Genomic DNA, 43,985 nt, shown 5'->3' with positions numbered 1-43,985 from the left:
TCGACGCCCTCGTCCGATCCGTCGCCGAACTCGGCCAGATCACAAACACACCAACCCCAACACTCAACACCGTCCTCGCACTCGTAACCCTCAGAGCCAAAACAAAAGGGCTTTATGTGTGAGAGCGACTAAAGCGTGACCAAGAGGTCCTTGCCATCCAGCCAGACAAAGCCATGCGCCGGAAGCTCCAGCCGGTCTTCTGTCAGAGTGCCGCATGAAGGACCGAGAGGCGTCGCGGCGCCGTCCACCTTGAGCGTCACAGGATTGCAGGACAGGTTGAAGACGCAAAGAACCTCGCCCTCGTCACAGCAGCGGCGCACGGCCAGAACCGGCTCGCCCGGCTCCAGGAACTCGGACGTGCCGATCCGAAGGGCCGGCATGTCGCGGTAAAAACCCAGCACCGTCCGGTAGTGTTCCAGCACCGAACCGGCCACCCCGTCCTGCGTATCGACGGCGCGGTGCGCCTGCTCGGGTTTGACCGGCAGCCACGGCTCACCTGTGGTGAAGCCCGCATTATCGGCGTTCTCTTCCCAGACCATGGGCGTCCGGCAGCCGTCGCGCCCCTTGTATTCGGGCCAGAATTTCAGGCCGGGCGGGTCCACGATCTCGTCATAGGACAGTTCGGTCTCGGTCTGGCCCAGCTCTTCGCCCTGATACAGGCACTTCGTCCCCTCGAGGCTTACCATCAGCGCGATCCCCTGCCGCGCCAGAGCGTCGGTGTCGCGGTGGTCCACCTCCCAGCGCGAGACATGGCGGATCACGTCATGGTTGGAAAACGCCCAGCAGGGCCAGCCATCCGGCGCTTCGCGGAAAAATCCGCCGATGGCGTCGCGAAAGAACTTGGCCGTGAACGCGCCGCCCAGCATCTCGAAGGAATAGGCCATGTGCAGGCGATCGTCGCCCTTGGTGTATTCGCCCATGATCGTGGCGGCGCCGCGCCCCTCGCCCACTTCGCCCACGCTCATCGTGCCCTCGTACTGATCGAGAAGCGTGCGGACGTTTTTCAGAAAACCCACCGTTTCCGGCCGGGTCTTGTCATAGACGTGGCGCTGCACGTTGTAGGGGTTGACCCATTCGTCATCGGTCGCGTCCTCGCGGGGCGGGTTGTCGCGAAGCTGCGGGTCGTGGAACGGGTAGTTGATGCTGTCCAGACGGAACCCGTCGATCCCGCGATCCAGCCAGAATTTCATCGTGTCCAGGATGGCAGCCTCGACATCTGGATTGTGGAAATTCATCTGCGGTTGCGACGAGAGGAACGAGTGCAGGAAATACTGCTTGCGCCGCGGCTCCCATGTCCATGCAGGGCCGCCGAACACCGACAGCCAGTTGTTGGGCGGGCTGCCGTCGGGCTTGGCCTCGGCCCAGACATACCAGTCGGCCTTGGGGTTATCGCGGCTCTGGCGGCTTTCCTCGAACCAGCGGTGCTTGTCCGACGTGTGGCTCGGCACCTGATCCACGATCACCTTGAGACCCAGCTCGTGCGCGCGGCTGAGAAGCGCATCGAAATCATCGAGCGTACCGAACAGCGGATCGACATCGCAATGATCCGAGATGTCATAGCCCATATCGGCCTGAGGCGAGGTGAAGATGGGTGACAGCCAGACGACATCCACGCCGAGAGACGCGATGTGATCGAGGCGCTTCGTGATCCCCTGCAAATCGCCGACGCCGTTGCCCGTCGTGTCCTGAAAGGACCGGGGGTAGACCTGATAGATAACAGCGCTTTTCCACCAGTCGCTCATGGGGGACTCCTCTTTCACGGGCCTCTGTTTGCGCTATCACAAACGTGGCCATCCGCAAGCCCGGAGCTAGCGGTCAGAAGTCACTTGTCTATGAGAATGCGACAATGCGCGCCGCGCGGTCAGCCGTTGGAGGCAAGCCCCGCATCGTCCGCGCCAAGACTGGTCTCGCTATCGCGATCACCGAAAAAGTACTCGGCCAGAAGGATCGAAAGAAGCACGGACATGCCGGCGCCCACATAGGTCAGAAAGGCGAAGAGAAACGAGCCCGTCAGCACCACGGTGGCCACGCCCGTGCCCATCGCCGTCAGAACGGCCAATCCCAGAATTCCCTGAAGCATGTCCCGGCTCCCCTGTCTTTCAAGGAGAACCTGCGCCGACAAGTTGGCAGCAATTTGACCGATTCCGAGGGAAATAAGGCCGTTTTGCGACCTTATTTCCGTTTTGATGACAATGCGTTACCGAAACGCGGTCAGTTGTGCCATTCCCATGGGTTCGTGAAGTTGCCCAGAACCTCGCCGACCTTCGCCTCGTCAACCTCGCCCGAGCGGGCGATACGGGCAACGAGGCCGCGTTTCTTGTCTTCGACCACCTCGGCCACATGGGCGGGCTGTCCCGCCTCGGCCAAAGCTGCGTCGAAGATGCGGCGCATTGCCATCCGGCGCAGGTCAGGCTTGAACACCTTGCCCACGGCGGTCTTGGGCAATTCGTCCATGATTTCCACATGCTTCGGCAGCGCCGCGCGTTCGTGGATCCGCTCTCTGGCAAAGTCCGACAGCTCCTCCGGCGTGACCGACGCGCCCGCGACCAGTTCCACGTAGACCGCCGGGATTTCACCCGAATGGGCGTCGGGCTGACCGATAGCACCGGCCATGGCGACGGCTTCGTGCCCCGCCAGCGCCTCTTCGATGATGGCGGGATCGATATTGTGACCGCCCCGGATGATCAGATCCTTCGCGCGACCGGTGATCCAGAGATAACCCTCGTCGTCCAGCCGGCCGAGGTCGCCCGTCCGCAGGTAGGTCTGGTTGCCGACCTCGTGGTAGAGGTCCTTGTTCTTGTCCGCCTCGGTATAGGTCGCGTGATTGTAGACGCCGGGGTTCGCAACGCAGATCTCGCCCACCTCGTCGACGCCGCATTCCTTGCAGCCCTCGGGCGTGCCCGCCAGAATCTTGACGTCGGTGTACGGGAACGGAATGCCGACCGAGCCGATCTTCTTCTTGCCGCCGATGGGATTGCACGAGACGAGACAGGTCGCCTCGGTCAGACCGTAACCTTCGATGATCTCGACACCCGACGCCTTCTCGAACCGCTTGTACAGCTCGACCGGAAGCGGTGACGACCCCGAGAATGCCGTTTTCACCGACGAGATGTCGGCATCCACCGGGCGCTGCATCAGCGCCGAAAGCGCGGTCGGCACGGTGATGATGAAGGTGACCTGCCAGCGCTCGATCAGCTTCCAGAAATTGTCGAAGACTCCTTCGCCCCGATAGCCCTGCGGCGTCGGGAAGATCACATGCGCGCCGGACTTGATCATCGCCATCAGGATGACGTGGCAGGCGAAGACATGGAACAGCGGCAGCGGGCAGATCACGTTCGAGGTCTCGTCGAACAGAAGCTCATGCCCGATCCAGCCGTTATAGACGATGCCCGAATAGCGGTGCTGCGCGACCTTCGGCATGCCCGTGGTGCCGCCGGTGTGGAAATAGGCGGCGACCCGGTCCTCGGTCGCATCGGCGAACTGCAGCGTGGTGGGCTGCTTGGCACACTCGGCGTTGAAATCCAGAACGCGCGCCTTGTGCTCGGCCTTCACCTTGGGCCGGATCAGCGGGACGATCCAGCTTTTCGGCGGCGTCAGGTAGCGGTTCAGGTCGACTTCCAGAACGGTCGTCACGTTTGGCGCCAGCTTGACCGCCTCGGCCGCCTTCTGCGGCACATCCGTCTTGGGGAAGCCCTTGAGCGTCACCAGAACCTTGGCGTTGGTCTCGCGCAGGATCGCGCCGATCTGCTCGGCCTCCAAGAGCGGGTTGATCGGATTGGCGATCCCCGCAACCGTCGCGCCCAGAAGCGCGACGACAGTCTCGTTCGCATTGGGCAGAAGATAGGCCACCACGTCGTTCTCGCCCACACCGAGGCTGCGGAACAGGTTAGCCGCCTGCGTCGTCTTGGCGTGGAGCTCGTTCCAGGTCAGCGTCTCGGCCTTGTCCTTGGGCCCCGACAGAATCTGGAACGACACGGCGTTCCGGCTGCCGAACTTGTCCCGCGTCTCGGACAGCATCTGGTAAACGGTCTTCGGTAGCCCGCGTTCGGCCCAAGGCCCCGTGGCCTCGACCGCATTACGGTCGGCCAGCGACGTGAAGCTGCTGCTCATGGATTTCCTCCCTCTAGGTCCCCTGGGCGCAAAATTTCACAGCTTTTGACCTGAAAATCACCCTCTGCCAAGCGTTCCCCACGCTTACTACGCAACGTCAGATCTATTCTGCCGCAACGCCATCGGTGAATTGCAGCCGCGCCAGCCGAGCATATAGCCCGCCATCCGCCACAAGCGAGGCATGGGTTCCCGCGGCGACGATGCGCCCCTGATCGAAGACGAGGATGCGGTCGGCCTTCTTCACGGTGGCCAGCCGGTGCGCCACAACGATGGTGGTTCGCCCCTCGGCCAGATGTTCCACCGCGTCCTGCACGGCACGTTCGCTTTCGGCGTCAAGCGCGCTCGTCGCCTCGTCCAGCAGAAGGACCGGCGCGTCCCGCAGTATGGCGCGCGCGATGGCGATCCGCTGCTTCTGGCCGCCCGACAGCATCACGCCCCGCTCGCCCACATAGGTGTCATAGCCCTGAGGAAGTGCCATGAGAAAGTCATGCGCCGCCGCCGCCCGCGCCGCCGCCTCGACCTCGGCATTGCTGGCCTCGGGTCGGCCGAAACGGATGTTCTCACGCGCCGTAGCGGCGAAGATCACAGGGTCCTGCGGGACCAGCGCCAGATGGCGTCGGAAATCGCTGCGCGCCACATCGGTCAGGTCGGTACCGTCCAGCGTGACCCGACCCGCGTCGGGGTCGTAGAAGCGCAGGAGCAACTGGAAGACGGTGGACTTCCCCGCACCCGAAGGCCCCACAAGCGCGACGGTCTCGCCCGGCTGGATCGTGAAACTGACCCCGTCGAGCGCCGCGATCTCAGGCCGCGCAGGATAGTGGAACGTGACATCCTCGAAATCCACGCGCCCCGCGATCCTCTGGGCCATGGGTGCGGGTGCATCCGCATCCTCGACCGTATCCTCGGCCTCCAGAAGCTCGACCAGACGCTCGGTCGCGCCGGCCGCGCGCTGCAACTCGCCCCAGATCTCGGACAAGGCGCCCACCGCGCCCGCCACCATGACCGCGTAGATCACGAACTGCACCAGCTCGCCCACGCTCATCTCGCCCGCGCGCACATCCCGCGCTCCGCTCCAGAGAACGGCGACGACACCGGCGAAGGCCAGGCTGATGACGACCACGGTCAGCACCGCCCGCGTGCGTATGCGCCGCCGTGCCGCGACAAAGGAGCGTTCGGTCACATCGTCGAATGTCGCGCGGCTTTCACCCTCGTGGGTAAAGGCCTGAATGGCCTGAACGGACAACAGAGCCTCGGACGCGTTACCGGAGGAATCCGCGATCAGATCCTGGTTCTGCCGCGACAGAGACCGGACCTTGCGGCCCATCAGCACGATGGGAATGACGATGGCCGGCACCGACAGCAGCACCATCCCCGCCAGCTTGGGCGCGGTCAGCACCAGCATGACCATGCCACCCACGAGGATAAGAAGGTTCCGAAGCGCGATGGATATCGAAGACCCGATGACGCTCAGGATCAGAGTCGTGTCGGTGGTGATGCGGCTGATCACCTCCCCCGTCATGATCCGCTCGTAAAAGGCCGGGCTCATACCGATCATGCGCCCGAAGAGCGCTTTTCGGATATCGGCCACAACCCGTTCGCCCAGGCGCGTGACAAGGTAGTAGCGAAGCCCCGTCCCCACCGCGAGCAACAGCGCAATGACCATCGCCGCCACGAAGTAGCTGTCCAGAAGCTCGACCGCCGAGGTCTCGAACCCGTCCACGACACGGCGCACCGCCAGGGGAAGAACAAGCGAGATGACCGCCGTTGAGATCAGCGCCAGAAGCGCGGCGAACAGCATACCCCGATAGGGCAGCAGGAATGGCCAGAGCGCGCCAAGCGCCCTGACATTCCTCGATTTCGCGCGTTCCTCGCTGGCGGCCTGACCCGCTTTCGCCATCTGGGTTCCCCGGTTTTGATCCGAGATAACCGCGCCGGGCGCTGCCCACAAGGCACGGGTTGCCACAGCCCACGACACGCTGGCATTTGCGATGCGCACGGCAGACCTAGGCGCGCGCGCCGCGCGCCCAAAAGTCTCAGGCTGAAAGGAATGGAGCGGGCGACGGGAATCGAACCCGTATCTCTTGCTTGGAAGGCAAGGGTCTTACCATTACACAACGCCCGCTCGGTGTTGCACGAGGTATGGCATGCCGCGTTAGAGGTCAAGTTGAGTATATCGGCGGCGTGCATCAGACGACTGCTTCACCTGCCCGGAGTGAATCCCAAGGCCAGACGCAAAAGCATGGCAACGGGAACGCCCGAAACCGGCATGAGCAACCAATGGCCGCCCCCCGCACCGTCAGACCAGACCGCCATTGATTGCGACCTTTCCCGTCAGCCGTTAGGTTGCGCGCAAATTCGGATATTTGCGAGGAAAGCCATGACCGACATGCCCAGGCTCCAGTTTCACGATGGCCACTCGATCCCCCAACTCGGCTTCGGGATCTGGCAGATTCCGTCCGACATTGCCGCCGACGCCGTGGAAAGCGCGCTGAGAACGGGCTACCGGATGATCGACGGCGCCTATCTCTACATGAACGAAGCCGGTCTGGGAGAGGGCCTCAGGCGGTCGGGTGTTCCACGGGACGAGGTCTTTATCACGACCAAGGTCTGGAACAATGAACAGGGCCGCGACAAGGCACGCCACTCGGTCGAGCGAAGCCTAAAGGCGATCGGCGTCGACTGTCTGGACCTTGTGCTCATCCATTGGCCGGTGCCCAGCCAGGACCTCTATGTCGAAACATGGAAAGCCTTCATCGAGATGCGTGACGAGGGCCTGATGCGGTCAATCGGGGTGTCGAACTTCAACGCCAACCACATCGAACGTATCGTGGCCGAGACAGGCGAGGCGCCGGTCCTGAACCAGATCGAACTGAACCCCGAACTACAGCAGCCCGAGATGCGCGCGTTCAACCAGAAGCACGGAATTGTCACGCAGGCCTGGACGCCGCTCGGCAATGGCCGCTCTTTCGAGGCCGACGCCCTCACCGCGCCAGCGAAGCGCACCGGGAAAAGCCCGGCTCAGGTGATCCTGCGCTGGCACATTCAGCTCGGCAACGCAGTGATCCCACGCTCGACCAATGCCGGACGTCAGGCCGAGAACCTCGATGTCTTCGACTTCACGCTGACCGACGATGAGATGGCGGCAATCTCGGGGCTTGATGTGGGCCTCCGGACCGGCCCCGATCCGTCGGTCTTCAAGATGATGTAGTCGCCTTCCACCGGGCAGCACTCGCCATGGCGCCGCGCCGCAAAGCCGCCGAGTCGACCTCAACCGCGGTGAAGCAGCTTCCGGCCTCCATCGCCTCGCTCAGAAACTCGTAGTCGAGCGTCAGGAACCCCGCCGGCTTTCCCGCGGCACGAATGCGCCGCAGCGCATCGAGACAGGCTGCCTTGACCTCGGGATGGCTCGGCTGGCCCGGAAACCCAAGGCTTGCCGCCAGATCGGCGGGCCCGATGAAGGCTGCATCAACACCGGGCGTCGCGCAGATCTCTTCCAGTTCGTCCAGTGCCGACTTGGTCTCGATCTGCACGACAAGGCAGATCTCCTCCCGCGCGCGGCGGGTATAGTTGTCGACCGCGCCATAGCGCGTCGCACGGGTGATCCCCGCCACCCCCCTGATACCGCCGGGCGCATAGTCGACGGCCTCGGCCGCCATCGCCGCCTCCTTCGCGTTCCGGACATAGGGGACAAGGATTGACTGCGCGCCGAAATCGAGCAGCTTCTTGATCTCCGCCGCATCGAGCGAGCTCGGCCGCACCATCGTCTGCACCGGATAAGCCGAGGCGGCATGAAGATGGGCCAGCACCGCTTTCGGGTCCATGCCCGTATGCTCGGCATCGATCAGAAGCCAGTCGAACCCGCAGCCGGCGGCCATTTCGGTCATGGTGGGGTCGTCGATGGTGCACCAGTAGCCGATCTGCTGCGCACCGCTCAGCAACGTGGATTTGAACGTGTTTTTCGGAAGGTCCATGGAATCCTCAATAGACGAGTTCGGCGATGGCCCGCAGCCGGTCGGGGGTGGTGGACGGCAGACCGAAGAAATCCAGATAGGCCGGGATCTGCTCGAAAAGCATGTCCGTCCCGACCTGTGTGGCGCAACCCCGTTCTTTGGCGGCGGCGAGAAAAGGCGTGGTCTCGGCGGACATCACGACCTCGCCCACGAAGGCGGACGGGGCGATCCTGCCCGGTTCGACCGGCAGGGGGTCGCCGGGCTTCATGCCGAGAGGCGTCGCGTTCACCACGATGTCATGCCCGGCGGGATCGTTCGACCCGGTCGCCACCGTCAGCGCCGGATAATGCTCGCGCAGCCGCTGTGCGAGACCTTCGGCAGAGGCCTCGGTCGTATCGAAGAGGGACAGGCGCGACAGGCCCCGGCCCGCCAGCGATGCGGCGATGGCAGACCCGACGCCGCCCGTCCCCACGACGAGCGCGGACGCCCCCTCGATAGCCCTTCCCCGCCGCAGAACCCCACGCACGAAACCTTCGCCGTCGAACATGTCACCGACGAGACGACCATCCGGCTCGCGCCGGACGGCGTTGCAGGCCCCCGAGACGCGGACGGCGGTGGACATCTCGTCCAGAAGCGCGACCGTGCTGACCTTGTGCGGCATCGTGACAAGCGCACCCATCACGTTCCTCAGCCGGAAGACCAGCGGAAGAAAGGCCGGATAATCCGCCGCCTCGCAGCCCATGGGCACGACGACCACATCGGCTCCGGCCTCGCGAAACCAAGGGTTGTAGATCATCGGCGCCTTGAAGCTATCGGTCGGCACGCCGAGATGCGCGATCAGTCGGGTACGGCCGGTGATATCGGGGGGTGGCATGTGCGCTCCTCAGCAGATGTCGGCAATACGGACGGTCTGGCCCGTATCCCCAGACCGCTTGACCGCCTCCACCGCGGCGACCGCAACCAGCCCGTCCCGCGCCGAGACGAGGGGCGCCGCATCGCCCCGAATGATGTCGGCGAAATGCTCGATCTGCCGAACCAGCGGCTCGTCGGTGTCGATGGGCACGCGCGTGGCGGAAATCGGCGCCCACCACGAGTTCTCGTCCGCATGACGCCAGATGCTGAGATTGGGCAGCGCCAGCGACGCCTCGGTCCCTCCGATCAGATAGGCAGACTCATTCGTCGCCGGATAGGCCGAGTTTTCTCCGGCGGTCAGCTCCCAGCTCCACGGCGCGGCAGTCGCGTCCGAGACGTTGATCGTGCCAAGCGCGCCGGAGGCGAAGCGCAGCGTGACAACTGCGGCGTCCTCCACGTCGAACCCTCTGACCGCGCTGGACTGAAAGGTGTGCACTTCTTCGATCGTCCCCGCAAAGTGCTGAAGAAGGTCGATATCGTGGATCAGATTGATCTGGATCGGCCCGCCGCCTGCCTCCCGCCGCCATGCCACATCAAAGTAATAGTCCGGCTTCCGGAACCACGTCGTCGCCTGAACCGTAGTCAGACGCCCGAGCGCGCCCTCGTCCACCAGCCACCGCGCGGACTGGATGATCGGGTTATGCCGCCTGTGATGGCCGACAAGGACCGGCACGCCCGCCGCCTCCGACGCATTGACGATCTCCAATGCCCCCGCCGCATCGGATGCGAGCGGCTTTTCCACCAGCACCGGCAGTCCCGCCCGGATCGCTTCCAGCGCCCCGTCGACATGCAGCGTATTCGGTGTAGCCAGAAGCACTCCGTCAAAGCCACCCGCCGCAATGGCCTCTGTCAGCGACGGGTGATGGGGCACCGCCTCTGCCTCGGCGAGCACCGCTGCAGCGTCAGAAGGATCGACAATTGAGGCGAGTGAGACGGCCCGCGTCCGGCCGATCATCTCGACGTGACGCGCCCCGATCAGCCCCGCGCCAACAACGGCGATGCGCACCGGCTCCTTCACCGTTCCTGTCCCGGCAACGCCGCCTCCAGCCGCGCCTTCAGCGCCGCGCCCGTCTTCTCGATATGCGCGCGCAGCAGGGCCGCGGCACGATCCGCATCCCGCGCCACGGCGCTCTCTGCGATCTCCGTATGCTCGGCAGCGAGGTCGCGCTGCTCGCCCTTTATGCTCAGGAACAGGTGGCGGTAGCGGTTATACATTTCGGAAAGCTGGCCGCACATGCGCAGAAGAAGCGGCATGTCGCAGCGGTCGATCAGCGTCAGGTGAAAGGCGTTGTGCGCCGCTTCCCAGACCTCCAGGCTCTCTTGGTCCTTCGGATCGCGCCCGGTCCGGTTCAACCGGTATAGGGCGGCCATCACATCGGTTTCCCAGTCGATTCCGCCATTCGCGATGGCCTGCCGCAGCGCCAGCGGCTCAAGCTCCATCCTGAGACGCGTGACCTCCGCCAGATTGTCGAGCGAAATCGGCGCGACGCGATAGCCACGCTGCTCTTCCACCTCCAGCAGCCCGTCCGATGCCAGCCGCGTGACCGCCTCGCGCAGCGCCGAGAGGCTGACGGAATACTCGTTCTTCAGACGGTCGAGGCTCAGCTTCGCGCCGGGCGGCAGGTCGCCGCTCAGTATCCGCAGCCTGAGCGCAGTCTCGATCTTTCCCGTCAGCGTCTGCCCGCGTGCACGGGCCAGTACCGGCTCTTTGGTGGTCATCTCAATCCTCCGCAAGGCAACTGTAATCTGCAAAAACCGGAAGTGGAAGAAAAATCGATTTGTTTTTATGAAATCGTTTTTTGTTGATTTAGTCGATATTTGATGGCATGAACGATTTCGTTTCCGGTTATGGCGGTGCTACCGCTTGGAAAAACCGATAAAAAGTCGTGCCAAGGGAGGACAATATGACTTTTTCGATGACCCGCCGGGCCGCAATGGCCACGGCAACTGCGCTTGCGCTCACCGTTTCGGCTGGCGCCGCAACAGCTCAGGACAAGGTGACACTTCGGATGTCGACCCCGGCGACCGAGACCGACCAGCGCTCCGTCGCTCTGGCCGAGGTCTTCGCCCCCGCCGTCGCCGATTTCGCCGACTACCAGCCGCACTACAATGCGTCGCTCGTCGCTCAGGGCTCGGAACTTGAATCCATCGCCACCGGCGACCTTGAGATGTCGATCACCTCGGCGCAGGAACTGGCGACCTTCTTCCCCGAGTTCTCGATCTTCGCGACCGGATATGTCCATCAGGACGCCGAGCATCAGGTTCGCGTCTTCAACGACCCGCTCATGGACCCCTTCAAGCAGAAGGTCGAGGATGAGCTGGGCGTCAAACTGCTGGCCGTCATGTATCTCGGCCGCCGTCACGTGAACCTGCGCCAGTGCCGCGACGAGGTCGACGTACAGACGCCCGACGACCTTGCCGGTATCAACCTCAGGATGCCGGGCACCGACGCATGGCAATTCCTCGGCAAGGCGCTCGGCGCCAACCCGACGCCGATGGCCTTCACCGAGGTCTATACCGGCCTCGCCACCGGCTCGGTCGACGGTCAGGACAACCCGCTTCCGACAGTTGTGGACTCGAAGTTCTACGAGGTGACCTGCCAGATCGCCCTCACCTCGCATCTGGTCGACCTGAACTACGTGGCCTTCTCGAAAGAGGTCTTCGACAGCCTGACGCCCGAACAGCAGCAGGCCGTGACCGACGCCGCCGTCGCCGCCGCCGAAAGCGGCCGTCAGGCGCAGCTTCAGAAGGAAGCCGACCTTGTTTCCTTCCTCGAAGGGGAAGGCCTCTCGGTCTACGAGCCCGATGTGGCCGCGTTCCGCAACCACGTTCAGGCCCAGTACCTGAACACGGATGCCTCGGCCGACTGGCCCGAAGGCGTGCTCGACAAGATCAACGCGCTCGGCAACTGAGCCGGTCGCGCGCGGGAGAAGGGGAATGACCTACGTCTTCAGGGCCTTCTCCCGCACGGCGGAATTCATCGCGGCCATGATGATGGCCGCGATGTTCGCCACCTTCATCATACAGATCACCATCCGCTACACGGCACGGCTCGACTGGCTGGCCGAGCGGTTTCCGTTTCTCGACCCGTCGCTCTACGGCTGGACGCTCGAATTCTGCCTGCTGATGTGGGTCTGGATCGTATTCTGGGGCAACGCCTTCGTCGTCCGCGAGCGCGATCACGTCACCTTCGACATCATATATCACGCCGCATCGCCCAAGGTGCGCAAATGGTTCGCCATCATCGGCGGCATCGCGGTCACCATCGCCCTCGCCGCATCGATCCCCGAAACATGGGACCGTTTCGCCATTCTGAGGCTGAAGCGCACGGCCACGCTCGACTCGCTGTTCGGTGACTGGATACGGATGCGCCACATCTATGCGATCTACATTCTCTTCATGGTCGCCGTCGCGCTTCGCTATGCCTGGCGTGCCGTCCACGCCTGGCGCCACGGCGCCGAGGACGATCTCTACCACTACGAGGACCTGGTCGAAGACGTGAAGGACGGACCCCGCCCATGAGCCTCGAATTCCTGCTCTGCGTCCTCTCGCTGTTCTTCTTCGCGGGGATCGGCGTTCCCGTCGCCTATGCCATCCTGATCGCCTCCGCCGTCTACCTGTTCAGCGGCGGCCAAAGCGTCGGCGTCGCCGGCAAGACGCTGATGGACGGGCTTTACCAAAGCTTCATCCTGCTGGCCGTGCCACTCTTCATCGTGGCCGCCAACATCATGAACGCCGGCACGATCAGCGACCGGCTCCTGCGCTTCTGTATCGGCCTCGTCGGGCGCTTCAAGGGCGGCATGGGCCACGTCAACGTCGTGGCCTCGCTGATCTTTTCCGGCATGTCCGGCTCGGCCGTCGCTGACGCGGCGGGGATCGGCAAGATCATCATCGACATGATGACCAAGTCCGGCCACTACACCCGTGGCTATGCCGCCGCGATCACGGCGGCCTCGGCCACCATCGGGCCGATCATCCCGCCGTCGATCCCGATGGTCCTCTACGCCCTCGTCTCGAACACCTCCATCGGTGCGCTGTTCCTCGGCGGCATCCTGCCCGGCCTCTTCATGGGGGCCGTCCTTATGACCATGAACTGGATCATCGCCCATCGCCGGAACTTCGGCACGGAAGCACCCGTGCCGCTTTCGGAACTGCCGCGCCTGACGGGACAGGCCTTCCCGGCCCTCCTCATGCCCGCGATCCTGCTCTACGGCATCTACGGCGGCGTCACGACACCGACCGAGGCGGCAGCCGTCGCGGCATTCTACGCACTGATCCTTGCCGCCTTCTTCTACCGCGCGCTGTCGTTCCGGAACTTCTACAATATCCTCGTCGAAAGTGCCCGGTCCTCGGCGGCGGTGGGCCTCGTCATCGGCGGCGCGCTGATCCTCAACTTCATCGTCGCGTCCGAAAACATCCCCGGCATGATGGCCGACGCCATGGTCGACCTCGACGTGTCGCCCATCGTGTTCCTTCTCGGCGTCAACCTGCTGATCCTGCTTCTGGGCTGCGTGCTGGACGCGACGACGATCATCCTCGTCATCATCCCGCTCTTTCTTCCCACCTGCCGCGAACTGGGCATCGACCTTGTGCATTTCGGCGTCGTCGCGGTGGTGAACTGCATGATCGGCCTGATCACCCCGCCCTACGGCATCCTCCTCTTCGTCATCAACGCCGTGACCCGGATTCCGCTGGCCGAGATCATTCGCGAGGTCCTGCCCTTCCTCGCCGTGCTGATCCTGGCGCTTCTGGCACTGATCTTCTTCCCCGGCATCACGCTCTTCCTGCCGCGCCTCATGGGCTATCAGGGGTGACGCGATGAAACTCGGCATCGCCACCGTCTCGATCTCGGGCAATCTTGGGGAAAAGATCGACGCCATCGCCCGCGCGGGTTTCGACGGTATCGAGATTTTCGAACAGGATTTCATCGCCGACGCCGCCGGCCCCGCCGAGGTGCGCCGCCGGGTCGAGGACGCTGGCCTCGAAATCATGCTGTTTCAGCCCTTCCGCGATTTCGAGGGTCTGCCGAAGGACCTCCGCGCCCGCGCCTTCGACCGCGCCGAGCACAAGTTCGACCTGATGGAACAGCTTGGCTGCGACCTCGTCCTCGTCTGCTCTTCGGTCCATCCCGAGGCCCTGGGCGGCATCGACCGCGCCGCCGACGACTTTGCCGAACTGGGAGAACGCGCCGCCAAGCGGGGCATCCGAATCGGCTACGAGGCACTCGCCTGGGGCCGGCACGTCAACGATCATCGCGATGCGTGGGAAATCGTGCGCCGCGCCGATCACCCCAATGTCGGCCTGATCCTCGACAGCTTCCACACGCTCGCGCGCAAGATCGACCCCGAGACGATCCGGCGTATTCCGGGCGACCGCATCTTCTTCGTGCAACTCGCCGACGCGCCCCTGATCGAGATGGACCTGCTCTACTGGTCCCGTCACTTCCGGAACATGCCGGGCGAAGGCGATCTTGCTGTGCTCGACTTCATGTCCGCCGTCATGGCGACCGGCTACACAGGCCCCGCCAGCCTGGAGATCTTCAACGACCAGTTCCGCGGCGGCTCGCCCCGAACCATCGCGGCGGACGGCTATCGCTCGCTCGTGGCGCTTGCCGACGACGTCAAGACGCGCGCGCCCGAGACGGTCCAGCCCCTGCCCGATATCCCGCCCCGTGCCAAAGCCACCGGCACCGCCTTTATCGAGTTCGCCAGCCAGCAGGACGAAGCCGACGCGCTCGAGGCGCTCCTCCGCTCGCTCGGCTTTGCCGAGATCGGCAAGCATATCACCAAGAAGCTGACACTCTGGCGGCAGGGCGACATCCGGATCGTGGTCAACCGCGAGACGACCGGTCACGCAGGCGCCACCTGGAACGCGCGCGGCACCTCGGTCTGCGACATCGGCCTTGCCGTGACCGATGCCGACGGCGCCGTCGAACGCGCGCGTAAGCTCGGCTCCGAACCGTTCCGCCAGCCCCTCGGGCCGGGAGAACTCGACATCCCCGCCATCCGGGGCCTCGGCGGCAGCGTCCTGCATTTCATCGACGAGGACAGCGGCCTCGCCCGCGTCTGGGATGTGGAATTCACGACCAACGCCGCGCCGCATGAGGGCGCGCTCCTGCACTCGGTCGATCACATCGCGCAGACGATGTCATATGACGAGATGCTCAGCTGGTCGCTCTTCTACCGGACGCTGTTCCAGATGGACCGCGCGCCCATGGTCGACGTTATCGATCCTGACGGGCTGGTCCGCAGCCAGGCGCTCGCCGATCCCGAAGGCCGGCTCAGGGTCACGCTGAACGGGGCCGAGACCCACCGGACCCTCGCGGGCAGCTTTCTGGAAGAGACCTTCGGCGCCTCCGTCCAGCACATCGCGCTTGCGACAGACGACATCTTCGCCACCGCCCAGCGGCTCTCCGGCCTCGGCTTCGCACCGCTCGAGATGCCCGCCAACTATTACGACGACCTCAGCGCGCGCTTCGCCCTTTCGGACGAGCTTCTGGCGAAGCTGAAGGCCGCCAACATCCTTTACGACGAGGATGCCGCGGGCCAGCTCTTTCAGCTTTATTCCTCGACCTTCGCGGGGGGCATGTTCTTCGAGATCGTCGAGCGGCAGGGCGGATACCAGGGCTACGGCGCGCCCAATGCCCCCTTCCGCATCGCCGCACAGAAACGCCGGATGCGCCACAAGGCCGTCCCGCGCCGCTGACCCGCCTTCAGCCTCTCAGCCCCTCGCGGATCAGCAGGACCGAGATGATGAAAAGCGTGATCTCGACCAGCACGAAGAATATCCGCTCGGGCAGGATGCGGGTCAGCCGGTAGCCGACCCAGACGCCTACCAGCGCCAGCGGCGCCAGCACCGCCGCGATGCGCATCTCGCCCGGATGAAACAGGCCAAGCGCCATGTAGGGCGGCACTTTCGACAGGTTCAGGATGGCGAAAAGGATCGTGGACGTGCCCGCGAATGTCAGCTTGGGAAGCTGTTGCGGCAGAACGTAGATCTGGAAGGCCGGGCCTCCGGCATGGGCCACGAAGCTGGTGAACCCGCTCACGCCGCCCCAGAAGACACCTTTCGGAACGGTCGCCCCGGCGGCCTGCCGCGCGCCCTGAAACCGCGACCAGACGCGAAGGCCGATGAACCCCAGTCCGACCATCCCGATGGCGATACGCACCGCGTCGTCATTCGTGCGCTCGGCCAGAAGCCACCCCAGGAGGATGCCCAAAAGACCGGCAGGAATTAGGATCGCAAGGTTCCTGGCCGAGAAAGACCGGCGGTAAATCCACAGCCCGTAGATGTCGCTGATGATGTAGACGGGCAGGAGCAGCGCCGCCCCCTGCAGTGGCGACATGGTCAGCGACAGAAGCGGCACGCTCAACAGCGCCACCGCCGGCAACCCGCCCTTGCTCGCGCCCACGAAGAAGGCGGCGACAAGCGCTGCAGCCCAGAACAGGATCGGATCGCTCACCGTGTCTTGCCTTCCCTCGCGCCGCGCCACCCTTGGCGCTCGCACCGCTCAAAGCACGGGTTGCAGGGCTGTTCCAGCCCCTTCATGGCAGGCCCCGATCCGCCTCACCCCCGTCCGCGATAAGGCGGCACCCCCTGATCGGGAATCCAGACACCCTCGGGCATCGCGCCTGTCTGCCAGAAGACGTCGATGGGTATGCCGCCCCGCGGATACCAGTATCCCCCGATGCGCAGCCATTGCGGTTCGAGGAACTCGACCAGCCGCCGCGCGATCGAGATCGTGCAGTCCTCGTGAAAGGCGCCGTGATTGCGGAACGAGGTCAGGTAGAGCTTCAGCGACTTCGACTCCACCAGCCACGGCCCCGGCACGTAGTCGATCACCAGATGCGCGAAATCGGGCTGCCCCGTCATCGGGCAGAGCGAGGTGAACTCGGGCGCGGTAAAGCGGACGTTATAGGCCACGTCAGCCTGCGGGTTGGCCACGCGCTCCAGCTCGGCCTCTTCGGGGCTCGCCGGGATGCGCGTCGCGCCGCCAAGCTGCTTCAGGTCACTGTAGATAGACTCCGTCATGTCTCCCTCCGTTGAATCGGACGTCGGCCGTGCCAACCGGAACAGGGTCCCTGCGGGATGAAGGATGCCGTCTTCAATCTGAACCCTTGTTTTGATGACCGGGTAGGCTGCGACCGGTGGCATGCCGGGTACACCCCGCGAAGCCGCGCCGCAAGGCCCAGCGACCGCCTCAGTCCCCGGCTCCGCCTGTCAATCCATCCTCGTAGCGCTGCCGCTCCGTCGCCATCGCCCGCTCCCACTCGGCGCGGAGCAGGTCCATCCGGCGGGGTATGGCGGCCTCGAGCACCGCTGCCTCGGCGATCCGCTCGGTTCTGAAATACCGAAAGCCCTCGCGCAGCTCGCACCACGCCGCGATGATCCGGCTCGTGTCGCGGTAGCCCAGCAGGATCGGCCAGATGACACGACGGGTCCTGCGCCCCGCGTTGTCGGCATAGACCAGTTCGATCTTCCGCCCCCGACGGATGGCCCCGCGGATAGCCGCCGCACCCAGCACCTCGGCAGGCGTCACCACAGGCGCGACGCTGACCGACGGCTGCAGGAACGAGGTTCGGTATTTCTCTGGCGCTACTGCCTCCAGCTTGGCGATCAGCTTGTCCGCCGCCCGCGCCAGTTCCGGCTCGCCCCTCGTCCGCACCCATTGCACGCCCAGCACCACCGCCTCGATCTCGTCCGGGGTCAGCATCAGCGGAGGCATGTGAAAGCCCGGTTCCAGCACATAGCCGACGCCCGCCTCGCCATTGATCGGAACGCCCTGAGCGATCAGCGCCGCGACATCGCGATAGACCGTCCGCTTGGTCACGCCCAGCTCGGCCCCGATGGACTGCGCCGAGATCGGCCCCCTCGAACGGCGCAGGATCTCTATGATTTCGAACAGCCTGTCGCCCCGTCGCATGACGCCTCCTCTCAAGGACTTGGACCATACTGACATTATGCTGACAACACGCTGTCAGCATAGGGGCGGTAGAAGCGCGGAAATCAACGAAAGGAGCCTATTCAATGAGACCCTTCCTCGTCATCGCCCTTGCAGCGCTTCTGCCCGCCACCGCCGCCGCCGACGCGCCCCGGCCCATCGTCGCCATGGGGGCCTATGTGCCCACCGACGACATGGAGCGCTCGGTCGCCTTCTACCGGCGTCTCTTCGATCAGAGCCCCGCGATCGAGCTGCCCGACTTCGCAGCCTTCGGCGTGGGCGGCGGCTGGTTCGCCGTGGTCTCCCGCGCGCGATACGCGCCGGAAGCTCAGCCCGGCACGGGCGCGGTGCCGTATCTGCAATCGGAAGACCTCGAAGCCCTGCGCACCCGCCTCGCTGACACAGGGGCCTCCGTGCCCGGGATCATCGAGGAACCGGGCATCCACATTCTCAAGATCACCGACCCCAACGGCCAGTTGGTCGAATTCTTCCGCCTCATCAGCGAATGACGCGCAGCCACACCCCCTACAAGGACCAAGTACATGAAGATGAACTACGCCGTTCTCGGCACGAACGACATGGACGCGGCAAAGGGTTTCTATGACCGGCTCTTCGCCGGGCACGACCTGAACCGCATCACCCCGACCGACCGCATGACCTACTGGCTGGGTGAGGGTTTTGCCTTCGCCATCGCGCTCCCTTTCGACGGTCAACCGGCCACCGTGGGCAATGGCACCATGATAGGCTTCTGCGTCGGCTCGGCGGCAGAGGTCGACAGCCTTTATGACCGTGCCCTCACCCTCGGCGGCACATCGGAGGGTGCGCCGGGGCAGCGCGGCCCCAAGTATTCCGCCTATCTCCGGGACGTGGACGGCAACAAGCTCTGCCTGTCGGACTAAAGGCAGCCGGCCGTCCGCATCACCCGAGACGGGTCAGAACCGCCAGAACGTCCGAGCGATGAACAAGCCCCACCACCCGCGCCCCGTCGAGTACCGGGAACACGCGATGCGGGTGCTTGAGGAACAGTTCCGCCACGCGGATCACCTCGTCTTCGACGCTGACGGTGACCACCTCCGGCGACATGTGATCACCGACCGTCCCGCTCCATTCCCGGTGATAGCTGGCGTGAAGCGCGGGGCGAAAACAGTCTTTCTGCGTCAGGATGCCCACAAGCCGCCCGTCGTCGCCCAGAACCGGGGCGGCGGCGGCCTTGGCATCGACCATCACGGCCACCGCGCGCCGGATCGGCGTGGCGGGGGTCATTGTGGGAATGTCGGCGCGCATGATCGCGCCCACGCGGTACTCGGTCATGGTGCGCCCTCCCCTCGGTGGCGCTTCCTCAGCGGGCAATCGGCGCAGCGCCCGACGCTCAGATCGTCCGCCGCGCCGCAACTGGTCCGCGCCGGCCCGCGCCCAAAGGCAAGGCCAAGCCCCAGCCCTCCCGCCGCCAGCGAGATGATCGCAATCGCGAAGATGACCTCCATCAGCGTCCCTCCCCCGTCACAGGACCAACTCCCGCATGGCTCCGGTCGTCCATTGCCGGTGACCGGCGTCCTCGGCGCTGACGAACAGCGCCGCCACCCCCTCGGCCCGTGCGATTTCGGGTCCAAGAACCGGCCCGGCCGCGCACAGCGCGGTCGCCCAGCCATCGGCGGTCATCGCGTCGCCCGCCGCCACCGTGACCGAGCCCAGCGCACCGCCCGCAGGCGCACCGGTGCCGGGGTCGATGATGTGGGAATAAAGCCGCCCGTTCAGCTCATAGCTCTGAGCGGCGATGCCCGACGTGGCCACCGCCATACCCGGCGCCAGCCTGAGCGCCGCGACGGGCGGTTGCCCCACGCGGAGCGCCTCGACCGCCACCCGCCAGTCCCTCCCCTCGGGATGCGTGCCGATGGCCGCGAACTCGCCGCCGATCTCGACCAGGGCTTCTCCGACCCCGTCGCCTCGAAGAAGCTCCACGACCCGGTCCAGCGCCCAGCCCTTGGCGATCCCGCAGAGATCCAGCGTCAGGTCGGGCCGCCCCTTGGCAATCCCCGCACCGGCGGCCCGGATGCCCCGCCAGTCGGGCGCTCCGCCGCCCGGCGCGTCGATGGGTCCAAAGCCCCAGCGCGCCACAAGCGGCCCCACGGTCGGATCGAAAGCCCCGCCGCTCCGGCGCGCGATATCCAGCGCCGCGGCGGTGACATGGGCAAGGCTGGGGTCCGCCACCGCCACACCATCGGGCGCGGCATTGAACGCGCTCAGATCGCTATCGGCACGCCAGGGCGAAAAGACGCGGTCCACCTCGGCCAGAACCGCTCCAATCCTTCGCGTCAGCCCCTCCCGCTCTCCCGGTCCGCCATAGACCATGCGCCACGTGGTACCGAACGCCCGGCCGCCTGCACTCTCCAAGCCCGCCGCGAGCGCCGCCTTTGGCCCCAGCAGCGTCGCCCCGATCAGGCCAAGCGCCGTCCGGCGCGACGGGGCGAAGATCGGGGCGGATTTGCGTGTCGTCATCTCTCAGGCTCCGAAATCGTCGTAGAAAATCAGGTCGCGCTCGACGCCCAGCCGCGCCAGCGTCGAAAGTACCGCAGAGATCATCACCGGCGGCCCGCAGAGGTAGTACTCGCACTCTTCCGGGGCCGGATGCGCGCGCATCTCGTCGAAAAGCGTCTGGTGGATGAAACCGGTCTTGCCGGTCCAGCGGTCGCCCGGTGCGGGCTCGGACAGCGTGGGCGACCACGTGAAGCGCGCATGCGCGGCGGCCAGCGCCTCGAACTCGTCGGAATAGAACAGGTCTGCCGCCGAGCGCGCGCCATAGAAATACCGGATGCGCCGGTCGCCCGGTTTGCCCAACTCCTGATGGATCATGGCGCGCAGGGGCGCCATACCGACCCCGCCGCCCACATAGACCATCTCGCGCGCCGTGGGCTGGACGTGGAACTCGCCGAACGGACCGGAAAGCGTCACCGCGTCCCCCGGCGCGACCCCGAACAGCCAGGACGACACCACGCCCGGCGGCACCTCGTCCTCGCGGCCGGGCGGCGGCACGGCGAGGCGGATGTTGAACACCGCGTGCCCTTCGTCCTCGGGCCGGCTCGCCAGCGAATAGGCCCGCGTGACCTCGGTCTCCGAACCCGCCCGAAGGCCACGCCAGCCCGAAATCTCCCACGCTTCCCGGAATTCCGGCGGCACGTCGATGGACCCGAAATCCAGCCGGTAGGGTGGCGCGGTGATCTGCATGAAATCGCCGGCCAGAAACTCGGACGACCGGTCCTCGGGCAGCCGCACGACGATCTCGCGGATGAGCGGCGCCAGCATCCTTGCCGAGACGACGGTCCCGGTGAACCCGCCGCCCGCGCTCAGGATGTCGTCGGGCACGCTGACCGCGCAATCGCCCCTCAGCGTCGTCTGACAGGCCAGCCGCACATGGTCGCGCCGCTCGCGCGCGGACAGGACACCGCGCTCGGTCGCCTGAGGCCCGCCCGCGCCCTCGCCCGTCACCGTCACACGGCAGAGCCCGCAGGTGCCCGAGCCGCCGCAGGCCGCCGGGATCATCACGCCGCCCCCGTGAAGCACGCCGAGCAGCTTGTCGCCCCGCCGTGCCGCCAGATGCAGCGCGTCGTTCACCGCCACGTCCAGAGCCGTATCCGGCACCAGCCTGCTCCTGAGGAGGAGCAGCCCCACGGTCAGTCCGACCACAAGGACCACGATCACGAGGGAACCGATCAGCGCCTCGGTCATTGCGCCGCCGCCATCTGCGCGAAAGAGGCGAAGCCGAGCGACATCAGCCCGGTCAGCACGAAGGCGATGCCGAGACCGCGCAGCCCGGCGGGCAGGTCTGCATAGGCCAGCCGCGTACGGATCGCCGCCAGCATCGCCACGGCCACGGCGAAGCCCGTCCCGCTGCCGAGGCCGAAGACGAGCGACTGGGCCAGCGTGTAATCGCGCTCGACCATGAAGAGGCTGCCCGCAAGGATGGCGCATTGCACCGTCAGAAGCGGCAGGAAGACCCCGAAGGCGGCATGGATCGCCGGGAAAAACCGGTCGAGGATCATCTCCAGAAGCTGCACGGCGGCCGCGATGACGCCGATGAACGCAATGAGCGACAGGTAAGACAGATCGAGGTCCGGCATCCCTGCCCAGGCCCATGCGCCCGGCGCCAGAAGCCCTTGATATATCAAGTGATTGAGCGGAACCGTCACGCCCAGAACCCCTGTCATCGCCACGCCCAGCCCCACCGCCGCCTCGGGCCGCTTCGACAGCGCCAGAAAGGTGCACAGCCCCAGAAACAGCGTCAGCGGCATGTTGTCCACGAAGGCCGCCGTCAGGAAAAGTGAACCGAGCCCCGTCATTCCGCCGCCTCCGTAGCCGTCCGGGGCGGCGAGTATTCCGGCGCCTCGGCCTGTTCCGGGCGAAGGCTGCGGATCGCCCAGACCAAGAGCCCGAGCAGGAAGAATGCCGATGGCGCCAAAAGCATCAGGCTGAGCGGCGTGAACCACCCGCCCGCATCGGCCAGCGGCAGAACCTCGATCCCGAACAGCTCGCCCTTGCCGAAAAGCTCACGAATGCCGCCCAGAAGGAGCAGGATGAAGGAATAGCCCAACCCGTTCCCGAACGCGTCCACCATCGTCGGCAAGGGCGGGTTGTGCCGGGCGAAGGCTTCGGTTCGGCCCAGCACAAGGCAGTTGGTCGTGATCAGCCCCACATAGACCGACAGAGCCCGGCTGATATCCGGCAAATAGGCCTGCAACACCTGATCGATGACGATCACAAGGGACGCCACGATCACGATCTGCACGATCAGACGGATGCTGTCGGGGATATGGTGCCGGATGACGCTGACGATCCCCGCCGACAGCGTCAGCACAACCGTCAGCGAAACCGACATCGTCAGCGCCGTGGCAAGGCTGGTGGTGACCGCCAGCGCCGAGCAAATCCCCAGAATCTGCAGCGTCACCGGGTTCTGGCTGATCAGCTGGCGGGTCAGAACGCCCCAATAGTCGATGCGCCGCGCCACCCCTCAGAACTCCTCGCGCCGGATCGCGGCCAGAAGCGGGCCGTAGCCGTCCGACCCCAGCCAGAACCGCACCATGCCGGTGACCGCGCGCCCAGTCCTCGTGGCGCCCGTGATCCCGTCCACCTCATAGGGGCTCGAGGCGGCGCCGCGCGCCACGCGGAACCGTATCTCGCCCGCCTCGTCCCCCAGCTCGGTGCCCGGAAAACCGGCCTGCCACGCGGCTTCTTCGATCCGGCCGCCAAGGCCCGGCGTCTCGGAATGCTGCGTGACCGCGATTCCGGCGATGGTGTTGGTATCGCCCCTCAGCGCCATGATCGCATCGATCCGCCCGCCATAGCCCTGCCCGCTCATCGGCAACAGCAGCAAAGACACCGTCTCACCGTTTCGCAGAAGTAAGACCTGCGCATAATCCGGCCGCTGCCCAAGCCCCGCCAGATCCTGTCCCGGATCGAGCGCCGTCCAGTTCGCCGGATCGTCCAGCGCGGCGGCCAGCGTGGCGGGCGTCACGTCCCCCGCGGCCCGCCCGCTTTCAAGGTCGATCACGACGGTGGAAAGCGTGCCGCCCGACTGCTCCAGAAGCGCGCCCATGCCGGGAATGCCCTGCACCAGCGCCGAAATCCGCGCCTGCTCTTCCGCCGCGCGGTTGGCGGCCTGTATCGGGCGCAGCACGACGGTCGCGCCGCTGACGAGGGCCGCGCAGATGGCCGAGACCAGAAAGGCCACCAGAACCGTCTTGGTCCGGCTTTCGTTCGGCAGCGCCAGGAGACGCCGCCACGGATTCCAGTCACGTCCGGCCATGACGCCTCCTTCTGAGGGCGACCCAGAGCGCGATCGCGATTTCATCGAAAAGCGGCGCGGCCAGAGACGCCAGAAGCGCAGCCGCCACCGCAATCTGCACCGGCGCCGCGCCGGTCCAGCCCGCCGCGAAGAAGACCAGCAGCAGCGCAAAGAACGCCCCCCCGATCCAGCGCCCGAGCATCGTCGCGGGGCTGGTCACCGGGTCCGCCACCAGAAGCGCCAGCACGACGCCCCCCGCCAGAAGCGCCGGCTCGGGCAACATCCCCGCCGCCGCCGCGCCCGCACCCACCAGCGCCGCGCTCAGGACGACGCCCGCCGGCATGACGCCGAAGGCCACCCCGATCAGAAGCGCCGGCACCGCGGCCCATGCGACGGGCGCCTCGAAGACCGGCCATGCAAAGGCCGGAAAGCCGAAGCCGAGGAACGAGAGCGCGACAGTCGACGGGTGGACCACGTTCCGCCCCCAGCCGCCGAAGACAAGCTCGCCCATGACCACGCCGAAGCTTATGCCCAGCACCATGCGGAAGACGCCCAGTTCCTCGGGCGCCAGCATTCCGATGGCCAGCGCCGTCGTCAGCACGGACAGGGACGGCGGCTGCGCCCTGAGCAGCATGAACGCAAGGTGCCATCCCGCAGCGACCAGCAGCGCCAGACCGAACCGTGCCAGCGCGCCGATCCCCTCGATCCAGACCCAGAACAGCGCCAGAGGCATCAGCGACGCGATCAGCACCAGCGCCACCGTCTCGCGGTTCCACAGACCCCGGCTCATGGCGCGAACTCGGACTGGATACGGTCGAGCATGGCGCGAAGCTGCGCCGTGATCTGCCCTTCTTCGCTCAGCACATAATCGGCCAGCGCCACGTCCTCTTCGAGCAGCGACAACAGGCCCAGTTTCATCGCCGTCTCATCATCGCCTGCGGCCAGCGCCCGGATGAAGGGCAGCGCGGGCAACGCGCCGCCAAAGGCCTGATCCAGCCCGGCGCTCGGGATCGCGGGGGCGATGGCCGAGCGGCTGAGCGCGGCGATCAGCCAGTGCGGCTTCCGGGCCGCGCCCTCCCGCGGCAAGACGCTCACCTGCCGGTCGCGCGGGCCCAGCCACTGGGCCGGGCGGCCATCCAGCACCGAGCCCGCCAACACCACATGCTGGCCGGGGGCAACGATCCGCCGGGTCAACTGCCGCAAGTCCGCGCCCGGATGGGTCCGGAGTAGTCGCCCCTCGCGAAGCGCCGGCCCACCGATCCGCACGAGACGCAGCATCGGCAGAACTCCTGTTTCCAGAAGCGTGCCGAACGCGGCCACGTCCTCGGCATGGATGTCCCAGACCGGCGCCTCCAGCCCCGCCGGAAAGGCCTGATGAATGCGGATGCCCGCCGAGCCCTGCGGATGCCGCGCCCCGCAAATGAGCCGCCGGATGCGCCCCGCGCCACGGCCCGTGTCTGGAATGCGCGCGCCCTCGGCGGAAAATATCAGTACCGGCCCATCGGTCAGCGTCTCAAGCGCGGCGACGCCCCGAAGGAACGCTTCTTCCCGGCCTTCCAGCGCCGTCGCCGGATCGGGCGCAAGGGGCCGCGTATCCGCCGCCATCACTGCGATCGCCGCCGGCACTTCGTTATGGGCGGGCATGCCGCCGAACGGGCGCCGCCGAAGCCAGGGCCAGATGCCCGCCCCCTGCATCAGCCGTCGCAAACCGGCAGCCGTGCCCGCATCGGCCGTATCGTGCCGCTCGACATCCCCCGAAGCCTCGCGAAAGAGAACGATCTCGGACAGGCGCCGACCTGGCAACAGCGACAGCCGCGCCACCCGGCCCGCAACAGGGGCGACAAAGCAGACATCGGGCGCGTGTCTGAGACAGGCGACCGCAGCACCCGCCGCCACCAGGTCACCTTCCCGGACAAGGGGCGTCACAGCCGGCGCAGCCCCGTTGCCCGGGCGGACAGCAGTCTCTTCCGTGACAACGTCTTCAGTGCCACCCACAACGGGAGGCGAGGAGATCTCGGGTATCAGGCCGGCGCTACGTCCAAGAAAAGACATGGCTTCTCAGTTACTTGCACCCCTGCCCGTCGCGCATCGGACAGGGATTTCGGAAATTTCTAGTGAAACCGTAACACAGATATGTTCTTTTGGAAGGCATCATTATCTCCCATTCAGGAGGTGCCATATGCGACACTCCAGCATTCCCAATCTTCTTTCCTTCGGCCTTGCGCTCTTTCTTGCCGCCGTATTTTTCGGCAGCGTCAGCCTGGGTCAGATCAGTACCGATGACGCCGCAGAGGACGACACGGCGATCCCCTTCGCCCTGCCGCAATCCGGCCCGTTCAAGCCTGCGGACATTCAGATCGACAACGACAAGGCTATCTCGGACTGGTTCCGATCGGCCCATGCGAACGCCGCCGCCGAGGCCTTCAGCCACTGGGACGACGACGGCGAGGTCCGCGCCGCCTGCGCCACCTGTCATTCCGGCGAGGGCTTCCGCGACTTCCACGGGCTAGACGGCACCGAGGTCGGCGTCGTGAACGGCACCATCGACACAGGCGGCGTCGTCGACTGCGGCACCTGCCACAACGCGGGCCTTGCCAACGTGACCGAGGTCACGCTGCCTTCGGGCGTCGTCCATCCGGTCACCGGCGTCGAGGCGTCGTGCCTCACCTGCCATCAGGGCCGGAGCGCGGGCGCGACGGTGGTCAAAGCCACCGCCGACATGGCGGTGGACGAACCCAACTCCGATCTGCGCTTCATCAACCCGCACTACGCAACCGCCGCCGCGACATGGCTGGGTGGCTACGGTCAGGCGGGCTATCACTATGACGGAAAAGACTATTCCGGCCGCTTCTTCCACGCCCGACCCGTGGCAAGCTGCAACTCGTGCCACGAGCCGCACACGCTTGAGATCGCGTTCGAACCCTGCCTCACCTGCCACCAAGCCGACAGCCCGCGCGACATTCGCATCTCGCGGCAAAGCTATGACGGCACCGGCAATACGTCTGTCGGCATCCGCTCGGACATCGCCAATAACGCGGCGCGTCTGCTCGACATGATCCGCCAGTACACGGCCGAGGTCGCCGGAGTACCGACGATCTATGACGGCACCCGCTATCCGTATTTCTTCAAGGACGCGAATGGCGACGGCGCGATCGACATGGAGGACGGCTCTCCGGTGGCCTATGGCGCATGGACGCCCCGCAGCCTGCGCGCGGCCTTCAACTGGAAGCTCGTCACAGCCGATCCCGGCAACTATGCCCACAACCCCCATTACGCTCTCGAACTTCTCTACGATTCGATGGCGGACCTGAGCGGGCCTCTGGGCATCGACATGGAGGACCTCGGCCTGCTCCGCTAGGGGCGGGCGCGGGTCCGGCTGGGCGAAGACGATGGATCAGGCAATCGTTCTGGTGACGCTCGGTGTACTGTTCCTCGGCGGACTTGCCGCGGACCATATCGGGCACCTGACCCGGCTGCCGCGTGTGACCATGCTTCTCCTCCTCGGCCTGCTGGTCGGACAGTCCGGGCTGGGCCTCCTGCCCGAGCAATCGGCGGCGTGGTTCGAGCCGATCTCGGTCGTGGCGCTGACCATGGTGGCGTTCCTTCTCGGCGCGGACCTGACCCGCGAGAACATGAACCGCCACGGGCGCGCGATCTTCGCGATCTCGCTGGCTGTGGTCTTCGGGACGGTCATTGTCGTCTGGGCGGGCCTCAGCGCCATCGGGATCGAGCCGGGCCTTGCGCTTCTTCTCGGCGCCATCGCCACCGCGACCGCGCCCGCCGCCATTGCGGATGTAATCCGCCAGTCAGGCATCAAGAACGGCTTCACCGAAACCGTCAGCGGCATCGTGGCCATCGACGATGTCTGGGGCCTTCTGGTGTTCAGCCTCTGCCTTGCGCTCGTCCACGAGTCGGGCGACTGGACGATGCCCCTCTATCACGCGGTCCGGGATATCGGCGGCGCGGTGCTTCTGGGGGCGGTCGTGGGCCTGCCGTCCGCCTTCCTGTCAGGCCGGCTGAAGCCGGGCGAACCGCTTCAGACCGAGGCCTTCGGCATCGTCTTCCTGACCGCCGGTATCGCGCTCTGGTTCGATATCTCGTTCCTGATCGCGGGCATGACCGCCGGCGCGCTCATCGCGAACCTTGCCCGGCACCACGACTATGCCTTCAGCGAGATCGAGCGGATCGAAGTGCCTTTCATGATCCTGTTTTTCCTGCTGGCCGGCGCCACGCTGGAACTCGACGCGCTTCTGGCCCTCGGCGGTCTGACGGCGGCCTATGTGGTTCTGCGGATACTCGCCCGCCTTATCGGCGCCGAAATCGGAGGCCGGATCGGACGGGTGCCGCGCCATGAGGTGCATCTCTATGGCCCTGCGCTTCTGCCGCAGGCGGGCGTCGCGGTCGGCATGGCGCTTGTCGCGGCAGCGGCCAAACCGGACTGGGCCGAGACGATCATGACGCTCACGATCGCCGCGACCGTAGTTTTCGAAATCCTCGGCCCACCCGTCACACAGGCGATGATCCAGCGCACCGCACGTGACCGCCGCGCCGCGGACAGGATCGGCGGGCATTGACACAGAACAATGCCCCCTTTGGGCCGCCGCGCTAGACAGGCACCCAAAGCCGGACGGTCCCGACTGCCGCCCGGTTGCCGAAACCAATGCGAGGGCAGATGCCGGACTGCGTCTTCAGAACCGAAGGGGTCACCAAGGTTTATAACACGGGCGAGGCGCAGGTCTTTGCGCTGGCCGGTGTCGATCCCGAACACTGCGCGAAAGAGCTTTCGGTTCTTCTCGGGCGTCACAACGGACCCTTCGACGGCTTCTACATCGGCTCGAACGACCTGACGCAACGGAGGCTTGGCCTCGACAGCGACAAGCTGGCCCCCATCCTCAATGAACGTCACCCTGCCCCCGACCGGATGATCCGCACGGTCATTGCCAAGGCGCACGAGCATGGTACCAAGGTCGGACTTTGCGGTCAGGCGCCGTCCAACCATCCGGAAGTCGACAAGGTTCTGGTGGACGCGGGCATCGCCTCGATCTCGGTCACGCCGGACGCCCCCCCTGAGCGCGAAAGGCCATATGGTGGCCGCAGAAGGCTCGTGATCGGGGGCCGAGGCGCGGCAAATGGGAGATGACTGGCATGAGCACGACCGAAGCAAGCTGGATCGACCGGTTCGAGGGGCTGAGCAAACTGCCCGCCGACCTGCGTGAGACGCTGGAAAAGGGCAGCAAGGTTATCGACGTGCCCGCCGGGACCGAAGTTTTCGCGCCGGGCAGTTCGCCCGACAATCTGCTTCTGCTTCTGGAAGGCACGGTGCGCGTGCAGCAAAAGTCGGATACCGGGCGCGAGGTCTTTCTCTACCGCGTTCATGCGGGCGAAAGCTGCGTGCTGACAACGGCTTGCATGCTGGCCTTCGAGGATTACTCCGCCGATGGCGTGGCCGAGACCGACGTTCGTGCCGTCGCCATACCCCGCAAGACCTTCGACGATCTCGCCGCCCGGTCGGCCGAGTTCCGCAACTTCATCTTCAAGGCCTATTCCCGCCGTATCACCGACCTCTTCACGCTGATCGACGATATCGTCTTTCAGAGGATGGACGTCCGCCTCGCCGCCAAACTGCTGGAGCTTGCGGGCGACGGCGACACGGTGAAGGCCACGCATCAGGTGCTGGGAACCGAGCTTGGCACCGCCCGCGAGGTCATTTCCCGCACCCTGTCCGAGTTCCAGCGCCGCGGCTGGGTCGAGCAGTCGCGCGGCACCGTCCACATCGTCGGACGCCCCGGATTGGAGCGCCTGGCAAGGTCCGCCGGAGAAATGTGACGAAGTCACCGAGGCTTTAAAGCCCCTCATGCAATGGTCCCTTAAATCGATTCTCAAGGAGACCGACATGAAGGACTTTCAGGACATGACCTACCCCGTCAACATGGGCGTCAAACCCGACGTCTCGGCCCATTTCGACGAGGCCACCAACACGATCAGCTATATCGTCAAGGACCCGACCAGCAATCACTGTGCCATCGTCGACAGCGTGATGGACATCGACTACGCCGCAGGCCGGATCACCTACGATCACGCCGACCGTCTGATCGCCGAGGTCGAGGAACGCGGGCTGATTCTCGACTGGATCATCGAAACCCACGTCCATGCCGACCACCTCAGCGCCGCGCCCTACATCCAGCAGAAACTGGGTGGCAAGATCGGCGTGGGTGACAAGATCCTCGTCGTTCAGGACACCTTCGGCAAGATCTTCAACGAAGGCACCGAGTTCCAGCGCGACGGCTCGCAGTTCGACGCGCTGTTCGAGGACGGCGACACCTACAAGATCGGCAATATGGACGCCTTCGCCATCTATACGCCGGGCCACACCCCCGCCTGTATGGTTCACGTGATGGGCGATGCCGCCTTCGTGGGCGATACGCTGTTCATGCCGGACGGCGGCTCGGCCCGTGCCGACTTCCCCGGCGGCGATGCGGCAACGCTTTACGACAGCATCCAGAAAGTGCTGATGCTGCCCGACGAGACGCGGCTCTTCATGTGCCACGACTACGGCCCGAATGGCCGCGACATCCAGTGGGAAACCACCGTGGGCGAGGAAAAGGCGCACAACATCCACGTGGGCGGCGGCAAGACGAAAGAGGATTTCGTCAAGTTCCGCACCGAGCGGGACGCGACGCTCGCCATGCCGAAACTGATCATCCCGTCCCTCCAGGTGAACATGCGCGCAGGCGAAGTTCCCACCGACAAGGACGGCAACCCGATGCTGAAAGTGCCGGTCAACAAGCTCTGACCGGCCGTGAAAGGACCAGTACAATGGAAATCCGAAACCTTGACGAGCGGCTGGCTGTCGGCCCGCAGATCGCCCTCGCAGACCTTGCCGCGCTGAAGGCGGCAGGGTTCCGGGCGGTGATCGACAACCGCCCGGACGGCGAAGAGCCGGGCCAGCCGGACCATGACGCGGTGAAGGCCGCGGCCGAGGCGGCGGGGCTTGCCTTCCGCTATATCCCCGTGGTGCACGGCGCTCTGCTCGACACGCCCGTGGCCGAGTTCGCTCGCGCAATGGACGAGCTTCCCGGCCCCGTCTTCGCCTATTGCCGGAGCGGCGCGCGCTCGACCGCGCTCTGGACCGCGATAACACCTCAGGCCCAGACGGCCTGAACCGCACGGGGGGCGGGGGCAATGAACGCCCCCGCCCGCCCTTTTCCGAAAAGACCCCTCTCATGGCCAAGCTGACACGATACCTTCCCATCCTCGACTGGGGCCGCAGCTACTCGCGCAGCGCCCTGTCAAACGACCTGATCGCAGCGGTGATCGTGACGATCATGCTGATCCCGCAATCGCTCGCCTATGCGCTTCTGGCCGGACTGCCTCCCGAGGCGGGGATCTATGCGTCGATCGTGCCGATCCTGCTTTATGCGGTCTTCGGCACCTCCCGCGCGCTGGCGGTCGGGCCGGTCGCCATCGTGTCGCTGATGACTGCCGCTGCTGTCGGCCAGGTCGCTGAACAGGGCACGATGGGATATGCAGCGGCGGCCCTGACGCTGGCGCTTCTGTCCGGCGCGATGCTTCTGGCGATGGGGGTGCTGCGCCTTGGCTTTCTGGCCAACTTCCTCAGCCACCCGGTCATCGCGGGCTTCATCACAGCCTCCGGCATCCTGATCGCCACCAGCCAGGTCCGACATATCCTCGGCGTCGAGGCCCATGGCCACACCCTGCCCGAGATCCTGACCTCACTTGCTGCGCATCTCGGCCAGATCCACCTGCCGACCGCCGCCATCGGCCTTGCGGCGCTCGCTTTCCTTTTCTGGGCGCGGTCCCGGCTGAAGCCGACGCTACTGCGCCTCGGGCTTGCCCCCGGCCTTGCGGGCATCGCAACCAAGGCCGGCCCCGTCGCGGCGGTCGCCGGCACGACGGCGTTGGTCTGGGCGCTCGACCTCGGCACGGGCGGCGTCGCCATCGTGGGCGACGTCCCGCAAAGCCTGCCGCCGCTCACCATCCCCGACCTCTCGCCCGATATCCTGCAAGGACTACTGGTCCCGGCGCTTCTGATCTCGGTCATCGGCTTCGTCGAATCCATATCCGTGGCCCAGACGCTCGCCGCCAAGAACCGGCAGCGGATCGACCCCGACCAGGAACTGATCGGTCTGGGTGCCGCGAATATCGGCGCGGCCTTCTCGGGCGGCTACCCGGTGACGGGGGGCTTCGCGCGCTCGGTCGTCAACTTCGACGCGGGCGCCGAGACGCCGGCCGCAGGTGCCTTCACCGCCATCGGCCTCGCCATCGCCGCCGTCGCCCTGACGCCGCTTGTCTATTTCCTGCCCAAGGCGACGCTCGCCGCGACCATCATCGTCGCCGTCCTCGGGCTGGTCGACCTGTCGATCCTGAAACGGACCTGGGGCTATTCGCGCGCCGATTTCGCCGCCGTTCTGGCGACGATCCTGCTAACCCTCGGCGCGGGCGTCGAGGCGGGCGTGTCGGCGGGAGTCATCCTGTCGCTCGTCCTCCATATCTACAAGACCGCGCGCCCCCACGTGGCCGTTCTCGGCCTCGTCCACGGCACCCAGCATTTCCGGAACGTGCTCCGCCACAAGGTCGAGACACAGCCGGGCCTTCTGATGCTCCGGATCGACGAAAGCCTCTATTTCGCCAATGCGCGCTTTCTGGAGGAGATGATCCTCGACCACCTCGCCCGAGACCCCGAGCTTCGCGATGTCGTGCTCCTCTGTTCAGCGGTGAACGAGATCGACTTCTCGGCGCTCGAAAGCCTTGAGGCCCTCAATCACCGGCTGACCGAGCAGGGCGTCGGCTTCCACCTGTCCGAGGTCAAGGGACCGGTCCTCGACCGCCTGGGCAAGACCCACTTCCTCGACGCGCTGAACGGCCGCGTGTTCCTGGCGCATTACGACGCCTGGACCGCGCTCAGAGGCACACCCGGCACAGACCGCGCCGCCTGAGCCGCGCCTAGACCTCCGGGTCGGCCGCGCCGCTCCAGCCGGCGCGGCGCACCTCCGGGTCATGCTGACCGAGACCGGGCGCGGGCCGGGCCAGCGACAGGTCCATCGCATCGAAACGAATGGGCGTCCTGACCCCCGGCACGCCACCCGGCGCAATCTGCATTCCCCGCGCGATCACCTGAGTGTCCGCGAAAACCTCGCCGATATCGTTGATCGGCGCGGCAGGCACGCCCTCGGCCTCCAGCGCCGCCAACAGATCCGCCTTGGTCCACCTCGCGAACTCGTCCGCCAGAACCGCCACCAGCGCATCCCGCTCTGCGACCCGCCCGCCATTGGTGGCATAGCGCGGGTCCTCTGCCAGATCGTCCCGGCCCAGAACGCGGCAAAGCCGCCGGTACTGCCCGTCATTCCCGGCGGCGATGATCACCGAACCATCGGCCACGGCAAACACCTGATAGGGCACGATATTCGGATGCTGGTTCCCCATCCGCATGGGCGCAACGCCGGTGCTCAGATAGTTCAGCGCCTGATTGGCGAGCGTCCCGACGCCCACGTCCAGAAGGCTCATGTCGATCCACGCGCCCTCGCCCGTTCGCCCCCGCGCGATCAGCGCCGCCTGAATGGCGGTCGCCGCATAAAGCCCGGTATAGATGTCGGTCAGCGCCACACCCACTTTCTGCGGCTCGCCCGAGGGATCACCAGTGATCGACATCAGCCCGCACATGCCCTGCACAAGGTAATCGTAACCCGCCCGCGCCGCATAAGGTCCGTCCTGCCCGAACCCTGTGATCGAGCAATAGACCAGCCCCGGATTGGCGGCCTTCAGGCTCTCGTAATCGAGGCCATAGCGCCTCAGACCGCCCAGCTTGAAATTCTCGATCACCACGTCGGCCTCGCCCGCCAGCCGCGTGACCATGGCCAGATCGTCCGCATCCCTGAAATCGGCGGTCACGCTTTTCTTGCCGCGATTGCAGGAATGGAAATAGGCCGCCGACCGGTCGCCCTCGCGCTCGATAAAGGGCGGACCCCAGCGGCGGGTATCGTCGCCCTCGGGCGCCTCGACCTTGATCACCGTCGCCCCCAGATCGGCCAGTACCTGCCCGGTCCACGGCCCGGCAAGAATGCGTGCCAGCTCCAGAACCTTCAGGCCTTCAAGCGGTGCGGCCATCAGAAGAACGCCTGCAGGCCCGTCTGCGCGCGGCCAAGGATCAGTGCGTGAATGTCGTGGGTGCCCTCGTAGGTGTTGACCGTTTCGAGGTTCTGCGCGTGGCGGATCACCCCGTATTCGCCCATGATCCCGTTGCCGCCATGCATGTCCCGCGCCGCCCGCGCGATGTCCAGCGCCTTGCCGCAATTGTTCCGCTTGATCAGGCTGATCGCCTCAGGCGCCGCCGTCCCCTCGTCCATCATCCGCCCGACGCGGAGCGCCGCCTGAAGGCCCAGTGCGATCTCGGTCTGCATATCGGCCAGCTTCTTCTGATAAAGCTGCGTCGCCGCCAGAGGCCGCCCGAACTGCCGCCGGTCAAGGCCATAGCTCCGCGCCCGGTGCCAGCAATCCTCCGCCGCGCCCATGACGCCCCAGGCGATGCCATAACGCGCGCGGTTCAGGCAGCCGAACGGCCCTTTCAGCCCCTCGACACCCGGCAGAAGCGCCTCCTCGCCCACCTCGACGTCCTTCAGAACGATCTCGCCCGTGATCGACGCCCGCAAGGAAAGCTTTCCTTCAATCTTCGGCGCCGAAAGCCCCTTCGTCCCCTTCTCCAGCACAAATCCCCGGATCTTGCCGCCATGGGCCTCGGACTTGGCCCAGACGACGAAGACATCGGCGATCGGGCTGTTCGAGATCCACATCTTGGCCCCGTTCAGGACGTAGCCGCCCTCGGTCTTCTTCGCCGTGGTCTTCATGCCACCGGGGTCCGAGCCCGCCTCGGGCTCGGTCAGGCCGAAACAGCCGATCCACGCGCCGCTCGCCAGCTTGGGCAGGTATCTGGCGCGCTGCGCGTCGGTCCCATAGGCATGGATCGGATACATCACCAGCGACGACTGCACCGACATCATCGAGCGATAGCCCGAGTCCACCCGCTCGATCTCGCGCGCGACAAGGCCATAGGTCACATAGCCCGCGCCCAGCCCGCCATGCTCTTCCGGGATGGTGACGCCCAACAGCCCCATCTCGCCCATCTCGCTAAAGATCGACGGATCCACACCCTCGCCCGCATACATCGCCTCGACACGCGGGGCGAGCCGGTCGGCGGCATAGGCCCGCGCGGCCTCGGCCACCATGCGCTCGTCCTCGGCCAGTTGCGCGTCCAAATGGAACGGATCGGCCCAGTCGAAGGCGCCAAGAGACGGGCCGTGGCCCTCTGCCTTGTCATCCCGCATGTCACTCTCCCTGACGTCCCGCACCCAGTTGGCTTCAAGCTATGCGCCGCCCGCCGCCCGCGCGCAAGACCGACGGGCAGGCGCGACGCCCCGCACGAATCCTGCTAAACTCGCCCCCCCCGAGACACCCACGCGGCAGGAGCGCGCAATGACCAAGGACCCCACCATCCTCGTCGGCACGACCAAGGGCGCCTTCCTGATCCGGAACGGCCCCGATGGCTGGACGGTGGACGGCCCCCACGCGGGCGGCTGGCCAATCAACCACGTCAAGGGCGAACCGGCGACGGGCCATATCTGGGCAGGCGGCGGCAACGCGTTCTTCGGGGCGGGTGTCTGGCGCTCGACCGATGGCGGCGCCACTTGGACCAACGCCCGCCTGACCAAGGGCGAGGTCGATGCCTGGGCCGAGGCAGAACCCGAGGTGGCCGAAATGCTGGGCATCGACACAAGCGAGCCTGCGCCCTTCGGGGATGCCTTCAATTCGGTCTGGTCCATTGGCCTGTCGAACGGCACGCTTTACGCGGGCACCCGCCCTGCCCAGCTTCTCGCTTCGACCGATGGCGGCGCGACCTGGACCATGAACACCGCCCTTGAAGGCTTCGACGGACGCGGCGACTGGTCCGGCGGCGCGGCCGGCCTGACGCTCCACACGATTGTCCCCGACCCGGCCCGCCCCGCGCGGCTCTGGCTTGGCATCTCGGCAGCGGGCGTCTTCGCGACAGAGGATGGCGGCAAATGCTGGGAGCGCCGAAACCGCCTCTCCAATGCCGAGGCCAGCGGTCACCACCACCATCCCGCCGCTCCCCGGAATGGCCAGACGGGACACTGCGTCCACAACATGGTCCGTGCGCGGGGGACCGGCGGCGACACGCTCTACCAGCAAAACCACCACGGCGTCTGGCGCTCCCGCGATGGCGGGCGAAGCTGGGACGACATCACCGGGGGGCTGCCCTCCACCTTCGGCTTTCCCATCGCCGTCCACCCGCACGACGACGACACGCTCTGGACGCTCCCCTTGAACGGCGACAGCGCCGGCCGCTTCCCGCCGGGTGCGGCAGCGGCGGTCTGGCGCTCGACCGACGCGGGCGAGACCTGGGAGGCGATGCGGACAGGCCTGCCTCAACAGGGGTGCTTCTTCACCGTCCTCCGACAGGCGATGGCCACGGACGACAGCGAGGCAGGCGGCGTCTGGTTCGGCACGAACACCGGCTCGGTCTTCGGCAGCCACGACGCGGGCGAGACCTGGACCGAGATCGCCCGCCACCTGCCTACCATCCTCTCCGTCGAAACTCTGACGACCTGACCTGCCCCGCACGCCCCCCACCACACCTGTCCATTATCGGCCCGTAAATATCCTCGGGGGTGCGCGAGGGGGCAAACAGCCCCCTCGCCTAAAGCGAATGCGTCAGCATTTGCGGAAAAGCGAATGCGTCAGCGTTTGCGGAAAAGCGAATGCGTCAGCGTTTGCGGAAAAGCGAATGCGTCAGCGTTTGCGGAAAAGCGAATGCGTCAGCATCCGCCCGGCGCGACCCGGCGAAGCCGGGGCGCAACCCCCGCTCCCTCTGGCCCCGACGTCCGCCGCCTGCTACCGATCCGGGAACGGAGGACCCCGACATGAGCCAACCGCCCTTGAGAGGCATCCGCATTCTCGACCTGACCAACGTGCTGGCCGGGCCCTTCGCCTGCCACCAGCTGGCCCATCTCGGGGCCGAGGTGATCAAGGTCGAACTCCCCGGCACCGGCGATCTCGCCCGGCAGCTCGGTCAGGACGAGGGGCTCTCGGCGCGGAACATGGGCGTCTCCTTCCTCGCCCCCAATCCCGGCAAGCGCTCGGTCACGCTCAACCTCAAAAGTCAGAGTGGCCGCGACGTCTTCGAGCGCCTTGTCGCCAGCGCCGACGTGCTGGTCGAGAACTTCCGCCCCGGCGTGATGGACCGTCTCGGCCTTGGCGCAAAGGCCCTTCGCACCCGCCACCCAAACCTGATCTACTGCGCCATTTCCGGCTTCGGTCAGGACGACCCCATGGCCGCGCGGCCCGCCTATGACCAGATCGTCCAGGGCATCTCGGGCGCCATGGCCATCACCGGAAGCCCCAGCGAACACCCGCTACGCGCAGGCTGGCCCGTGGCCGACACCGTGGGCGGGCTCACCGCCGCCATGGCGATCTCGGCGGCGCTGAACGCCCCCGAGCGGGGTGCCTTTATCGACATCTCCATGCGCGACGCGCTGATGGCGACCATGGGCTGGGCGGTGTCCAACTACCTCGTCGCGGGCGTCGAGGCGGAACCGGCCGGAAACGAGAACCTGACCTCGGCCCCCTCGGCCGCCTATCGCTGCGCGGACGGCCTTCTGAACATCGCCGCCAACAAGCAGGAACAATGGGAGGCGCTGGCCGCACACCTCGGCCTCGGCCAGCTGACAACGGATCCCCGCTTCATCACCCGTGCCGACCGCAAGGCCAACCGCACAGCGCTCAACACCCTGATCGAGAACGCGCTCTCGTCCCGCCCCGCCGCGCACTGGGAAGAGGCGCTGAACGGCATTGGCGTCCCCGCGGGCCGCATCCTCTCCCTGCCCCAGGCGCTGGAACAGGCCCGCGCGGCGGGACAGATCGCCGCCTTCGACATCGGCGAGGGGCGCGAAGCCGAGGTCTTCCGCACCGGAATGCGCTTTGACGGGCAACCGCTCGCCGTGGACAGCCCGCCCCCCGAACTCGGACAGGACACCGACGCCGTCCTGTCGGAACTCGGTCTCACCGGCGACGAAATCGCCGCCCTCAGAGAGGAAAACGCGATATGAGCGACGTGGCCGATTGGTGGAGCACCGCGATCATCGACATGGAACCGGGCCGGATCGACATTCGCGGCCGGCCCATTCAGGAGCTGATCGGCGCGGTCACTTTCCCCCAGATGATCTGGCTCATGCTGCGGGGCGACGTTCCATCCGAAGGGCAGGCACGGCTTCTGGAGGCGGCCCTCGTCGCCGCCGTCGACCACGGGCCTCAGGCCCCCTCCATTGCCACGGCGCGCATGGCGGTCACCTGCGGCGCGGCGCTCAATCAGGCGATGGCGAGCGCGGTGAACCTTCTGGACGATGTCCATGGCGGCGCGGGCGAACAGGCGGTCGAACTCTTCCACCGGATCGAGGCGTCCGGCGATCTGGCCGGTGAGGTCGCGCGTTGGCGCGACGAACGCGGCAAATACATTCCCGGCTTCGGCCATCGCTTTCACACCCCCACCGACCCGCGCGCGCCGCGCCTGATGGCGCTCGTGGACGAGGCCGAAGCGGCGGGGACCGTCTCGGGCACGTTCCGCCACATTGGAATGGAGATCGAGGCGCATCTGGCCGAGCGCGCGGGCAGGCCCATCCCGATGAACATCGACGGTGCGACGGCGGTGATCTATGCGGAACTCGGCTTCCCCCCGCCGCTCGCGCGCGGTCTTTTCTGCCTCTCGCGCTCGGTCGGCATCCTGGCCCACGCATGGGAGCAGAAACAGCAGGGCGGCCGGAACAAGGGGCCGACCCCGCCTGCCTATCGCTGGACCTATACCGGCGGCTGACGGCTCATTCCTGCGTGATCGACGCTTCCCAGTTTCTCAGGAACGTCCGCCGCTTCAGCCGGTCGAGAAACACCAGAAGCCCCGGCCCCAGACGGATCGGCCTCAGCGCCACGTTGTCCCTGAGCGCCGCATCGTCGATGGCGGGCAGGCCAGAGGCACGGACCAGATCGGGCCGGCCGCCGAGACGCGCCAGAAAATCCACCATCGCCGCAGACTCTTCCCGGTTCTCTGCCCCGTTCAGGATCATCACGGTCCTCAGCATGATGTTCGAGAAATCCTCCATCTCGACGATCCGGAACCCGCCCGCCTCGGCCTGCTGCGCGGCGGCGTAGCTGCCAAGGACGTTGTAAGCCAGAAGAAGGTCGCCCGAGCGGATGTCCCGCAGCATGTCGCCCGAACAACAGTAAAGCCGCGTATCGAGCCGGCCCATAATTTCAAGCAGACGCCAACTGTTTTCCGACGCCCGCGCATCCTGTGTCGCCAGCAGATAGCCGAAGCCCGATTCCCGCACGTCATAGGTGCCGATCTTGCCCCGGAACCGCTCGGGCTGATCCCGCAGGACCTCGATCAGCGCGTTCCGCGTGGCGGGCACCTCGCCGTCCGGGAAGGCATCGTCCGACACGATCAGAACGACCGGCTCCTGCGTGAAGGCGAAAAGCTGGTTCCGCCACCGCGCCCAGTCGGGCAGCGCATCCGTCGCCGCCGAGCGATAGGTCGCCGCGAAGCCGTCATTGGCGAGCTTCGTCTGCAGGTCCATCGCGGACGAGATTACCAGATCGAACCGCGCGCCCTCGTCCGCCACCGCCTTCATCGCCTCGGCGGTGGACGCGATGGTGTAGCGGATCGTGACGCCGGGGTTATCCGCCTGAAACGCCAGCAGGATCGGCTCGAACGCCTCGCGGTCGGCGGTGGAGAGGATCGTCAGAACGCCGGTCTCCACCTCGGCCGGATAGGTCAGGTCCGCCTCGATCTCGAAGGCCAGCGCAACCGCCGCCCAGAGGCTCAGGACAAGGGAAAGACAAGCGTGACGCATGCGCCGCCTCCGTTCCTGTTGGCCGCGATCTCAAGCCGTCCGCCATGGGCGCGCGCCACCTCGTCCGCGATGGTCAGACCAAGGCCCGAGCCGACGATATCGTCCACGTTCCGCCCCCGCGCGAAGCGGCCCTTCAGCGCCTCGACATCCGCCCCGCCGAACCCGCGCCCCGCATCCGTGACCGCCAGCCGGATGGTCTCCCCCGCCGACAGGGCCACCTCGACCGTCGTGTCCTCGGGCGAATACTTGATAGCATTGTCCACGATGTTCTGAAGCGCGCTCTGCAACAGCACCCAGTCGCCTTTCATGGTCACCGGCAGGTCCGGCACGCGGGCGAGAACGCTCACGTCTTTCAGCCCGGCTGCAGGCGAGAGCCGGTCGCAGGTGTCCTGCACCATCTCGCTCAGGTCCACCACCTCTTCCGACAGGCTGTCCGAGCGGAACGTCACCATCGCATGGTCCAGAAGTTGCCCCGCCGAGCGCGAGCTTTCATCGATGGCGCGGATCATCTCGCGCATGGTCTGGCGGTGCTCAGGCTTGTTCAGCTTGCGATGGGTGACCTCGGCTTTGGCCCTGACCGTGGCGAGAGGCGTCCTGACCCGGTGCGCGGCCTCGGCGATCAGGTCCTCGGACCGCTGAAGCGATGCACGGAGTCGCGCGATGAAGCTGTTCAGCGCCGCGACGAAGGGCACCAGTTCGGCGGGCGTCTCGGTCTCGAAGGGGCGCAGGTCCCCCGGCCCCCGTCGCGTCACCGACGCCGTCATCCTCTCAAGCGGGCTGAGCGCGCTCTGCGCCGCCCAGAGCGACAGGGCCGTCGCCACCACGAAGAACCCGATGCCCGCCGCCGTCGCGATGGCGCTGATCCGCTGCGAGATCGCCTGTAGCCCCAGCCGCGTCTGCGCGACAGAAATCTGCACGTTGGACGGCGCGCCCCCGGTGCTGACCACCCGCGCGACGCTGACCATCCGCACCTCGTCGCCCCGGTACTCGAAGGTGGAAAACGTGTTCCGCGACAGCGTCGGCGCGTCCTCGGGCGGCGGCAGGTCGTCGTATCCGGTCAGCGTCTCGCCATTGACCACAACGCGGTAGAACACCCGGTCCTCGTTGATCGTTCCCAGCATGGACAGTGCCGAATAGGGCAAATCCAGCGTGATCGACCCCTCCTCGGATCTCAGCGCATCGGCAATCGACGTGGCCGAGGCGGCGAGTATCCCGTCCTGCGTATCCTCTGCCGCCGAGGCCGCAACCGCCCGCATCACCAGAAACAGCAGAACCGACAACAGCGCCGCGATAGCCGCCAATTGCAGGAACAGCCGCCGCCGGATCGACCCTTTCGCCGCCGCGCCCGCGCTCACCTGTCCGCCACCAGCCGGTAGCCCAGACCGCGCACCGTCTCGATCCTGACCTGAGCCCCCTCCAGCCGCCGCCTGATCCGGCCCACATAGACCTCGATCGCGTTCTCGTTCACCTCATCGGAAAACGAAAACATCCGGTCCATCAGGTAGGACTTGGAAAAGACCTGACCGGGAGCGGCGAAAAACACCTCCAGCAGGCGCAGCTCGCGGTTTCTCAGCGTCTGCGCCTCGCCCCCGATCCGAAGCTCTCCCGCAGCCGAATCAAGGACCGCATCCGCCACCGTCACGCTGTTGACCGCCGCCCCGCCACGGCGCCGCAACACCGCCCGGCAGCGCGCTTCGAGCTCGGAAAAGTCGAACGGCTTGGTGATATAGTCGTCTGCCCCGAGGTCCAGCAGCCCCACCCTGTCCGACACTTCGGACCGCGCCGTGGTGACGATCACGGGCGTCTGTTTCTCGGCCTGACGATGCGCCTCCAGAAAGCTGCGCCCGTCCCCGTCGGGCAGCATAATATCCAGCAAAATCAAATCGTAATCGGCAACCGCGATACAGGCCCGCGCGGCGTCCAGCGTGTCCGCATGGTCGACCGCATGACCGTCCATCTGCAGCCGCTCGACCACGGCGCCTGCCAGGCTGGCGTTATCCTCGATCAACAGAAATCGCATGGTCCCGGTTCAGATAAGGACGTGACAGCTTGGTGACAGGTCCATAGCGTTACTGACCATGAGCGGGCGAAAAGCCCGTGTCAAATGGGAGGACATCATGAATATCAAAACGCTCGGCCTGTCGGCCGTTTTCGTTGTCACGGCCGGTGCCGTGTCGGCGGCGGAGTGCATCGCGCCCGCCAACCCCGGCGGCGGCTGGGACTTCACCTGCCGCCAGATCGGCAAGATCCTGTATGACATCGGTCAGGTCGACAGCCCCGTGCAGGTCACCAACATGGCCGGCGGCGGCGGCGGTCTGGCCTATTCTACCGTGGTCAATGAGCGCAATGACGACCCCGACCTGATCGTGGCCGCCAGCCAGGCCACCGCGACCCGTCTTGCCCAGAACGCCTTCGGCGGCGCCACCGCGGACCAGGTGCGCTTTGTGGGTGCCATCGGCGCCGACCCCGGCGTCATCGTCGTAGCTGCCGACAGCCCCTACAACAATCTCGACGACCTCATGAACGCCGTTAAGGCGGGCGAGGACATCTCCTTCGCGGGCGGCTCGGCCGCAGGCGGCTTCGACCACCTCAAGGTACTGATGCTGGCGAAAGAAGCCGGGATCGATGACGTCCGCGCGATCAAGTATATCGGCGTGGACGGCGGCGCCGATGCCATCACTCAGACCATCGGTGGTTTCACCACGGGCATGACCGGCGACATCTCGGAAATCGTCGGCTTCATCGAAACAGGCGAAGTGAAGGCCATCGCGATCCTCACCGACGAGCGCGTCGACAGCTTCCCGGACATCCCGACCGCTCAGGAACAGGGCTATGACGTGACCGCCGTAAACTGGCGCGGCCTCTACGTGCCCAAAGGCATCTCGGACGAGCGGTTCCAGGAATGGGCCGACAAGCTCCAGGCCGTGGCTGACAGCGACGAGTGGAAAGCCGCGATGGAAGCCAACGGTCTCGCTCCGTTCACCCGCGTCGGTGACGACTTCCAGAACTGGGTCGACGGTGTCATCGCCGACACCGAAGAACTCAGCCGCGAAATCGGCGTGATCCAGTAAGGGATCGAACCCATGCTCAGAACCGACCGCATCTTCGGCGTGGTCGTGATTCTGGCGGCGCTCGCGTATATCGCGAGCGCCTTCCAGATCCGGACCAGCTTCCTCTCGGACCCGATGGGATCGAAATCCTTTCCGATCCTCCTCGGCGTGATCGCGATCCTCTGCGGCGCGATCATGGTCCTCAAACCCGATGACGAGGTCGAATGGCCCTCGGCGGGCGCATTTCTGAAGATCGCCTTCGCAACGGTTACCATGATCGGCTATGCCTATTCGCTGAAACCGCTGGGCTTTCTTCTGCCGACCGCCGTGGCGGCGGGCATTCTGAGCTATCTCATCGCCGGGCGCGCGCTTTTCGCCGTGCTCGCGGGCCTCGGCCTGTCGGCCGGGCTGTTCCTTGTCTTCAAATACGCTCTCGGGCTGGGCCTCGTCGCCTTTCCCAAGGGCCTCTTCTAGGGGCGCGCCACCATGGATATCCTGTCCAATCTCGCCCTCGGCTTCTCCATCGCGCTCAGCCCATGGACGCTGATGCTGGCCGTCATCGGCTGCTTCCTCGGCACGATCATCGGCGCGCTGCCGGGCCTCGGCCCCTCGAACGGCGTGGCGATCCTGATCCCGCTGACCTTCTCGCTCGGCCTCGACGCGACCTCGGCGCTCGTCCTGCTGACCAGCGTCTATTACGGCGCGATGTATGGCGGGCGGATCTCGTCGATCCTCCTGAACATTCCCGGTGACGAACCGGCCCTGATGACGACACTGGACGGCTACCCCATGGCCAAGGCGGGCCGCGCGGGCGACGCGCTGGTGATCTCGGGCGTGGCCAGCTTCGTCGGCGCCTTCCTCGCAACCATCGGCCTGATGCTGCTCGCGCCGCTCCTGTCGCGCGTCGCCTATCAGTTCGGCCCGGCGGAGTATTTCGCGCTTTACATGCTGGCCTTCTGCACCCTCGGCGGCCTCGCCTCGCAGAACCAGGCCAAGGCGGCCTTCGCCGCGGCGCTCGGGCTGGCCATCGCGACCATCGGCCTCGACAACCAGACCGGCATGCCGCGCTTCACCTTCGGAAACCTGCACCTGATGGACGGGGTCGATTTCCTCGTGCCGCTCGTGGGGCTTTTCGCGGTGTCCGAAGTCCTGATCTACATCGAGAACCAGGGCAAATCCTCGTCCCTCGGCGTCAAGCTGGAAAAGGTGACGATCCCCTTCCGCGATATCGGCGCATCCTTCGGAACCATGATCCGCGCCAGCTTCACCGGCTTCGTCGCGGGCGTTCTGCCCGGCGCGGGCGCGTCGCTCGGA

45 protein-coding genes and 1 tRNA gene (1 of these 46 only partly in view) are annotated in these 43,985 nt (G+C 66.1%); 20 read left to right on the top strand and 26 right to left on the bottom strand.

Annotated features, from left to right (window positions below; translation table 11 throughout):
• Positions 1–128: 128 nt before the first annotated feature.
• From GQ651_RS15555 to GQ651_RS15535, 5 genes are all read right to left on the bottom strand, one after another.
• A complete protein-coding gene (locus GQ651_RS15555) occupies positions 129–1,742 on the bottom strand; it encodes an alpha-glucosidase family protein (RefSeq protein ID WP_160765111.1) in 1,614 nt (537 codons plus the stop codon).
• Between the two features lie 119 nt (positions 1,743–1,861).
• Positions 1,862–2,080 (bottom strand): hypothetical protein, encoded by a 219-nt coding sequence (locus tag GQ651_RS15550; RefSeq protein ID WP_160765110.1) that lies wholly within the window; start codon positions 2,078–2,080, stop codon positions 1,862–1,864.
• Between the two features lie 131 nt (positions 2,081–2,211).
• Complete coding sequence (locus GQ651_RS15545) at positions 2,212–4,110, bottom strand: acyl-CoA synthetase (RefSeq protein ID WP_160765109.1); 1,899 nt, start codon at positions 4,108–4,110, stop codon at positions 2,212–2,214.
• A 103-nt stretch (positions 4,111–4,213) separates the two neighbouring features.
• Positions 4,214–6,007, bottom strand: a complete 1,794-nt coding sequence (locus GQ651_RS15540; protein ID WP_160765108.1) for an ABC transporter transmembrane domain-containing protein — start codon at positions 6,005–6,007, stop codon at positions 4,214–4,216.
• 151 nt (positions 6,008–6,158) lie between these two features.
• Positions 6,159–6,232, bottom strand: a tRNA-Gly gene (locus GQ651_RS15535).
• Between the two features lie 255 nt (positions 6,233–6,487).
• Here GQ651_RS15535 and GQ651_RS15530 point away from each other — a divergent pair.
• Positions 6,488–7,318 (top strand): aldo/keto reductase, encoded by an 831-nt coding sequence (locus tag GQ651_RS15530; protein ID WP_160765107.1) that lies wholly within the window; start codon positions 6,488–6,490, stop codon positions 7,316–7,318.
• On the opposite strand, the gene GQ651_RS15525 is transcribed toward GQ651_RS15530, so the two are convergent.
• The 4 genes from GQ651_RS15525 to GQ651_RS15510 are packed head-to-tail and all read right to left on the bottom strand — an operon-like array spanning position 7,305 to position 10,691.
• Complete coding sequence (locus GQ651_RS15525) at positions 7,305–8,081, bottom strand: HpcH/HpaI aldolase family protein (protein ID WP_160765106.1); 777 nt, start codon at positions 8,079–8,081, stop codon at positions 7,305–7,307. The two genes, GQ651_RS15530 and GQ651_RS15525, sit on opposite strands and share 14 nt — an antisense overlap.
• 7 nt (positions 8,082–8,088) lie before the next feature.
• Positions 8,089–8,934 carry a shikimate dehydrogenase family protein gene (locus tag GQ651_RS15520; protein WP_160765105.1) on the bottom strand — a complete coding sequence of 282 codons (846 nt, stop codon included), beginning with the start codon at positions 8,932–8,934 and terminating at the stop codon, positions 8,089–8,091.
• Between the two features lie 9 nt (positions 8,935–8,943).
• The gene (locus tag GQ651_RS19065) at positions 8,944–9,990 is read right to left on the bottom strand and encodes a Gfo/Idh/MocA family protein (RefSeq protein WP_160765104.1); all 1,047 of its coding nucleotides are present in this window, start codon (positions 9,988–9,990) and stop codon (positions 8,944–8,946) included.
• Entirely contained in the window at positions 9,987–10,691 is a 705-nt protein-coding gene (locus tag GQ651_RS15510; RefSeq protein WP_160765103.1) for a GntR family transcriptional regulator, read from the bottom strand. The genes GQ651_RS19065 and GQ651_RS15510 overlap by 4 nt, the downstream gene beginning before the upstream one ends.
• A 185-nt stretch (positions 10,692–10,876) precedes the next feature.
• Here GQ651_RS15510 and dctP point away from each other — a divergent pair, with 185 nt between their 5' ends.
• The 4 genes from dctP to GQ651_RS15490 are packed head-to-tail and all read left to right on the top strand — an operon-like array spanning position 10,877 to position 15,677.
• On the top strand, positions 10,877–11,884 hold the full coding sequence (dctP, locus tag GQ651_RS15505) for a TRAP transporter substrate-binding protein DctP (protein WP_160765102.1): 1,008 nt from the start codon (positions 10,877–10,879) through the stop codon (positions 11,882–11,884).
• Positions 11,885–11,909: 25 nt separating this feature from the next.
• Positions 11,910–12,494 (top strand): TRAP transporter small permease, encoded by a 585-nt coding sequence (locus GQ651_RS15500; protein ID WP_160765101.1) that lies wholly within the window; start codon positions 11,910–11,912, stop codon positions 12,492–12,494.
• Entirely contained in the window at positions 12,491–13,786 is a 1,296-nt protein-coding gene (locus tag GQ651_RS15495; RefSeq protein WP_160765100.1) for a TRAP transporter large permease, read from the top strand. The genes GQ651_RS15500 and GQ651_RS15495 overlap by 4 nt, the downstream gene beginning before the upstream one ends.
• 4 nt (positions 13,787–13,790) lie before the next feature.
• On the top strand, positions 13,791–15,677 hold the full coding sequence (locus GQ651_RS15490; RefSeq protein WP_160765099.1) for a bifunctional sugar phosphate isomerase/epimerase/4-hydroxyphenylpyruvate dioxygenase family protein: 1,887 nt from the start codon (positions 13,791–13,793) through the stop codon (positions 15,675–15,677).
• 7 nt (positions 15,678–15,684) lie between these two features.
• On the opposite strand, the gene GQ651_RS15485 is transcribed toward GQ651_RS15490, so the two are convergent.
• The 3 genes from GQ651_RS15485 to GQ651_RS15475 form a co-directional block, all read right to left on the bottom strand.
• Positions 15,685–16,434: a sulfite exporter TauE/SafE family protein gene (locus tag GQ651_RS15485; RefSeq protein WP_160765098.1), complete on the bottom strand. Its 750-nt coding sequence runs from the start codon at positions 16,432–16,434 to the stop codon at positions 15,685–15,687.
• 104 nt (positions 16,435–16,538) lie between these two features.
• Complete coding sequence (queF, locus tag GQ651_RS15480) at positions 16,539–17,003, bottom strand: preQ(1) synthase (RefSeq protein ID WP_160765097.1); 465 nt, start codon at positions 17,001–17,003, stop codon at positions 16,539–16,541.
• 169 nt (positions 17,004–17,172) lie between these two features.
• Entirely contained in the window at positions 17,173–17,895 is a 723-nt protein-coding gene (locus tag GQ651_RS15475; RefSeq protein ID WP_160765096.1) for a helix-turn-helix transcriptional regulator, read from the bottom strand.
• 104 nt (positions 17,896–17,999) lie between these two features.
• Between GQ651_RS15475 and GQ651_RS15470 the strand changes: the two genes are divergently transcribed.
• Together GQ651_RS15470 and GQ651_RS15465 are read left to right on the top strand one after the other, a co-directional pair.
• Entirely contained in the window at positions 18,000–18,422 is a 423-nt protein-coding gene (locus tag GQ651_RS15470) for a VOC family protein (RefSeq protein ID WP_160765095.1), read from the top strand.
• A gap of 33 nt (positions 18,423–18,455) precedes the next feature.
• Positions 18,456–18,812: a VOC family protein gene (locus GQ651_RS15465; RefSeq protein WP_160765094.1), complete on the top strand. Its 357-nt coding sequence runs from the start codon at positions 18,456–18,458 to the stop codon at positions 18,810–18,812.
• Between the two features lie 19 nt (positions 18,813–18,831).
• Here GQ651_RS15465 and GQ651_RS15460 read toward each other — a convergent pair whose 3' ends face one another.
• From GQ651_RS15460 to GQ651_RS15425, 9 genes are read right to left on the bottom strand one after another with little or no spacing between them, the layout of a single operon-like run.
• Positions 18,832–19,224: a CBS domain-containing protein gene (locus GQ651_RS15460; protein WP_160765093.1), complete on the bottom strand. Its 393-nt coding sequence runs from the start codon at positions 19,222–19,224 to the stop codon at positions 18,832–18,834.
• Positions 19,221–19,397 carry a hypothetical protein gene (locus GQ651_RS18810; RefSeq protein ID WP_227258211.1) on the bottom strand — a complete coding sequence of 59 codons (177 nt, stop codon included), beginning with the start codon at positions 19,395–19,397 and terminating at the stop codon, positions 19,221–19,223. The genes GQ651_RS15460 and GQ651_RS18810 overlap by 4 nt, the downstream gene beginning before the upstream one ends.
• Before the next feature lie 16 nt (positions 19,398–19,413).
• The gene (locus tag GQ651_RS15455) at positions 19,414–20,409 is read right to left on the bottom strand and encodes an FAD:protein FMN transferase (RefSeq protein WP_160765092.1); all 996 of its coding nucleotides are present in this window, start codon (positions 20,407–20,409) and stop codon (positions 19,414–19,416) included.
• A 3-nt stretch (positions 20,410–20,412) separates the two neighbouring features.
• Complete coding sequence (gene nqrF, locus GQ651_RS15450) at positions 20,413–21,636, bottom strand: NADH:ubiquinone reductase (Na(+)-transporting) subunit F (RefSeq protein WP_160765091.1); 1,224 nt, start codon at positions 21,634–21,636, stop codon at positions 20,413–20,415.
• Positions 21,633–22,247, bottom strand: coding sequence for an NADH:ubiquinone reductase (Na(+)-transporting) subunit E (gene nqrE, locus GQ651_RS15445; protein ID WP_160765090.1), 615 nt, complete (start codon positions 22,245–22,247; stop codon positions 21,633–21,635). The genes nqrF and nqrE overlap by 4 nt, the downstream gene beginning before the upstream one ends.
• Positions 22,244–22,912, bottom strand: coding sequence for an NADH:ubiquinone reductase (Na(+)-transporting) subunit D (locus GQ651_RS15440; RefSeq protein WP_160765089.1), 669 nt, complete (start codon positions 22,910–22,912; stop codon positions 22,244–22,246). Before GQ651_RS15440 ends, nqrE begins: the two co-directional genes overlap by 4 nt.
• A gap of 3 nt (positions 22,913–22,915) precedes the next feature.
• The gene (locus GQ651_RS15435; protein ID WP_160765088.1) at positions 22,916–23,710 is read right to left on the bottom strand and encodes an FMN-binding protein; all 795 of its coding nucleotides are present in this window, start codon (positions 23,708–23,710) and stop codon (positions 22,916–22,918) included.
• A complete protein-coding gene (locus GQ651_RS15430) occupies positions 23,697–24,479 on the bottom strand; it encodes an RnfABCDGE type electron transport complex subunit D (protein WP_160765087.1) in 783 nt (260 codons plus the stop codon). Before GQ651_RS15430 ends, GQ651_RS15435 begins: the two co-directional genes overlap by 14 nt.
• A complete protein-coding gene (locus GQ651_RS15425) occupies positions 24,476–25,615 on the bottom strand; it encodes a Na(+)-translocating NADH-quinone reductase subunit A (protein WP_319637455.1) in 1,140 nt (379 codons plus the stop codon). The genes GQ651_RS15430 and GQ651_RS15425 overlap by 4 nt, the downstream gene beginning before the upstream one ends.
• 253 nt (positions 25,616–25,868) lie before the next feature.
• Here GQ651_RS15425 and GQ651_RS15420 point away from each other — a divergent pair, with 253 nt between their 5' ends.
• From GQ651_RS15420 to GQ651_RS15390, 7 genes are all read left to right on the top strand, one after another.
• Entirely contained in the window at positions 25,869–27,047 is a 1,179-nt protein-coding gene (locus GQ651_RS15420; protein ID WP_160765085.1) for a cytochrome c3 family protein, read from the top strand.
• A 31-nt stretch (positions 27,048–27,078) separates the two neighbouring features.
• Positions 27,079–28,263 (top strand): cation:proton antiporter, encoded by a 1,185-nt coding sequence (locus GQ651_RS15415; RefSeq protein ID WP_160765084.1) that lies wholly within the window; start codon positions 27,079–27,081, stop codon positions 28,261–28,263.
• Positions 28,264–28,361: 98 nt separating this feature from the next.
• Complete coding sequence (locus tag GQ651_RS15410; RefSeq protein WP_227258210.1) at positions 28,362–28,829, top strand: putative PEP-binding protein; 468 nt, start codon at positions 28,362–28,364, stop codon at positions 28,827–28,829.
• 5 nt (positions 28,830–28,834) lie between these two features.
• Positions 28,835–29,515 (top strand): Crp/Fnr family transcriptional regulator, encoded by a 681-nt coding sequence (locus GQ651_RS15405; protein ID WP_160765082.1) that lies wholly within the window; start codon positions 28,835–28,837, stop codon positions 29,513–29,515.
• 85 nt (positions 29,516–29,600) lie between these two features.
• Complete coding sequence (locus tag GQ651_RS15400) at positions 29,601–30,482, top strand: MBL fold metallo-hydrolase (protein WP_160765200.1); 882 nt, start codon at positions 29,601–29,603, stop codon at positions 30,480–30,482.
• Positions 30,483–30,505: 23 nt separating this feature from the next.
• Positions 30,506–30,850, top strand: coding sequence for a TIGR01244 family sulfur transferase (locus GQ651_RS15395; RefSeq protein WP_160765081.1), 345 nt, complete (start codon positions 30,506–30,508; stop codon positions 30,848–30,850).
• Positions 30,851–30,912: 62 nt separating this feature from the next.
• On the top strand, positions 30,913–32,646 hold the full coding sequence (locus GQ651_RS15390; RefSeq protein ID WP_160765080.1) for a SulP family inorganic anion transporter: 1,734 nt from the start codon (positions 30,913–30,915) through the stop codon (positions 32,644–32,646).
• A gap of 7 nt (positions 32,647–32,653) precedes the next feature.
• Here GQ651_RS15390 and GQ651_RS15385 read toward each other — a convergent pair whose 3' ends face one another.
• Complete coding sequence (locus tag GQ651_RS15385; RefSeq protein ID WP_160765079.1) at positions 32,654–33,814, bottom strand: CaiB/BaiF CoA transferase family protein; 1,161 nt, start codon at positions 33,812–33,814, stop codon at positions 32,654–32,656.
• On the bottom strand, positions 33,814–35,028 hold the full coding sequence (locus tag GQ651_RS15380) for an acyl-CoA dehydrogenase (protein WP_160765078.1): 1,215 nt from the start codon (positions 35,026–35,028) through the stop codon (positions 33,814–33,816). The genes GQ651_RS15385 and GQ651_RS15380 overlap by 1 nt, the downstream gene beginning before the upstream one ends.
• Before the next feature lie 148 nt (positions 35,029–35,176).
• On the opposite strand from GQ651_RS15380, the gene GQ651_RS15375 reads away from it, so the two are divergent.
• The 3 genes from GQ651_RS15375 (at position 35,177) to GQ651_RS15365 (ending at position 38,588) form a co-directional block, all read left to right on the top strand.
• On the top strand, positions 35,177–36,331 hold the full coding sequence (locus GQ651_RS15375) for a WD40/YVTN/BNR-like repeat-containing protein (protein ID WP_160765077.1): 1,155 nt from the start codon (positions 35,177–35,179) through the stop codon (positions 36,329–36,331).
• A gap of 311 nt (positions 36,332–36,642) precedes the next feature.
• On the top strand, positions 36,643–37,827 hold the full coding sequence (locus tag GQ651_RS15370; RefSeq protein WP_160765076.1) for a CaiB/BaiF CoA transferase family protein: 1,185 nt from the start codon (positions 36,643–36,645) through the stop codon (positions 37,825–37,827).
• Positions 37,824–38,588: a citryl-CoA lyase gene (locus GQ651_RS15365; RefSeq protein ID WP_160765075.1), complete on the top strand. Its 765-nt coding sequence runs from the start codon at positions 37,824–37,826 to the stop codon at positions 38,586–38,588. Before GQ651_RS15370 ends, GQ651_RS15365 begins: the two co-directional genes overlap by 4 nt.
• Positions 38,589–38,592: 4 nt before the next feature.
• Here the strand turns inward: GQ651_RS15365 and GQ651_RS15360 are convergent, their stop codons facing one another.
• From GQ651_RS15360 to GQ651_RS15350, 3 genes are read right to left on the bottom strand one after another with little or no spacing between them, the layout of a single operon-like run.
• Positions 38,593–39,621: an ABC transporter substrate-binding protein gene (locus GQ651_RS15360; protein WP_160765074.1), complete on the bottom strand. Its 1,029-nt coding sequence runs from the start codon at positions 39,619–39,621 to the stop codon at positions 38,593–38,595.
• Entirely contained in the window at positions 39,591–40,976 is a 1,386-nt protein-coding gene (locus GQ651_RS15355) for a sensor histidine kinase (protein WP_319637454.1), read from the bottom strand. The genes GQ651_RS15360 and GQ651_RS15355 overlap by 31 nt, the downstream gene beginning before the upstream one ends.
• On the bottom strand, positions 40,973–41,641 hold the full coding sequence (locus GQ651_RS15350; RefSeq protein WP_160765073.1) for a response regulator transcription factor: 669 nt from the start codon (positions 41,639–41,641) through the stop codon (positions 40,973–40,975). Before GQ651_RS15350 ends, GQ651_RS15355 begins: the two co-directional genes overlap by 4 nt.
• 97 nt (positions 41,642–41,738) lie before the next feature.
• Here GQ651_RS15350 and GQ651_RS15345 point away from each other — a divergent pair, with 97 nt between their 5' ends.
• The 3 genes in view from GQ651_RS15345 to GQ651_RS15335 are tightly spaced (at most 12 nt apart) and all read left to right on the top strand, a layout consistent with a single transcriptional unit that may run on beyond the window.
• Positions 41,739–42,692, top strand: a complete 954-nt coding sequence (locus GQ651_RS15345; protein ID WP_160765072.1) for a Bug family tripartite tricarboxylate transporter substrate binding protein — start codon at positions 41,739–41,741, stop codon at positions 42,690–42,692.
• Between the two features lie 12 nt (positions 42,693–42,704).
• Entirely contained in the window at positions 42,705–43,145 is a 441-nt protein-coding gene (locus GQ651_RS15340) for a tripartite tricarboxylate transporter TctB family protein (protein ID WP_160765071.1), read from the top strand.
• Between the two features lie 12 nt (positions 43,146–43,157).
• Positions 43,158–43,985, top strand: partial view of a tripartite tricarboxylate transporter permease gene (locus GQ651_RS15335; protein ID WP_160765070.1) — the 5' portion only. The gene runs 678 nt beyond the window's last position; 828 of the gene's 1,506 nt are visible here — the first part of the coding sequence; the start codon lies at positions 43,158–43,160; its stop codon lies beyond the right edge, outside the window.

This window comes from Kangsaoukella pontilimi, assembly GCF_009830125.1.
Lineage (GTDB): Bacteria > Pseudomonadota > Alphaproteobacteria > Rhodobacterales > Rhodobacteraceae > Kangsaoukella > Kangsaoukella pontilimi.
The sequence above is the reverse complement of the archived record's forward strand: the minus strand, read 5'-3'. Positions and strand labels throughout refer to the sequence as shown.

Bases quoted from the DNA above. Each gene is read 5' to 3' on its own strand.
- GQ651_RS15395 (WP_160765081.1), top strand. From the start codon at position 30,506: ATGGAAATCCGAAACCTTGACGAGCGGCTGGCTGTCGGCCCGCAGATC.
- GQ651_RS15510 (WP_160765103.1), bottom strand. From the start codon at position 10,691: ATGACCACCAAAGAGCCGGTACTGGCCCGTGCACGCGGGCAGACGCTG.
- GQ651_RS15375 (WP_160765077.1), top strand. From the start codon at position 35,177: ATGACCAAGGACCCCACCATCCTCGTCGGCACGACCAAGGGCGCCTTC.
- GQ651_RS15435 (WP_160765088.1), bottom strand. From the start codon at position 23,710: ATGGCCGGACGTGACTGGAATCCGTGGCGGCGTCTCCTGGCGCTGCCG.
- GQ651_RS15540 (WP_160765108.1), bottom strand. From the start codon at position 6,007: ATGGCGAAAGCGGGTCAGGCCGCCAGCGAGGAACGCGCGAAATCGAGG.
- GQ651_RS15360 (WP_160765074.1), bottom strand. From the start codon at position 39,621: ATGCGTCACGCTTGTCTTTCCCTTGTCCTGAGCCTCTGGGCGGCGGTT.
- GQ651_RS15525 (WP_160765106.1), bottom strand. From the start codon at position 8,081: ATGGACCTTCCGAAAAACACGTTCAAATCCACGTTGCTGAGCGGTGCG.
- GQ651_RS15400 (WP_160765200.1), top strand. From the start codon at position 29,601: ATGACCTACCCCGTCAACATGGGCGTCAAACCCGACGTCTCGGCCCAT.
- GQ651_RS15495 (WP_160765100.1), top strand. From the start codon at position 12,491: ATGAGCCTCGAATTCCTGCTCTGCGTCCTCTCGCTGTTCTTCTTCGCG.
- dctP (WP_160765102.1), top strand. From the start codon at position 10,877: ATGACTTTTTCGATGACCCGCCGGGCCGCAATGGCCACGGCAACTGCG.
- GQ651_RS15340 (WP_160765071.1), top strand. From the start codon at position 42,705: ATGCTCAGAACCGACCGCATCTTCGGCGTGGTCGTGATTCTGGCGGCG.
- GQ651_RS15430 (WP_160765087.1), bottom strand. From the start codon at position 24,479: ATGAGCCGGGGTCTGTGGAACCGCGAGACGGTGGCGCTGGTGCTGATC.
- GQ651_RS15465 (WP_160765094.1), top strand. From the start codon at position 18,456: ATGAAGATGAACTACGCCGTTCTCGGCACGAACGACATGGACGCGGCA.
- GQ651_RS15455 (WP_160765092.1), bottom strand. From the start codon at position 20,409: ATGACGACACGCAAATCCGCCCCGATCTTCGCCCCGTCGCGCCGGACG.
- GQ651_RS18810 (WP_227258211.1), bottom strand. From the start codon at position 19,397: ATGGAGGTCATCTTCGCGATTGCGATCATCTCGCTGGCGGCGGGAGGG.
- GQ651_RS15365 (WP_160765075.1), top strand. From the start codon at position 37,824: ATGAGCGACGTGGCCGATTGGTGGAGCACCGCGATCATCGACATGGAA.
- nqrF (WP_160765091.1), bottom strand. From the start codon at position 21,636: ATGACCGAGGCGCTGATCGGTTCCCTCGTGATCGTGGTCCTTGTGGTC.
- GQ651_RS15405 (WP_160765082.1), top strand. From the start codon at position 28,835: ATGAGCACGACCGAAGCAAGCTGGATCGACCGGTTCGAGGGGCTGAGC.
- GQ651_RS15555 (WP_160765111.1), bottom strand. From the start codon at position 1,742: ATGAGCGACTGGTGGAAAAGCGCTGTTATCTATCAGGTCTACCCCCGG.
- GQ651_RS15415 (WP_160765084.1), top strand. From the start codon at position 27,079: ATGGATCAGGCAATCGTTCTGGTGACGCTCGGTGTACTGTTCCTCGGC.
- GQ651_RS15470 (WP_160765095.1), top strand. From the start codon at position 18,000: ATGAGACCCTTCCTCGTCATCGCCCTTGCAGCGCTTCTGCCCGCCACC.
- GQ651_RS15370 (WP_160765076.1), top strand. From the start codon at position 36,643: ATGAGCCAACCGCCCTTGAGAGGCATCCGCATTCTCGACCTGACCAAC.
- GQ651_RS15350 (WP_160765073.1), bottom strand. From the start codon at position 41,641: ATGCGATTTCTGTTGATCGAGGATAACGCCAGCCTGGCAGGCGCCGTG.
- GQ651_RS15550 (WP_160765110.1), bottom strand. From the start codon at position 2,080: ATGCTTCAGGGAATTCTGGGATTGGCCGTTCTGACGGCGATGGGCACG.
- GQ651_RS15410 (WP_227258210.1), top strand. From the start codon at position 28,362: ATGCCGGACTGCGTCTTCAGAACCGAAGGGGTCACCAAGGTTTATAAC.
- queF (WP_160765097.1), bottom strand. From the start codon at position 17,003: ATGACGGAGTCTATCTACAGTGACCTGAAGCAGCTTGGCGGCGCGACG.
- GQ651_RS15490 (WP_160765099.1), top strand. From the start codon at position 13,791: ATGAAACTCGGCATCGCCACCGTCTCGATCTCGGGCAATCTTGGGGAA.
- GQ651_RS15345 (WP_160765072.1), top strand. From the start codon at position 41,739: ATGAATATCAAAACGCTCGGCCTGTCGGCCGTTTTCGTTGTCACGGCC.
- GQ651_RS15380 (WP_160765078.1), bottom strand. From the start codon at position 35,028: ATGCGGGATGACAAGGCAGAGGGCCACGGCCCGTCTCTTGGCGCCTTC.
- GQ651_RS15385 (WP_160765079.1), bottom strand. From the start codon at position 33,814: ATGGCCGCACCGCTTGAAGGCCTGAAGGTTCTGGAGCTGGCACGCATT.
- GQ651_RS15500 (WP_160765101.1), top strand. From the start codon at position 11,910: ATGACCTACGTCTTCAGGGCCTTCTCCCGCACGGCGGAATTCATCGCG.
- GQ651_RS15420 (WP_160765085.1), top strand. From the start codon at position 25,869: ATGCGACACTCCAGCATTCCCAATCTTCTTTCCTTCGGCCTTGCGCTC.
- GQ651_RS15545 (WP_160765109.1), bottom strand. From the start codon at position 4,110: ATGAGCAGCAGCTTCACGTCGCTGGCCGACCGTAATGCGGTCGAGGCC.
- GQ651_RS15520 (WP_160765105.1), bottom strand. From the start codon at position 8,934: ATGCCACCCCCCGATATCACCGGCCGTACCCGACTGATCGCGCATCTC.
- nqrE (WP_160765090.1), bottom strand. From the start codon at position 22,247: ATGACGGGGCTCGGTTCACTTTTCCTGACGGCGGCCTTCGTGGACAAC.
- GQ651_RS15460 (WP_160765093.1), bottom strand. From the start codon at position 19,224: ATGACCGAGTACCGCGTGGGCGCGATCATGCGCGCCGACATTCCCACA.
- GQ651_RS15475 (WP_160765096.1), bottom strand. From the start codon at position 17,895: ATGCGACGGGGCGACAGGCTGTTCGAAATCATAGAGATCCTGCGCCGT.
- GQ651_RS15390 (WP_160765080.1), top strand. From the start codon at position 30,913: ATGGCCAAGCTGACACGATACCTTCCCATCCTCGACTGGGGCCGCAGC.
- GQ651_RS15530 (WP_160765107.1), top strand. From the start codon at position 6,488: ATGACCGACATGCCCAGGCTCCAGTTTCACGATGGCCACTCGATCCCC.